Raw genomic sequence first — 57,671 nt, 5'->3', positions numbered from 1 at the left:
CGGTTAGCAAATCGGGATGACAGAGACCAGGTGACGCGTTCCCAGACCAAGATCGTTGCGGATGTCGCGCTCGGCGGAGAGGCCGGAGGCTCTGATGGCACATACGTCTTTTCGGGCGTCTGGCGGCACGAGACGGCGGAAGCCATGGCCGTCAAGCTTGATCAGCTGGCCCGCAAGGGCGGCAGCGTCAGGCAGTTCGATCTCTCGGGTGTCACCGCCATGGATACGGCGGGGGCCTGGATCATCCGCCGTTTCATGACAAAGATCGCCGGGCCCAAGGAGGACGGGATCCAGTTTGTCGACGGCGGCCAACGCTATGTCGAGCTGATCGGCGCATTGCCGGCGGAACTTCCCACACCCGAAGATGACAGCGAGAAAGTTCCGCTGTTCCAGCGGCTCTTCGCCCCGGTTGGCGAGGTGATGATCGCCACCTGGAACGATATCGTCGCGGCGATGTACATTCTCGGTTCGGCGGTTCGCGGTGCCCAGCTCAAGCTCGGGCGACACAGCGGCCTCTCGCCGGCGGCGATTGTCCACCAGATCGACCGCATGGGCGTCAAGGCCGTGCCGATCATAATGCTGATGTCCTTCCTGATCGGCGCTATCATTGCGCAGCAGGGTGCGTTCCAGCTGCGCTATTTCGGTGCCGAAGTATTCGTCGTCGATCTCGTCGGTATCCTGCAATTGCGCGAAATCGGCGTCCTTTTGACGGCGATCATGATCGCTGGCCGTTCGGGCAGCGCGATCACCGCCGAGATCGGCTCGATGAAGATGCGCGAAGAGGTCGATGCGCTGAAGGTCATGGGCCTCAGCCCCGTCGGCGTCCTGGTGTTTCCGCGCCTTGTGGCTCTGACGATCGCCTTGCCGCTCTTGACCATCATCGCCAATTTCGCAGCGCTGACAGGCGCGGCGCTGGTCGCCTGGACATATTCGGGCATTACCATTGCAACCTTTCTGTCGCGTCTGCAGGAGGCCGTCGATTTTTCGTCGGTGGCGGCCGGTATGATCAAGGCACCGTTCATGGCGCTGATCATCGGCGTGGTGGCGGCCGTCGAAGGGTTGAAGGTGGGCGGCAGCGCCGAGTCGCTTGGTCGGCACGTGACGTCGTCGGTGGTCAAATCGATCTTCGTGGTGATCCTGATCGATGGCCTGTTTGCCATGTTCTACGCAGCGATCGAATTCTGAGGCGAATGGGACAATGGACACAACAGCCACAGAAAGACAGCCAGACGCCGCGAACGGCCATGAAGCGGTTCTGTCCGTGCGCGATCTGACCGTCGGCTTCGGTTCCCACATCGTTCTCGACAAGCTCAACCTGGAGATCTACCGCGGCGAAATCCTCGGTTTTGTCGGTGCCTCGGGTACCGGAAAATCGGTGCTGATGCGCACGGTCCTCAGGCTTTTGGCCAAGCGTTCCGGCACGATCGAGATCCTCGGCGCGGAGTACGACAAGATGTCGGAGGCCGACCGGATCGCGCTCGACATGCGTCTGGGCGTGCTTTTCCAGCACGGTGCGCTCTTTTCGGCGCTGACAGTGCGTGAAAACATCCAGGTGCCGATGCGCGAGTACCTCGACCTGTCGCAGAGCCTGATGGACGAACTGGCACGCGTGAAGATCGAATTGGTGGGCCTGGCGCCTGAGGCGGCCGACAAGTACCCATCCGAGCTTTCGGGCGGCATGATCAAGCGCGCCGCACTTGCCAGGGCTCTGGCGCTCGATCCGGACCTCGTCTTCCTCGACGAGCCGACGTCCGGCCTCGATCCGATCGGTGCGGCCGAGTTCGACGAGTTGATCGCCAAGCTGCGCGACACGCTCGGATTGACCGTGTATATGGTGACTCACGACCTCGACAGCCTGTTTTCGGTCTGCGATCGCATCGCAGTGCTCGGAAACAAAAAGGTTCTGGTCGAGGGGACCGTCGAGGACATGCTGGCCTGTGACGATCCCTGGGTGCAGTCCTATTTCCGGGGGAAACGGGCGCGGTCGATCGTGCGTCACGACGAATAGCGCAAGGGAGCCGGCGGGCAGCCTGGGAGACTTCCCGGATGTCTGAAGCAGATGAACGGCCGATAGGATGGCCACTGAGGTAGTCGGAACGAATGGAAACTAAAGCGAATTACGCCATTGTCGGCTTCTTCACCGTGTTCGTGATCGCGGCGGCCTTCGGCTTCGTCTACTGGATGTCGCAATATGGCCGCAGCGGCGAAATGGTCGAGCTGGTCGTCAACATTCCCGGCTCCGCCAACGGTCTTTCCGTCGGCTCGCCCGTTCGCTTCAACGGCATTCCCGTCGGCTCTGTCCGCAATCTGGCGATCGACGCCAACGACCCGCGCTATTCGATCGCAGTCACGGAAGTGTCCATCGACGCACCCGTGCTGAAATCGACCAAGGCGACGCTGGAAGTGCAGGGCTTGACGGGCGCCGCCTACATCGAACTCAGCGGCGGCAACAAGGGCGACGAGAACATTCTGAGGAATGCGCTCGAGAAGGGCACCCAGGCGCGCATCCTCGCCGACCAATCGAGCGTCACCAGCCTTCTGGCGACCGCCGACAAGATCATGGACCGCGCCAACGACGCGATCACCGATATTCAGGGCTTCGTCAAGGATGTGCGCGGTCCACTGACCGGCACAATCAGCAACGCTGAAAAGTTCTCCAAGGCGCTTGCCGACAATTCCGGCGCGATCGACGATTTCCTGAAGAGCGTCACCGAGCTTTCGGCATCGATCAATGCCGCGTCGAAGAAGCTCGATTCGACTCTTGCTTCGGCCGATGTGCTCGTTAAGTCGGTCGATCCGAAGAAGATCGATCACATCGTGAGCAATGTCGAGCAGATGAGCAACGACCTGAAGGCCGCCTCCGGCGGGGTTTCCGAGACCATCGCAGCGTTCAAGCGTACGGTGGAGACCTATGACCAGTTCGGCAAGAACGCACAGAAGACGCTCGAGCGCGTCGATACCCTGGTGGCTGCCGTCGACAAACAGAAGGTCGAGCTCGTTGTCAACGACATCTCGGCGGCAAGTGCCGACGCCCGTAAGGCCGTCGCCGACATCACGCAGTTTGCCGCGAAGATCACGGCACGCCAGCAGGACATCGACCGCACGATCACCGACGTCACCCAGATGGCGAGCAAGCTCAACGCGGCATCGAACCGGGTCGACAGCATTCTGGTCAAGGTGGACGGCTTCCTCGGCGATGCGGATGCGCCGTCGCTCTCGGCCGAGGCGCGCAGCACGCTCGAATCCTTCCGCAAGGTGGCCGAGAACCTCAATGCCCAGATCGGTCCGATCGCCGACAATCTGAAGCGGTTCTCCGGCGGAGGCCTTCGCGATGTCGAGGCGCTGGTGAGCGATACGCGCCGCACGGTGCAGAGCCTCGAGAATACGATTTCGACATTCGACAAGAATCCGCAGCGCCTTCTCTTCGGCGGCGAAACGGTCAAGCAATATGATGGTCGCACCCGACGGTGAATCAGGTAAGACAGATCCGGTGCGGGGCTAGGCGGGTTGCTTTCAATAGCGAGCGCTCTAAGGTGCTGCTTATTGGACAAGGGTTTGGGCAGTATGAATTTTCCGGGGCTGGTGCGTGTGCGTAAGACGGGAGCGAAGCGCTCCGCGATGATCTTCACGCTGGCTGTGTTGCTGGCGGGCTGCGGGGCAGGAGCCGCCGTCAACGATACGTTCAGCCTTTCCTCATCGCCCGTCGTCGAGGGGCGCGGGGCGACCAGCAAGCAGATCCTCGTGCCGGAACCGACGGCGTTGAAGGCACTCGACAGCGACCAGATCGTCATCCGACTGTCCGGCTCGGAACTGCAATATCTCTCCAAGGCGCAATGGAGCGACCGCCTGCCACGCATGGTTCAGGCCAAACTGGTTCAGGCCTTCGAGAATACCGGCAAAATCGGCGGCGTCGGCAAGCCGGGCGAAGGTCTGGCGATCGACTATCAGGTGATCAGCGAAATCCGCTCGTTCGAGATATCTACGGAAGGCGCCGACACGGCAGTCGTCGAGATCTTCGCCAAGCTCGTCAACGACCGGAATGGCACGGTACGCGCACAGAAGGCGTTCCGCGCGACTGCCAGCGTCAAGGGCACCGGTAACCCGGCTTTCGTCAAGGCGCTCGATCAGGCGTTCGCCACCGTCGCGTCCGAGATCGTCGGTTGGACGCTCGGTTCGATCTGAGCTAGCCCTGCCTGACCTCCGCCGCCTCGATGCGGTTGACGACCTCGACGACACCTTCTGTCAGTCTTGCGGCTTCTTCGGCGCGCGCACTCTCTGCTTGGGTGGCGACATGACCGGAGAGCATGATCGTATTTCCTGTGCAAATGACGATGACATCGGCGGCATCGAGCCCCGGTGTCACGGCCAGGCCGTGAGCAACGCGGCGTTCCAGCTCCGCCGGCTGATCACCCGCCGTCCGCTCGGGCTCCATGCCGTGGAATGTGCGTTTCTTGAAGATCATGGTTGCGTCCCTCCGTGCCTTGGCCAAGGACAACGCCAGCGATCGTGATTTGTTCAGCTGTTCCAATCGAAACAGTGCGAAACCGGTTTTCATGCGATGGCTCTGACATGCGGATCGCACGTCATTCCTGGCCGCAGACTTCGAACGGGGAACATCCATGCGCCATTCTTTCATCGCCATCGCTGCTGCGATGACGACGGTCTTTGCCGTCACCATGCCTGTCATGGCTGGCACGTACAGTTACGGCTATCGACAGACCTGCGTCGTCAAGACAGTAAAGAGCTACGGTGCCTATGGCCGGCTGGTGATGAAGAAGGTTCGGATCTGCAAGTGATGACTGCGCTCCTTTGGTCGCATGCGGTTTCACGCTGTCGTCGGTTTGACACGTCGTCACCGAGACAAGCAGGCGGGCTGATTACCCGGGTGTGCGGCCGGTCGCGAGCATCTCCATGACAACGGACATGGACCGATCCTCGCCGGCGACATAGTCCGCAAAGGTCGGCTTGACCGGCACGTTCGGTTCAAGGGAGCCTGCCGGGACGTCATAGATGTAGTTCAACAGAAAGCACGTCCTGAGCTGTGCCAAGCTGAATCCGTTCTGCCAGTCGTGGAAGCCGGTGGTATAGCGGATCGCAAGCTTGGAATTTGGCAGAACGGCGAGGCCTCCTTCGCCCCAGAACTGCATGCGATCGCCCACGGGCTCGCCAATGATGGTGACACGAGCTCCACCGTAATGTTTCAGCCAAGCTGCGGTGCTGATAGCTGCGGAGAACGTGTTCCCGCTGGTCAGTATGAACAGCCGCCCCGCCGGTGGCAGAATCTCCGGCAAACGTCGGGCAAATTCAGCCGAGAGCACGTAGTTGCCGCCATTGTTAAAGCGCAGGTCGACGATCGCGTTGCGAATTGGCTTCTCAGCGGATTCATCGAGGATGTCGGAAAGATACGCAGAGAGATCCAGCGGCGCCTGATCGCGCACACGGTTGATTTGAACGTAAAGCAAGTCGGGCAGGGGATAGGAGTGCCAGTAATTGCGATCGGGTTGGGAGAGATACTGCGGCGGCACTGTACCGTCGAGAACATGTCTCCACCCGGATGTACTGCCGGCTTGCGCGATCGGGCTCAGATCACGTGCGGGCCAAAAGTTGGTGCTCTGGGGCTCCTGGGTACCGGGCATCGCGGCGAGTTCCACCGGAACGATGCTCCGATCTGCGAGGCGCATGTCATAGGTGCTGCTTGCTGGCGTTTCAGCAAGGCCGGCCGCATGGAGCAGCTCCGGCGAGATCAGGAAGTTTGGCGCCAGCTCCTTGGCAAGATTGGCAGGGCCGCCAACATATGGCCGCAGCGCCGCCACCAATGCATCCGCCGTTTTACCATTCACACTGAGGACCTGCCTCCCAAGCAGATGGCTTTGACCGTCAGCGGCGGCGATCACGAACAGCCCATCGGCAAACCAGCCGAAACGAATAGGCACGGCATTGAAACTGCGACCGCCAACGAGCCCGACAACATTGGTATGCCCGTTGTCGGCGAGCGCCACTGCCTTCGCCGTCGCCATTGCCAGTCCGGCCCGGTCGAGATCCCCGGCGCGTTGTTCCATCTCGCTAAGGGCGAGCGCGAATGCAGCTTTGGCTTCGGGCGTGAAGCTCCGTTCGAAATCCAGAAAATGCCGCAAATGGGCGATGTCCTGCGTATTTGCGTCCAGCCGGGAAACGCCTGCCTGGACGGGAGGAGCCTTCGGATAGGCTTTCAGTGTCGGGTAAACGATAAATGCAAGTGGCGTCAGAATGAGAAGGGCCAACAGCGCGATCGTGATCGCGGATAACTTGAGCCACCGCGGGACGCGCTTCTTGCGTCGGTCGGCAGTGTGTGTCGTGTTCTCGTTCGACATGCGCTCGCCCTTCTCGCGTGGTGATGATTTGTCATCCGTCGATGCCATTTTGGGGACCGGCATCGCCACCCGGATCCTGCACAAGATCCAAACAGTGCAGCGGAGCCCATGGGGACGGACAGATTGGGACTGGGATTTCGACAAAACGGAATGCTTGCGTGGCGGCGCGAAAAGCTTTTGCGGCACCACGTCTAGTAGATGTTTATGGGTCTGGAAAAGCGCAAGGACCCGAGCGCATTTCACGGCGCAAGGCGCTGTGAAATGGTCTGAACCAGCACGTTGAAGTGTTCGGAGAGCGTTTCAAATGGCGAAGCCGATGTGTTCGGCAAAGGCGGAAAGGCACTTGGCCCCAACTCGCAATTTGGAATCCGGTCCTGCCGGCCTTCTGCCAGCGCCCATCACAAGACGGACCCCGACCGATCTCTTCTCAGATCGGTCGGGTCACGAAGCATACCAAAGCGCGTCGCGATTTTTCAGATTCGCTGGTTGCGCTTTAAGTTCTTGTTTCTGTGCATGCCGGTGTCGCAAAACCACAACACACTTTGCGCGACCTGCTTTAGGGCCAGCGCACGACCGGGGGCAGGGACGAGAGGATCGACTCGACGTTGCCGCCGGTCTTCAGTCCGAAGATGGTGCCGCGATCATAAAGCAGGTTGAACTCGACGTAACGGCCGCGGCGCACGAGCTGTTCGTCGCGATCTTCCTCGGTCCATGGCGTGTTGAAATTGCTGCGGACGATCTTCGGATAGACGAGAGCGAAAGCCTTGCCGAGGTCGCGCGTAAAGGCGAAGTCGGCCTCCCAGCCGCCTTGCTCATCCGCGGAGCGCAGCCAATCGTAGAAGATGCCGCCCGTGCCTCGCGGCTCATTCCGGTGTTTCAGGAAGAAATAGTCGTCGCACCATTGCTTGTATTTGGCGTGATCGGCAACCGCGTGGCGATTGCAGGTGATCTCCATGGCGCGATGGAACAGCTGGGTGTCCGGATCGGTCATGACGCGGCGGCGGTCGAGCACCGGCGTCAGGTCGGCGCCACCGCCGAACCAGTTGCTGGTGGTAACGACCATGCGGGTGTTCATGTGAACGGCCGGCACGTTCGGGTTAACGGGATGCGCGATCAGTGAAATGCCCGACGCCCAGAAGCGTGGGTCTTCACTGGCGCCGGGGATCTGCTCGCGGAATTCGGGCGAGAATTCGCCGAAGACGGTCGAGGTGTGTACTCCGACCTTCTCGAAGACACGCCCCTCCATCATCGACATGCGACCGCCGCCGCCTTCGCCGCCGTCCCGGCTCCATTCCTTGCCGACGAAGCGGCCGGGCTCCCGGTCGGACAGCGGCCCGGTCAGGTCATCTTCGACCGCTTCGAATGCGGCGCAGATCGTGTCGCGCAGGCTTTCGAACCAGGCCCTGGCTGCGGCCTTCTTGTCTTCGATATCGGCAGGCAGCCCCTGAGGCAGTTGCGGTCGTTCCATGAAAATTTGTCCTGTTCGCGGCTTTGCGCGCCGGAAAGCCGCCGATTCGTTGATGTGCGCCACAGTTCATATTTCCGCCGGATTGGCAACGGCGGTCGGGCTATCGGTGTGCTGCGTAGTTCCCGAAATCAGCTTCGATGTAAGCAGAAGATTTGCCGCGAGTCTAAAGTGCTACTGCGTCTTTTTGCGCGTCAAGTTTCACGCGCTCAATCGCAGTCTGCCGCATCGGATGGACGGTGTAAAACGGACTCGCAATGGATCCATACCCACACTATCTTTACCCTCAGAGGTATGGTCCATGGCGAGAATACCCGCAGCTCCGCCGCTTGATGGTTTACGGCGTCAGATCGCCCGGCATCGCCGGGACAATCCGGCCCGAGGCGATGGCCTTTTCGTGCGTGAAACCTTTCGGCTCGATCGCAGTGCTGCCCGCGCCAAGGCGCGCGAATGGTTCGATACCTGGCCGAAAGCCGCCTACTGGACCGAGGTGGAAAGCTGGCGCCAGCTCGATGGCGACCAGATCGAATTTACGATGCGCCGTCTCCCGACTGCGGATTGATTCCGCTACGAGCATCGCCGGTCCGTGCCCCCCCCTAGGGTTGACCGTCCTCTTCCGTTGCATCCATCAACCGCGGGCCAGCGCCTTCCATCGAAAGCACATCGTGCGGATTGCGTAGCGGACATTCCCTCAGCGACAGACATCCGCAGCCGATGCAGCTTGTCAGATGGTCGCGCAGCGCCATCAGGCTCGCAATGCGCTCGTTCAGTTGCTCATGCCAGCTCTCCGACAGGCGCGCCCAATCCTGAACCGTCAAGGGACGGTCGTCTGGCAGGACCGTCAACGCCGCCTGGATTTCCGCAAGCGGAATCCCCGTGCGCTGCGCGACCTTGATCACTGCCACGCGCCGCAGAACGCTGCGTGGATAACGACGCTGGTTGCCGCGGCTGCGGTTGCTGCGGATCAGCCCCTTGGCTTCATAGAAGTGGAGAGTGGAAACGGCGACGCCGCTGCGCTCGGCGACTTCGCCGACCGTGAGTTCACGTCGCATCTCGCTGTTTCTGACAATCGTCATGACGCCTATTGACCTCAACTAATGTTGAGGTTTTATAGCATGAGCTCCATGGAAGTCACAACAAGGAGCTGATCCCCATGACAGAGAAAATGACGCTTGCGGTGATCTACGGCAGCGCCCGGCAGGGCCGCTTCTGCGATACGGTCGCCAACTGGCTGATCCGCGAGATTTCGGATTCCCCCGTGTTCAATCTCACGGTCATCGACCCGGCGCGGCTGCGGGCGTCGCGCGGCGTCGGTGCTGCGGTCAATCCCGGCGAGTGGGTGGAGCGCAAGGTCGCGGAAGCGGACGCCTTTCTGGTGGTGACGCCGGAATACAACCACGGCTACCCGGCCGCGCTGAAGGAGCTGATCGATTCGGTCTACGAGCCCTGGCATGCCAAGCCCGTTGCCTTCGTCTCCTATGGCGGTGCATCCGGCGGTATCCGTGCCGTCGAACAGCTGCGGCAGGTTTTTGGCGAGTTGCACGCGGTGACGCTGCGCGACGGCGTCCAGTTTGCCAAGGCCTGGTCGAAATTCGATGCGGCCGGCAACCTCTATAAACCAGAGGAGATGCGCGCACCGCTGTTCCTGATGATGGATCGGCTCATCTGGTGGGCGCGGACGTTGAAGCAGGCCCGCAAGGTGACGCCCTACAACGAGATTGCTGCATAGATGGTAAGGGCGCCGCTGTCGTCGGCGCCCATCACCTCCCATCGGGAACGGCGAGGCAGAGCGATGCGAAGCTTTTCAGACCGGCTGAACCTGCCGGATTGCCTCGCCGGCGATCATCGCGGCAGACATGGCGACATTCAACGACCGTTGCCCCTCCGCCATCGGGATGAGGATGCGACCCTCCGCGCGATCATGCACATGGTCCGGCACGCCAGCGCTTTCGCGCCCGAAGAGCAGGATGTCATCCGGAAGGAACTGGAAACGGGTGTAGGGCTCGGCGGCCTTGGTGGAAGCAAGGACAAGCCTTCGCCCGGTCGAAGCCCGCCACGCCTCGAACCGTTCCCAGTTGATGTGGCGGGTGAGGGCGACCGAGGCGATGTAGTCCATGCCGGCCCGCTTGAGGTTTCGGTCGGAAAGATCGAAACCCGCCGGCTCGATGACATCGACGGAAAGCCCAAGGCAGGCGGCAAGGCGCAGGATCGTGCCGGTATTACCGGGAATGTCGGGCTGGTAGAGGGCAATGCGAAGGTCACTCACGTCCGGTCACTTTCCTTGCGGCCTGTCTTCTGGTGCGGAGAACTCATGCGCGAGAATCCCCATCATGATGTCATCGTGCCATTCGCCATCTACCAGCGCCGCCTCCCGTTCGCGCCCCTCGATCGAAAAGCCGCATTTGCGGTAGCAGGCAATCGCACGCTCGTTGAAGGCGAGCACACGCAGCGAAACACGATGCAGGGCGAGCGCGCCAAACGCATGAGCCAATACAAGCTTCGTGGCGGCCGTGCCAAGCCCCTGACCGAGCCGTTTCGGATCGAGGATCCCTATAGCGAAGGAAGCTCGCCTGTCGTGCCGATCGATATTGTCGAGCCTGACTTCGCCAATGAGCCCGTCGCAGTCGATAATCCAGGCAGCCGGGTGCTCGCTGTTGGCCCGCAACCACGCTTCGGCGTCGGCTTTAGTGTAGGGGCGAGTAACGAATGCTTCGCCGCCGAACATGCGATAGATCTCCGGATGACGCCCGAGTGCCAGCCGCGCCTCGACGTCGCTTTCCTGCGCGCGCCTCAGCAGGAAATCCTGCCCCTTCAACTCGATAGGGGGCGTCGATGATGCATTCATGGGCGTTTCCTGCAGATGACTGTCGTGTTCTCGCTGATTTTGTGGTCGCTAATCTGTGCCGAACTAGCAACATCCGGCCGAACGATGAAAAAACAGGCAAGAAAGTGTCTGCGACAATCTGGCATGTCGGCGCGAATAGAGGTAGACAGAACCTCTCTTCAACGCGAACCGACGGAGGCAATGATGACTATATTGATGTTGACACGCCTTCCTGGAGTGATGGGCCGCCGTTTGGCCTGACCGGTTTCGCGACCTATCTTTCAAGAGATTTATGCGCGCTTCCGGAACTCCGGAAGATAGACCCGCTTTGCGGGGCAGCATTTCCGGACTGAAATTTTCACGATAAAGAATGCGGGGAGAAATGTACCCGCCTTCCTTCAAAATACTCTGAAGGAGCAAGACAATGTTTGGCTGGTTTGAATCCCGCCTCAATCCCTATCCGACGGAAGAGCCCGTTCTTCCGCCGAAAGGCCTTTTCGGCTTCTGCTGGCACTATTCCAAGCCCGCGGTTCCTTGGCTGCTCATCATGTCGGTCTGCACCATGCTGATCGCCATAGGCGAAGTGGCGTTGTTCCAGTTTCTCGGGAACATGGTCGACTGGCTGTCGAGCGCCAATCGCGACACCTTCCTGGAAGCGGAAGGTCACAGGCTGATCTGGATGGGCGGCTTGGTCCTCATTGGCCTGCCGCTGCTGGTGGCAATTGATTCGCTGATCATGCACCAGGTTCTGCTCGGCAATTACCCGATGATCGCACGCTGGCAGATGCACCGCTATCTGCTGCGCCAGAGCATGACGTTCTTCGCCAACGAGTTCGCCGGACGCGTCGCGACCAAGGTGATGCAGACTTCCCTTGCTGTTCGCGAAACGGTGATGAAGATCCTCGACGTCTTCGTCTATGTCGTCAGCTATTTCGTCACGATGCTGATCGTCGTTGCCGCCGCCGACTGGCGGCTGGTGACGCCGCTTGCCGTCTGGCTGGTGATCTACATCGGCATCGTCAGCTATTTCGTGCCGCGGCTGCAGAAGATCTCCAAGGAGCAAGCCGACGCGCGCTCGATGATGACGGGCCGTATCGTCGATAGCTACACCAACATCGGTACGGTCAAGCTGTTCTCGCATGCGGGCCGCGAGGAAACCTACGCGCGCGCCGGCATGGACGGATTCCTCAGCACCGTGCATCGCCAGATGCGCAAGGTGACGCTGTTCCACGTGCTGGTCTATGCCAACAACAGCATCGCGCTGTTTGCCATCAGTGCGCTCGGCATTCACCTGTGGCTGACGAGCGCCATCTCGGTCGGCGCGATCGCAATCGCCGTCGGTCTCGCCATGCGCATCAACGGCATGTCGCAATGGATCATGTGGGAAGTCTCGGCGCTGTTCGAGAACATCGGCACGGTTTATGACGGCATCGGCATGATGACCAAGGCGCACGACATCGTCGACGAGCCGGATGCCAAGGCGCTCAAGGCGGAAAAAGGTGCGATCACCTACGACAACGTTCGCTTCCATTACGGCAAAGCGAAGGGCGTTATCGATCACCTGTCGCTCGACATCAAGCCGGGCGAGAAGATCGGCCTGGTCGGCCGCTCCGGCGCCGGCAAGACGACGCTGATGAACCTTCTGTTGCGGTTCTATGACGTGGAATCGGGCGCAATCCGGATCGACGGCAAGGATATCGCCACCGTCACGCAGGATAGCCTGCGTGCCCAGATCGGCGTCGTCACGCAGGACACCTCGCTGCTGCATCGCTCGATTCGCGACAACATCGCCTATGGACATCCGGAAGCGGACGACGAAGCGATCACGGCGGCAGCGAAGCGGGCGAACGCCTGGGAGTTCATCCAGGCGCTTGAGGACAACCAGGGGCGCAAGGGGCTCGATGCCCAGGTCGGCGAACGGGGCGTCAAGCTCTCCGGCGGCCAGCGTCAGCGCATCGCTATTGCCCGTGTCTTCCTCAAGGACGCACCGATCCTCGTCCTCGACGAGGCGACATCAGCGCTCGATTCCGAAGTCGAGCAGGCGATCCAGGAGAACCTGTTCGCTCTGATGGCCGGCAAGACGGTGATCGCGATCGCCCATCGCCTGTCGACGCTGACGGAAATGGACAGACTGGTCATCCTCGAGGCCGGCCGGATCGTCGAAACCGGTTCGCATGCCGAACTCGTGGCCAAGGGCGGCCTTTACGCCGACCTCTGGTCGCGCCAGTCGGGCGGTTTCATCGCCGACGATACCGAGAAGGAAGAAGCGGCGGAGTGATCCGCCAAAGTCCCGCCGCCCATACGGCGGCGGGACTCCCGACTTGACGTTACGCATTTGTAATGCGCCCAATGGTGGAAACCGATTGCTGTTATCGCCGAACCGCCTATATCGGAACCATGCTCAGCGCCATCGTCAGCATCTTTGAGAACTGGATCAAGCCGTTTGCGCCGCGGGAGCGATTGCAGCCGCCGAAGTCACTTTGGGCTTTTGCCTGGTTCTATGCCCGCCAGGCCAAGGGTCCGTTTCTGGCAATGGCCATCCTCGGCGGCCTCGTTGCCATGCTGGAGGCGGGGCTCTTCTATTTCGTCGGGCGGCTTGTCGATCTGCTGGACACCGTGAAGCCCGAAGCGGGCTGGAGCGGGCTGATTTCCGCCAACGGGCCCGAACTGCTGTTCATGTTGCTGACGGTGCTGGTGTTCCGCTTCGTCGCGGTGTCGCTGGCGGCGCTCGTCGAGGAGCAGTCGATCATTACCGGTTTCCTCAATCTGGTGCGCTGGCAGTCTTACACGCACGTCGCGCGGCAATCGCTTTCCTTCTTCCAGAACGACTTTTCCGGCCGGATCGTGACAAAGGTCTGGTCTGGCGCGCAGGCGACCAGCGACCTCATCGTGTCGCTGCTGCAGGTCGTCTGGTTCATCGTCATCTACACCGCCTCGACCATGGCGCTGGTTGCCCAGCTCGACTGGCGGCTGGCGGCAATGGTCGCGTTCTGGATCGTCATCTTCCTGGCGCTGGCGCGCTATTTCGTTCCGCGCATTCGCAAGCATGCGCGCGATACGGCCGAAATGGCCTCCATGCTGAACGGGCGCATGGTGGATGCCTATTCGAACATCCAGACATTGAAGCTGTTCGGCCGCGACGACGAGAACGACCGCTATATCCGCGCCGGCTTCGATCGCTTCCAGCGGGCGGTCATTCCGTTCACGCGGCTCTTGACGGCTGTGCGCGCCTCGCTGGCGCTTCTGTCAGGCATGATGATCGCGGCGATCGCGATCTATGCCATTCACCTTTGGCTTGGCGGTTCGATCAGTTCGGGCGCGGTCGCCTTCACGCTGGCGCTGGTGCTCAGGCTCAACATGCTGCTCGGCCGGATGATGACGCAGTTCAACTCGATCATGCGCAACATCGGCACGATCCAGAATTCGGCCGAACTCGTTTCGCAGCCGATCGGTCTGGTCGACAGTCCGAATGCAAAGGAATTGTCGGTCAGCGAGCCGGAGATTCGCTTCGAGCATGTCAAGTTTCACTATGGCAAGGGGGCAGGCGTCATCGACGACTTCTCCCTGGTCATTCGACCAGGAGAAAAAGTTGGCATCGTCGGCCGTTCGGGCGCCGGCAAGTCGACGCTCGTCAATCTCCTCCTGCGCTTCTACGATCTCGAGGGCGGGCGCATCCTGATCGACGGCCAGGATATTTCGATGGTGAAACAGGAATCGCTGCGCGCGCAGGTCGGCATGGTCAGTCAGGACACATCGCTTCTGCATCGCTCCATCCGCGACAACATCCTCTTCGGACACCCGGACGCGACAGAGGAACAACTGATCATGGCCGCCGAGAAGGCCGAGGCGTACGAGTTTATCCTCGACCTTGAGGACCAGCGCGGCCGCAAGAGTTTCGATGCCCATGTCGGCGAGCGCGGCGTCAAGCTTTCAGGCGGACAGAGGCAGCGCATCGCCATTGCGCGTGTCATGCTCAAGGACGCGCCGATCCTCGTTCTCGACGAGGCGACCTCGGCGCTCGATTCCGAAGTGGAAGCCGCGATACAGTCCAATCTCGACCGGCTGATGCAGGGCAAGACAGTTTTGGCCATCGCGCACCGGCTATCGACGATTGCCGCTCTCGACCGCCTCGTCGTCATGGACAAGGGTCGGATCGTCGAGGACGGGACCCACGCCGAACTGATCTCGCGTGGCGGTCTTTACGCCGATCTCTGGTCGCGGCAATCAGGCGGGTTTCTGGCGCGCGAAGAGGCGGCGGAGTAGGGCGGCCCAACCGCCTTTTCAAGGTGGCTCGACGGCCGTAACGCAAACCGTCAAGTCCTTGTGCCAATTGGCCGCGCTTTTCCCCGCGACAATCTGCCCACCCACCCTTGTCAAGGCTGGACATAATTTGCGATCAAGCATAGAACGCGCCGGATTGACGGGGAATCTGCGAGCCGTGCGCGCGCAGAAATTTACGGATTCTGGCGCCGAAAACGTGTTTGCAGCAGCAAGCCGGCTAAGGTGCCAGCACTTTGATTGGGCGTGTTTCCTTGACCTAGGTCAAACCGCAAGGGCAGGGATCTCGCTGGGCGGATGCGGTTTCCGCAACATTGCGTGAGAGGATGGTTTAGCCGTGAGCGAACACGACATTTCAAGCGAGACCTCGGGCGAGCCCACTCGCCGCGATTTCCTTTACCTGGCCACCGGCATGGCGGGCGTCGTTGGCGCCGGCGCGGTCGCTTGGCCATTCATCGACCAGATGCGTCCGGATGCCTCGACGCTCGCGCTCGCCTCGATTGAGGTCGATGTGTCGAGCCTTCAGGCCGGCATGTCGCTGACGGCCAAATGGCGAGGCAAGCCGATCTTCATCCGCAACCGCACCGAGAAGGAAGTGGAAGAGGCCAAGGCGGTCGCTCTTGCCGACCTCAAGGACCCGGTTGCGCGCAACGCCAACCTGCCGGCCGGCGCAGAAGCGAACGATCTCGATCGCTCCGCCGGCGAAGGCAAGGAAAACTGGATCGTCATGATCGGTTCCTGTACCCATCTCGGCTGCGTGCCGCTTGGTCAGGCCGGTGATTTCGGTGGCTGGTTCTGTCCCTGCCACGGTTCGCACTACGATACGGCTGGCCGAATCCGTAAAGGTCCGGCGCCGGAAAACCTCCCCGTGCCGACCTTCTCGTTCGTTTCCGACACAGTTATCAAGATCGGTTGAGGGGACTACTGATAATGAGTGCTGAACATTCAACCTACACGCCAACGACTGGCATTGAGAAATGGGTTGATTCCCGTCTTCCGCTGCCGCGTATGATTCACGACAGCTTCATCAGCTATCCGGTTCCCCGGAACCTGAACTACGCATACACCTTTGGCGCCATGCTTTCCGTCATGCTGGTCGTCCAGATTCTGACCGGTATCGTGCTTGCCATGCACTATGCTGCCGACACGACCGTTGCGTTCAACTCGGTCGAAAAGATCATGCGCGACGTCAACCACGGTTGGCTCTTGCGCTACATGCACGCCAACGGCGCATCGTTCTTCTTCATCGCCGTCTACCTGCACATCGCCCGCGGCCTCTACTACGGCTCGTACAAGGCACCGCGCGAAATCCTCTGGATCCTCGGCGTGGTCATCTATCTCCTGATGATGGCTGCCGGCTTCATGGGCTACGTTCTGCCCTGGGGTCAGATGTCCTTCTGGGGTGCGACCGTTATCACCGGCTTCTTCTCGGCCTTCCCGTTGGTGGGTGAGTGGATCCAGCAGTTCCTGCTTGGCGGCTTTGCCGTCGACCAGCCGACGCTGAACCGCTTCTTCTCGCTGCACTACCTGCTGCCCTTCATGATCGCCGGCGTCGTCGTGCTTCACGTCTGGGCCCTGCACGTCACCGGCCAGACCAACCCGACCGGCGTCGAAGTGAAGTCGAAGACCGATACCGTTCCCTTCACGCCGTACGCGACGCTGAAGGACGCACTCGGCGTTTCCGTGTTCCTGCTGATCTACGCATGGTTCGTGTTCTACCAGCCGAACTTCCTCGGCCATCCGGACAACTACATTCCGGCTGATGCGCTGAAGACGCCCGCTCACATCGTTCCAGAATGGTACTACCTGCCGTTCTACGCGATGCTGCGCGCCATCACCTTCAATGTCGGCCCGATCGACTCCAAGCTCGGCGGCGTTCTGGTGATGTTCGGCTCGATCATCATCCTGTTCTTCCTGCCCTGGCTCGACACCTCCAAGGTTCGTTCGGCTGTCTACCGTCCCTGGTACAAGCTGTTCTTCTGGATCTTCGTGGTCAACGCCATCATGCTCGGCTGGCTCGGCTCGCGTCCTGCGGAAGGCCTGTATGTCGTCATGTCGCAGATCGGTACGCTGTACTACTTCGGCTTCTTCCTCGTCATCATGCCGGTCCTCGGCCTGATCGAAACGCCGAAGCGCATTCCGAACTCCATCACCGAAGCGGTGCTGGAAAAGAAGAATGCGAAGGCTCAACCGGCCACCGCACGCGCCTGATCAGAACAGCGATTGATAAGGAACCCACAACAATGAAAAAGCTTGTAACAGGCATTCTGTCACTTGCTGTCGTCGCTGGCCTCGGTCTCGGAGCTGCTGTCGCTGAAGAGGCGGCAGGTGGCGCGGAGCATGGCGGCGGCACGCCCCACTATCCGATCCACAAGCCCGAGCAGCAGGAATGGTCGTTTGCCGGCCCGTTCGGCAACTACGACAGGGGCCAGCTGCAGCGCGGCCTGAAGGTCTACACCGAAGTCTGTTCGGCCTGCCACTCGATGAACCTGGTGGCATTCCGCACGCTCTCGGATCTCGGCTATTCCGACGCCCAGGTGAAGGCATTCGCCGCGAACTACGAAGTTCAGGACGGCCCGAACGCAGACGGCGAAATGTTCACCCGCAAGGCCGTGCCTTCGGATCACTTCCCGTCGCCGTACCCGAACAAGGAAGCAGCTGCTGCTTCCAATAATGGGGCTGCACCGCCGGACTTCTCGCTGATCGCCAAGGCGCGCGGCATCGAGCGCGGCTTCCCGCAGTTCGTCTTCGATATGTTCTGGCCCTACCAGGAAGGCGGCCCGGACTATATCCATGCGCTGTTGACCGGCTACCATGAGCCGCCGGAAGGCGTTCAGGTCGCTGAAGGCACCCACTACAACCCTTACTTCGCCAACGCTTCGGCCCTGGCGATGGCTCAGCCGATCTCCAACGATCAGGTCACCTATGACGATGGTACGCCGCAGACGGTGGACCAGTATGCCAAGGACGTTTCGGCCTTCCTGATGTGGGCAGCCGAACCGCACCTGGAAGAGCGCAAGCGCACCGGCTTCATGGTCATGGTGTTCCTGCTGATCTTCACCGGTCTCGTCTACCTGACCAAGAAGTCGGTCTACGCCAACAAGGAACATTGATCGTCTGCCGGCTCGGCCGGCGTGTGATCGACATCCAGGAAAAGGCCTCGGGTTCGCCCGGGGCCTTTTCTTTTTTGGGGTATGGATTTCGCCCGTTGCCGCGAAAGGCATTTGGGTTGTGTCTCTCAGCGCCGGGAACTGTCTTCCGCGGCGCCAACGGCCGCGTGGCCTGCTTGTCAGACCGGAAAGTCGGCTTGTTCTCCCGCCAATCGGCCCGGTTGGGTCGTACCCATGCGGCGCGGTAATGCCGTCGTCTTCAGCAATATGTCACGCCTCAATCGCCGATCTGGGCGCAAGGGCGCGCGGTCAGTGGGGCGATAAGGTCACCGCGATTGTGGCACTGACTTGCCGTTCATGGCTGCGCCAGAGCGAGCGTAAGGTTAGCCGCATTGGACAACAGACAGATGCAGACGACACGAGCAACAGTGCCGCAAGGATCGGAGCCCTTGCAGTCGCGGAGGGGCAAGGTCGTTTCCGCCTTTCAATCAGCGTCCGTGGTGCGTCTGGTCGTTGTGCGGCGACCAGTCTCAAGATCTGGTCCGATGGCAGACGCTGTCCTTCCGGTGAGAATTCGCTGTAGAGGTCGCATTCGTATCCCTGGAAGGATGCTCGGCGTTTGGTGGCGTGCGGAGCATGCCACCAATGGTTTGCCGTGAACGGCCACCATTCCCCGCGGACACTTCGTCTGGCTCGCCCTAAATCGCACCACCGCAAGGCGGATCGCGATTGTACCGCCAATGCCCGAATTCAGTCGACGTGCTGCAACCCAAGGCGGCTTACGGTCGGGCGAAGTTGAATGGCGGTGAGGACGCGGGAGAAGCGACGGCAGCGTATGTGGTATCCAGATATACTGTGGTATCAGGGTAAGATACCCAGCTCGCTGCGGGAGCGGAGTCGCAATTGCCGATGCTGTTCTTGCGATAGCCAAACAAGTGCTAACGAGGCTAGGCTCCCGCTCTGGCTGTTGATACGAAAACGGCCCCACCTTGCGATGGGGCCGTCTGATCTTTCCGATTGACGCTGCCTCAGTTAAAGCGGCCGGCTGCGTGGGCGAGCATCGTGTAGACTTTGCCCGTGTCGGACGTGAGGTAGGTCTGGGTGATGCGCTTGTCCGGATCGTTACGCGCGACGTCAGCGAGCAGCTTTTCGAAATCGGCGATGTAGCGATCGACGGCGGTGCGGAACTCCGGCTCGCGGTCGTACTTGCGCTTGATCTCGTCGAACGTCTGCTGTCCCTTCAGCGTATAAAGTCTGCGGGTGAAGACGTCGCGCTCGCCGCGCTGGTAGCGCCGCCACAGGTCCACCGACGCATCATGGTCGATGGCGCGCGCAATATCTACCGACAGCGAGTTCAGCGATTCGACCACGTGCCGCGGATTGCGGGTGTCGCCGCTGCGTGTCGCAGGCTGGCTTTCAGCCGGGCGCTGCGGTGCTGCCGCCGGGGCCTCTTCACGCGAAGCGGCACGCAGCAGGTCGCGCATCCAGCCGCCGCCTTCTGCGACCTCGCTGGTGACGGCCTGCGTCGCCGGCTGGGCGCGGACAGGCTGGACCGGAGCGGGCTGCTGAATGGGGGCAGGCTGCTGAACGGTGGCCTGCTCGATGCCGAGGCTGCCACGCAGCGTCGGCGCCGGATCCTGGCGGCGCGGTTCCACGGCCGGTTGCTCGACCGGACGGGTGACGGCGGCTGCAGCCACGGGGGCGGCGGCAACCGGCTGCTGGCGCAGCGGCTGGGCCACTTCGAGCTGCGTCGAGGACTTGCCGATGATATCCGACAGTTCCTGCAATGCCTTGATCTGCTCGGCCACGGCGCGGCGCATGACAGCGGCGTTTTCCTTGGCCTCCTCCGGCAGGTCGAAGGCGCTGCGCTTCAGCTCCTCGCGGGTCATGTCGAGTTCCTTGCGGATCTCGCCAGCCGAGCGACGGATATCGTCGGTGGCACCGCTGAAGCGACCGATGGCTTCGTCGATCGCCACACGTACAGCGTCGCGCAGTTGGGTGGCAACGCCATCCGACTTCTTGCCGCTCTCGTTCAGCATGCGCTCGACATCGGAGACCGACGAGGCAACACTGCCACGCAGACGGTTCGCCACCTCCTTGGAGCGTTCCTCGGCGTTTGCGAAGGCGCCTTCGATCGAGGAGCCGGCATCTTCGCCAACCTTGGCTATCGCCTGACGAAGCGCTTCGGAGGCGCCGAGCGCACGGCCTTCGACGGCCGAGAGTGTCTTGTTGACATCGGCAAAAGAGGTCTCGACGCCGGAGCGCAGCGTATCGGCAATCTGGCGCGACCGTTCTTCGGCGCGCGAGAAGACGGCTTCAACAGACGCACCCGCTTCGTCGCCGGCCTGTGCCAGCGCATTGCGCATGGATTCGGCGGCTTCGGCTGCACGCTGTTCGGTGCTCGACAGCAGGCGACCGACATCCGAGAAGGACTGCTGGATGCCGCTGCGCAGGTTGCCGGCAACCAGACCCGAACGCTCTTCGGCGCGCTGGAAGGCGCCGTCGACGAATCCTTCGAGAGCACGCATGGTGCGCTCGATCTCCTCCGAGCGCTGCACGAGGCCGACAGACAGGGTGCGCAAGGCATCCTGACGTTCCTCGAGCGTGCTGACGAGGTTCGACTGGGCGGCGCCAAGGAGGTCGGAAGCCTGGCCGAGTACCTTGGAGTGATCCTCGAAGCGGCCGACGATGCCACCGATCTGCGACAGCGTGGAGGCGGAGATGTCCGAGAGCTTGTCAACCTTGCCTTCGATGAGTCGCGTGGAGGTCGACAGCATGTCGGAGGCCTGGCGCGTGGTTTCCGAGAAGCGGCTGGCCGTCGCCTCGAGCCGCTGATCCATGTCGCCGAGGTTGTTGCTTGCCTGATCAATGACGGTTGCAATCGCCGTGTTGTTGGCCGCGAGTTGGTCGATGAGGCCAAGGGCGGTCGACTGCAGACGGTTCTCGACCATCTTCATCGCCTTTGCCGTTTCCTCGGCGCGCAGCGAGATGGCGTTGAGCGTCTCGCCGGTGCGTTCGGTGATGGCATTGACCAGTGCGGCATTTTCCGCACGCAGGCGGTCCGTGCTGTCCTGTGTCACGCTGGCGATGCGCTCGGCAGCCTCGCGGCCGGTGGCGGCGTACTGATCGATGACAGGACGTGCCTGCTCGTCGATGATACGCGAAAGCTCCATCGAGCGACCTGAGAGCATCGAGTTGAGTTCGCGGGTGCGATCGTCAAGCGTGTTGCGGATCGCTTCGCTGCGCGCTTCCAGAGCCTTCTCGGCATCGGCAAGGCCCTGCTGGATGTTCTGGGCGTGGCTGGCGACCTGTCCATGGGTGGCGGCAAGGCGTGCAGTGGCACTGTCGGAGGCGTCGGCGACGGAGCGGGCGAGTTCGGCATGCCGGGCGGCCGTTGCCGCTGCGGTCTGTTCGATCGCGTTGGCGAAATCGGCGTTGCGGGAGGCGAGTACGTTGGCAAAGTCCTGACCAGCCTTGGATAGAAGGCCGGCGGAACGGGCCGCTTCCGCGTCGAGTTCCTGCGCTGCCTCGCTGACGGCACCGCGAAGGGTTGTGACCAGACCCGCGGCTTTGCCCTCGATGCGGGCGGCCTCTGTGTCGAGTTCCTGGGCAACATTGCCGACTGCCCCGCGAAGGTTGCTGACGAGGTCTGCAGTCTTGCCCTCGATGCGGCCCGCTTCGGCGTCGATCTTCTGCGTCACTTCGCTGACGGCGCCGCGCAGGCTGGTAACGAGGTCCGCAGTCTTACCCTCGATGCGGCCCGTTTCAGCGTCGATCTCCTGCGTCACTTCGCTGACGGCGCCACGCAAGCTGGTGACGAGGTCGGCAGTCTTGCCCTCGATACGGCCGGCTTCGGCATCAATCTCGTGCGTTACGTCGCTGACGGCGCCGCGCAGGCTGGTGACAAGCACAGCGGCCTTGCCTTCGATGGTCCGGTTGACGTTTTCGAGGCCGATGTTGAGGGCGCGGTCCATTGTGCCAAGGCGTTCCTCGATACGGTCCGTGCCGGCATTGATGGCGCTGGAGATACGGCTTGCCGCTTCCTCGCTGGCGCGGTCGATTTCGCCGGCGCGTTCACCAAGGCTATCGGCGATGCGCTGTCCCGCGTTGCCAACGATCGCGTTGACGCCATCGACGCTTTCGCGGACACGATCTTCCAACGAACCGAGGCTCGTCTCGAGACGCAGGCCGGTGTCATCGACAAGTGCGTTGACGCTGCCGACGCTACCGCGAATGCGGCCTTCCAGAGAGCCGAGGCTTGTCTCGATCTTGGCGCCGGTATCGTCGACAATGGCGTTGACGCTGCCGACGCTGTCGCGGATGCGATCCTCAAGTGTGCCGATGCTGGCCTCGATGCGGAATCCGGTGTCGTCGACGATTGCGTTGACGTTGCCCACGCTGTCGCGGATGCGGTCTTCCATCGTACCGAGACGGGATTCGATGCGGCTACCGGTTTCGTCGACGATCGCGCCGACCTTGTCGACGCTGCTGTGCATGCGGCCTTCGAGCGAACCAAGCCGGGATTCGATGCGGGCTGCCGTATCGTCGACGATAGCGCTGACATTGTCGACGCTACCACGCATGCGTTCCTCCAGCGAGCCGAGGCGGGTCTCGACACGAGCACCTGCCGCATCGGCAATCGAACCGACATTTTCGGCGCTGTCGCGCATGCGTTCTTCCAGCGCGCCAAGGCTCGTCTCGATGCGCAGGCCGGTGTCGTCGAGGCGATCGTTAAGGCCATTGATCGACATGTCGACGCGGTTGGTCAACGTGTCGGCGGCAAGGCTGATCTGGCCTGCGGTCTCCGCCAGCCGCTCGGCAATATTGCCGGTGGTCGAGCGCATGCGGGCTTCCAGCGTTTCGCCACTGCGGTCGATGATGCCGGCGAGGGCCGCCTGGCGCTCTTCGAGCGACATTTCGAGCATGCTGGCGCTGGTGGCAAGGCTTGTCGCGATCGACATGGACTGGTCAGACAGCATGCCTTCCAGCTGATCGCGGCCCTGATCGACGGCGAGATTGATCGCGTTGATGCGGTCGTCGAGCGTGGCGCGGATCTGCTCGTGGGTCGACGACAGGGTTTCACGCAGGTGCTCGGCACGGCCTGTCAGCGTCTGTTCGATTTCCGTTGCCTTGCCGGCAAGCGAGGCGGTCGCCTCGGTCGTGCGCGCCGTCAGTGCTTCGGCGATCTGGGCGCTCGTGGCGGTCAGTGCGTCCGAGATCTTGCCCACGCGGCCGCTGAGGTCTTCTGCGATCCGGGCGCTGGTGTTGGTGAGCGTGTCGGAAATCTCGCTGACGCGACCGCCGAGGTTTTCGGCAACCAGCGACACGCTGTCAGAAAGCTTCTGCTCGATCTCACCGACACGATCGGTCATCGTCTCGGCGACGGCCGTCGCGCGGAACGTCAGGTTGTCGGCGACGTCTTCGGCATGGCGGCTCAAGGAGTCCGCCATCTCGTTGGCCCGGGCCGTCATCGTCGAGGTGATGTGGGCAGACCGGTCGGCAAGAACGCCGTCGAGCGCCGATGTCTGGTTCGATAGGGTTTCCGCAATCGCCTGGCTGCGTTCCGACAGAACACGCTCCAGCCGGTCGGCCGTTTCGCCGACAGCGCCCTCGATTGCGTCCGTACCGGTCGACAGCACGGTCGAAAGGGCAAGGGTGCGCTCGGACAGGGTGTTGTCGAGGCGGTGCTGGCTTGCAGCGATGGCGCTGGTGATCTCGTCGGTCGACCCCGTCAGCGTCTGCTCGATGCGAGCATGGGCGGCCTGCAGGCCATCGACGAACTGCGCCGTGCGGGTGTCGAGACCCTCGGTCAGGCGTTGTTCGCTTGAGGTCAGAGCATTGGCAAGCGCATCGGCGCGCTGGCCGAAGCCGTTCTCAATGCGATCCTGCGCCTCGGAGAGGGCGCCCATCAGGCTGCTGGTCTTTTCGGAAAGCACGCTGTCGATACGGCTGTGGGCGCCACCGATCAGGTTGCTGAGGTCGGACGTACGGCTGCCGATCGTTTCCTCGATGAAGTCGTGCGTGGCGCCGAGAGCGGTCGCAAGCGACAACGACTGATCCGAAAGGGCCGAGCCGATCTTCTCGATGCTGCCGTCGAGGGCGCTGCCAATGGCATCCGAACCGCCGGTGACGGTTTCGTTGATGCGGTGCAGGCTTTCCATCAGCTTGGTGTCGAGCATGCTGGCCCGCTTGTCGAAGGCCGAGGCGAACTCGTGGAAACGTTCGTCGAAGGCGGTCGCCAGCTGGCCGACCGTCGTCTGCAGCTTCTCTTCGAAGAAGCCGCCGCGCAGGTCGAGATCCATGATCGCGTCGTCGGCGCTGGAGCGCAGGCTCTGGCGGAAATGTGCACCCTTTTCGTCGAGCGTGGCGTTAAGCGTTGCAAGCACGTCCTCAAGGCCACCGGCGATCGCGCTTTGGCCGACACTCAGGCTTTCGTTGAGGTCGCGGGTGCGGGCAATCAGCGTTTCGTTGAGCTGGCGGGCGCGCTCGTTGAGGGCCGCATTCAGCTTTTCGGTATTGGCGTCGAGCGAGGAGGCGCGGGTTTCGAACTGCCCGAGCAGCTGCTCGCCACGCTTGGTCAGCGTATCGCTCAGCTGATCGAGGCGGGTGTCGAACTCGCTGCTGAGCCCGAGACCGGCAGCCGTCAGGCCGGAAAGGAGCGAGTCCGTGCGGTTCGTCAGCATGGTGCCGATGTTCTGCAGCGCTGCATCGGACTTTTCGCTGAGAGCCGCAGCGCGCGTGTCGATCAGCGAGGCGAAGGCCTCGCCAGAGATCGCAATGCGCGACGCAATATCTTCACCCGCCTGGTCGAGATCGTCCTTCAGCTTGCCATGGGCTCCAGCGATGGTCGAGCGGATACGCTCGGAGTGGCCGATGATGGCTTCGCGTTCAAGGCCCAGCTCCTGAACCAGCGTGCGTACGCGCAGTTCGTTTTCGCTGTAGCTGCGCTCGAGTGCGTTGACCTCCGAGTGAACAAGCGTCTCGAGTTCGGTAGCGCGGGCGATCGTGCGCTCGATGCCTTCGTTCATCGCGGAGACTTCGCGGCGAACGGCCTGACCAACTGTCATGACGCGGTCGGCGGCGGCGGTTTCCGGCTCGGCGAGGCGCAGGGCCACTTCCGCCATGGAGCGCGCGGCGTTGCGCAGTTCCTGCGCGCGGGCGATCATGATGGCGAATGAGAAGAAGAGCATGATCGGCAGTAGGATGCCGATGGCAACGCCGACGGCACCGGGGGTGGCGGCGAGATCGCTCAGCGTGCGGATCTGCCAGATCTGCGGACCATAAAGCAGGTTTGCGACACCAAGGCCGGCCACGGCCCAGACGATGGAGACGAGGGCAGCGACACGTATGGCGGCCCGGTTCGAGCGCACGTCGAGGGCGCGCAACATGGCCGCCGGCGAGCGGCGACCGTCGTCGTTTGCCGGAGAAAGGGGAGGCGACTTCGGCGCAGGTTCGGGAGCGAGCCCGCGTGCGGCGTCATTGGCTCGCGCGGCGCGGGGTGGTTCCTGCTGAGGCTTGGCATTTCGACTGTGATCGGGCTGGGCAGCCTGATGGGTGGAGTCAGACACATTTTCCTCCGGATCATCCAAGGAAGTCTTGTCGTTAGGGCTCGACTTAAGCTCGTCAAAATCGATCTTAAGGGCAGCTTCCAGAGCCTGGAAGGCCTTTTCGTCAATCGACTCGTTGCTCTTCTTCGTCGCCATAGGGATACGCCTCATTACCTTTTGCCTCCGCCGAAGCGTGCCCATCCAAACCGCGACTGCGGCCGGGCACTCTCTTCACCAGGGCGGTGACGGCAAGATACGCGCATCACATCTACGCAATACCCTACTGATCACCCACATCATTTCCTCGATGGATAGTCGGAATTGTCCCCCGAGGGCACCACTCGCAACGCTTATCCACCGGAACGGTTGCCATTTTCGTACGCAGGCCCGTTCCTAACCGTATCGTAGTGACACATTAGCCGGGTTCTTACAATTAAGAGCACTCCGGCTTCATTAAAATCCTAATGAATTCTTAATGCGATAGAGGGGGTTAGGGCGGAAAAGACAAGGAAAACAGCAGGTTTAACGGTCGTTAACCATTTTCCCAGTTTCCTGCCTATATTGCGCCCCGTTTTAAGCCGATAGCAGCGCCCGCCCATGGAGGATGATACCTGCAGAAACCGCAGCGACCGTCCTGTGACGGCGCCCGGTGAACAGGCGCGGTCCGGCATGGCGCCCGTGCCGCCCATTGCAGTCACAGCGCAAACGATGCGCGACGGCAGGGTGGCAGCGGACAAGGACAACACTATACAAACAATAGGGAAATCGGCTGATGGCGGCCCTCAGAATTGCCTTTGAAGCACCCGATACTCCGGGTAGCTCTTCTTCCTCCGGCAGGAAGCCCATCGACTTTGTCCATCTGACTGCGCAGACGATGGGCGACAAGGCGCTTGAAATAGAAGTGCTGCAATTGTTCGCGCGTCAGGCGCGCAAGGTGATGAAGGAAATCACCGAAGGCGAGCGAAATGGACGCGCGCAGGCAGCGCACCAACTGAAGGGGGCAGCCCTTGCCGTCGGCGCCGTCGACGTCGCGGCCGCAGCGGGCGCAATCGAGCAGCGTCCGACCGATCCGACTTTGCCCGACGTGCTGGCAACGAGCGTGCTCGAGGCCGAGCTGTTCATCCTCAAACTCTGCCGCTGATCGCAGCCGGCGACTGCGTGTCCCCTTAGACCGAAATCGATTTAGGGATGAAATCATGCAGCAACTCAAGGTGTTACCGCGACCGTCGCGCGTCCAGATGGACGCGCGACGCTTTAGCAAGGCGCATCGCCGCCCGCGCTGAAACGCCGCGTCCGCGATGCGCTCACCGGCTGTTGTTGACTGAATGGCCGAATTGTTGGAAGAACTTTCCCTAAATTTGCGACTGCCGCTCTGCGCGGCTTTGCGCTATCGGCCAGTCCCATCAGCTTATTCCGGAAAGTGACATGACAAAACTTACGATCGTTGCCTTTGATGGCACGCGCCACGAACTCGATGTCGAGAACGGCTCGACCGTCATGGAGAACGCCGTTCGCAATTCGGTTCCGGGTGTTGAAGCCGAGTGCGGCGGGGCCTGCGCCTGCGCCACCTGTCATGTCTATGTCGACGATGCCTGGACGGCGGTCGTCGGCGCGCCGGAAGCGATGGAAGAGGACATGCTGGATTTCGCCTACGACGTGCGCCCAACCTCGCGGCTTTCCTGTCAGATCAAGGTCAGCGATGCGCTGGATGGGCTCGTCGTGCACGTGCCCGAACGCCAGGCCTGACCGCCTGCCGTCGGCGACGCCGCCGCTTTTCGATCCATCGATGCCATGATTGCCAAAAAAGCGCCTCGCTGGTCGTGTGACGAGCGAGGCTAGGAGGGCGCATCGCACACAGATGAGGGAGGGAACATCTGCTGCATCAAGACACGCCAGGAGAACCTGTATTGCTGCGGCGTCGGGTTTTGCATTTCGACAAATAGACCGATGCTGCCGACTTCAAGTAACGACCGTATTTATACATCCTGCGAGGCCGTCATGGCCCGCGAAATCGCTTCCGACAACGGAGGGTTGGATTTCATCTCGCCCTCACGTTTCATGTTTTGAATATAAGCGAGTCGTTCCGCTGCAGCTATCGCTAGATTTCACCAATAAAATACTGTGGGTGTGCACGCGCTAGGCAGGTAGCAGTCAAGTATATTCCCGCTATGCTTAGGCGGCCATGTGGACTGAACGCCGCCCTGTCTATCTTTGTGTTTTTTGCAGTGTTTGCAGCCGGTACTGCAGCAGCCGGATCATGCGCTTGTCGAAATTGGCCGCCTCCGTCCGGTCGAACCGGGCCTGGTCCTTGTCGTGCGCGGCGATGGCGTCGGCGCTGGCGCGCGTGACGCTTTCCTGCATTTTTTCGCAGTCCGCCTGCGGCCTGAGCGCCAGGAACATCTTCTCCATCTTGCGGGCATGGTTGCGCGCGATCTCGGCGTGACGTTCCTCGTGCCGCTTGATGTCGCTCGACAACGTATCCCAAACCAGAGCGAGGTCGCGGCTCGCCTGCTTGCGATACGTCCAGCGTGGCAGAATGATGCGCGTGCTGAGTGTCACGAGGGCAACGCCGACCGCGCAGCGTCCGCCGCGATTGACGTAGGTGATGGTTCCGCCAAACTTGATGCGCGTTGCGCCCGGATGGCGTGCGCCGGTCGACTTCATCATCGGCCCAGCCTTGGACAGAGCCTTGTCGAGATCCGCCGCCGTACGACCGCCGATCGAGAAATAGGAAAAGCTCTTGCTCATCACCGTCTCGCCGGACGCAGAGCCCAAGGGCATGGCAACCAGAAGGGCAAGAAGGGCAGCTTTGAGCGGGACGCGTACTCGAGACATCAATGCGTAGTTCTCTTTAGTTGAACTTCAATCAAGCTTGGGGCATAGCCAACGCGGGTGCAACAGCAAATCGAAATGGTTGGTTGCTGCGCATCGTGAGGTGAAATGACTTACAATCCATTTCGAAATTTTCACTGGACGCTGGCGCATGGACGTAGCGTCGAACTGGGGCCGCGTGGCGTTTTGATGGCGATCATCAATGTTACCCCGGATTCTTTCTCCGATGGCGGTCGTTTCTGCGATACGGCTGCTGCGGTCGCGCAGGGCAGGCGCTGTCTCAGCGACGGCGCCTTGATCCTCGATGTCGGCGGTGAATCGACCAGACCGGATGCGGCGCCGGTGAGTGCCGAGGAGGAACAGAGCCGCATCCTGCCGGTCATCGCGGCGCTTGCGCGCGAGACCGATGCGCTCATTTCGGTGGATACCTACAGAGCGGAGACCGCACGCCTTGCCGTTGAGGCTGGTGCCCATATCGTCAACGATGTGCACGGCCTTCAGCGCGAACCCGATATCGCACAAGTCGCGGCGCAGACCGGAGCCGGGCTCTGCATCATGCACACAGGCCGTGACCGCGAAAAGCTTGCCGATGTGATCGAGGACCAGTTCCACTTTCTCGCACGCTCGCTGCAGATCGCGACGCAAGCCGGTATCGATCGCGAACGGATCGTGCTCGATCCAGGCTTCGGCTTTGCCAAGGATACGGAAGAGAATCTGGAGCTGATGGCGCGTTTTGCCGAACTGCACCGGTTTGAACTGCCGTTTCTGGCCGGCACGTCGCGCAAGCGTTTCCTCGGCGCCGTCACCGGACGGGAGCCGGCTGATCGCGACGCCGCCACCGCCGCGACGACGGCGCTCTTGCGGATGGCGGGCGTCGCCATTTTCCGCGTACACGATGTCGCAAACAGCAGGGATGCGCTGATGATGGCGGATGCTATGCTGGGTGCAAAGAAGAGCTGACGGGACGAAGAACCATGAGCGCGACCTATACGATCACCCTGAAAAACTGTGCCTTCTTTGCGCGCCATGGCGTTCTCGACGAGGAGGAGTTCCTCGGACAGCGGTTCTTCGTCGATGCGGAGCTTGAAGTGGAGCAGGGCACGGCGCTGGTCGACGATTCGATCGACGACACCGTGCATTACGGCATCGCCTTTACCGAGATCGAGCGCATCGTTACCGGCCGTCGGCGCTACCTGATCGAGGCACTGGCGCTTGAGGTCGCCAAGACACTCTGTGTGCGCTTCCCGCAGATCCGGCGGGCCAAGGTCTCCGTTCGCAAGCCGAACGCGCCGGTACCCGGCGTGCTCGACTATGTCGAGGTGACTGTCGAGCATGTCGCCTGACATGAGCGGATCGATTGCGACACTGGGGCTCGGCGGCAATCTCGGCGAGCCGCGAAGGGCGATGGCCGATGCCCTGCAGATGCTTGACGCAAGGCCGGATTGCACGATTCGGGCCGTTTCGCGGCTGTTTCGCACACCCCCCTGGGGCAAGACCGATCAGGCATGGTTCTTCAACGCCTGCGCTGAAGTCGGAACGACGCTTGGTCCGGAAGCGTTGCTCGAAGCCTGCCTCGACATCGAGCGTCAGATGAAGCGGGTACGCGACGAACGCTGGGGTCCGCGGACAATCGACATCGATGTCCTGACCTTTGACAACCTGTCCCTGTCCGAGAGCAGGCTGGAACTGCCGCATCCGCGCATGACGGTGCGCGGCTTCGTGCTGATGCCCCTTGCGGACTTCGCTTCCAGCATGAGCGTGAACGGACGGCGAGTGAAAGAGTGGCTGGCGGATGCCGACGTCACTGGCATAGAGGTGGCGAACGACGATAGGCATTGGTGGCGGGCAAAGACTTGAGACCGCGCAGGATAAACAAGAAAAGCCCCGACGTTCGGCCAGGGCTTTTGTCGTTGATCTGAAGTACCGTCTACTTGATCGAACCGACGGCGATGTCGTCGACTTGGCGGTTGAGGCTGACGCCGATCACCGGCACCATCGTGTTCTCAACCTTGACCGAGATCGTGATGTTCATCGTCTTGTCGTTCTGAAGCCGGGCGATCATCGCGCCGTTCAGCTTCTTGCGGTTGATGCCGACAACGACTTTGTCCTTGGCGACATTGCCGGACACAATGTCGAGGCCCTTACCATCGGCACCATCGAGGAATTTGCCGGTGTAGCTGTTGCCTTTTTGGGTGATCAAGGCGGACATGGGCTGCTTGAACACGCCGACCCGGCAGAAGCCATCGAGCTTGATGCCCGCGTCATTGCCAGTGGCCGGCTCACCGGCGAGGTCGCAGGTGAACTTGGTGCCCTTGTATTTGCCGGCGACGATCTCGCCGGGGCCGGTCCATTGACCGGAGACTTTCTCGAAGAAAGCCTTGTCCTTGCCGCCCGATAGGGCTGGCGTCGCAACGCCGACGGTTGCTGCAAGCGCGAAGGCGGCAGCGCCGCGAGCGATCAAAGAAGGGCGCGAGAACATAAACGATCCTTGATGGGTCAACGTCCGAAACTAGAAGCCACATTTGCGCGCAAATGGTTAATGGACGGTTTCTTTCCGGCTGATATCAAGGCTTCTTTGTGTCGATGATACCGCTTCGGTCGTTGCAGAGCACATGGCCACAAGGCAGTCACGGCGTGCTCACGGTCATGTGAATCTGTGGCGGCCAGGTGTGCCGGCGTTCCGCGTTCCAAGGTGCCCGATGAGCCCAGGATCAAGCCTGATGGACGCTATGCGTCTTCCTTTGTTTCGCTCGCATGAATCGCGCGCCTTCGGTTGTCGAGCGGCGTTCGGCTAGAAGATGGAAAAGTATCTCAGCGCTATCGAGGTTGTTTCGGATCCGTCGGCATCCGGGCCAGTCAGGTCACGTCATTCGTGCCAGATGCGCGGCCTCCACCGGGCGTAAGGTCAGAGAGAAAATCACCAATGCCGGGACGCTTCAGCGCGCGAAACGGCATTGGCCGGCAGAGATCCATCGCAGCGATGCCGATGCGGGCGGTCATCAGCCCGTTGATCACGCCTTCGCCAAGGCGAGCCGAGAGTTTTGAGGCAAGGCCGTGGCCGAGCACCTGCTGGATCAGGCTGTCGCCTGCGGCAATCGAACCGGTCACGGCGAGGTGGGCAACGACGTCGCGCATCAGCCTGATCATGCCGAGAGTGCCGGGGCGACCACCATATAGCTCCGCCATGGCACGGATCATCCGGGCGGATTCATAGAGCACATAGCCGAGATCGACCAGCGCACGCGGGCTGACGGCGGTGACGATCGATACGCGCTTGGAGGCGGCAAGGATGATGCGGCGCGCCTCGCGATCGAGCGGCGTCAGCAATTCGCGCTCCGTCAGGTCGATCAGATGCGGGCCGTCGATAATCTCGCCTTCGGTTTCCTTGAGGCGTGTCCGTCCCCGCGCGGTGCGCGGATTGGCGGCGAGAAGATGAACGAGTTTTTCAGAGGCCGAACGCGCCAGTTTGGCGTTGCCGGAGGCGGCGGCACTTTCGGTCTGCGTTTTCAGGGCTTGGACGGCAGTCAGTTGCATCATGCCGGAAAGTTCGCGGGCAACGACCACCAGCAGTGCCAGGAGCCCGATGGCGACGACGCCGATGGCTGCATAGCCGAGCCAGTCGGCGCGGGAGAACAGGTCGCGGATAAGGCGATCGACCCACAAGCCCGCTGCAAGCGACAGAAGAACACCGAAGGCGCCCATGGCGACCCTGCCGACGGACAGGCGGCGCTTCCGAGGGCTTGCCTCGGGCAGAGCGAGGGTCTCTACGGCAAGTGTTGTTTCGCGGAAAGGGTCTTCCGCATCGGGCGTCAGGACCACCTTATCGTCGAAACTTGCGGGTGCACGGCGGGGTCGGGCGCTTTCGGCCAGCTTCGGCTCCGGGTCGGGGTTCACGGAAAACGCACCGGGCTTTCGGCCTCGGCTATTGAAATCGTCGCTCATGCCAGCCGGTCTCCGAACAGGAACTGCATCGCCCGATCGAGCCGTATATGGGGTACCGACAGTTTCAATCCACCACCGGTCTCTTCCAGATGCGGCGGCCGGAAGCGTACGAAACTGAGCTCCGGCAGCGGATGTGCATCACCGAAGGTCGTTGCCGATGCGTCGGCATCCAGCGCCCTAAAAAGAACTTCAGGATCATCCGGTAAGTCTCCGGGAAATATCGCTGTTTTCCGTTCTCCGTCAAAGGTGTCGCCGTTGATCTTCTCGCCGGCGATCGGTGTGCCGACGATAACGGGAAGTGTATGCCCGCCATGGTCGACCGTTGCCTCGCGCGTTGCCCGAACCGAGGCGATCGCCATGACTTCGAGCCCCGCACCGCTCATGCCGATGCTGGCGGCCGCCCGGCTGACCAGACGCGCCGTGATGCGTTCCAGACGGTCGTGGCTCTCGTGGTGCAGATGATCCGCCTTCGTCGCGGCGATCAGCACCTTGTCGATCTTTCTCGTCAGGAACGACGAGAGCCAGCTGTTGGTGCCCGGGCGGAAGCAGGCCAGCACGTCGGCCAGCGCCTGCTCCAGATCCAGCAGCGCTTCCGGTCCGCCGTTGATCGCCTGCAGCGCGTCCACGAGCACGATCTGTCGGTCGAGCCGGGCAAAATGCTCGCGAAAGAACGGGCTGACGACGTGTTTCTTGTAGGCCTCGTAGCGGCGCTCCATCATCGCCCAGAGTGAGCCTTTGGGCGCGCGGCCTTCGGGCAGGTCCGGAAGCGGCGAGAAGGTGAGGGCAGGTGAGCCCTCGAGATCACCCGGCATCAGGAAACGACCAGGTGGCAGCGTCGAGGGCGAACTCGCATCCGCCTTGCAGGCCTTGAGGTAGGCTGTGAAACTTTCGGCAAGCCGGCGCGCGCTGCTTTCATCCGCAATCGCCGTCGGCCCCGCCGACTGGGCAAGCGTCAGCCAATCCGCCGACAGCTTGGCGCGGCCGTGCGCCCGGGCGCGCGCCACCGAATTGTCGCTGAACGCTTTGAAGTCCTGCGCGAGCAGCGGCAGGTCCAGCAGCCATTCGCCGGGGTAGTCGACGATATCGAGCGACAGGCGTCCGGCTGAAAACAGCCTGTTCCAGCCGCTGGCGCTCTCGAAGTCGAGAGTGATGCGAAGCTGGGAGATCGCCCGTGTCGAATCCGGCCAGATGCGGTCGCGCACCAGAGCGGCAATATGATCCTCGTATTGAAAGCGTGGCACGGCGTCATCGGGCTGTGGCTCAAGCCTGATCTTAGAAACGCGGCCGGAGCGCACGGCTTCGAACACCGGCAGGCGCCCACCATTGAGGAGGTTGTGCACCAGAGACGAGATGAAAACGGTCTTGCCGGCCCGCGAAAGCCCGGTGACCCCCAACCGGATCGAGGGATTGACGAGACCCGATGCACGATCGGTGAGATTGTCAAATGCAATCAGGGCGTCGTCTTTGAAGCTGGTCAGATTTGGCGCCAAGTCGTGCTATCCCTCGCGGACCTTGCCGCTTTCGTTCATGCGAATGCCTGGAGCCGAGACGTGTGACGGGCCCTTGTTGCCTTGGCGATATAGGAAATATTTCCCGCACCGCAACAACGGCATGTCATTTCGGTTCCCTGGTCGGCAGCATCAGCGATACCAGTGTCGCCGTAACCGTACCGCCAGACCCTGCCTGCACGTCCAGGATCGCGAGAGCTGCGGGCGGGTAACCATGCGGAAGCGCCGCGGTCGCCGCCTCGCTGCCGGCAAGACGGTGGAACAGTTCGTCGATCATCGGATTGTGCCCAACGATCATCAGCGAACTCAGGTGTCTGTTTGCGTCGATGATGTCGGTGTAGATGCTTGCCGGACCGCTATAGAGCTCATCCACATAGCGGATGGCGCTGTCTTCACCGACAGCGCGGAAGAAAGGTTCGGCGGTCTGGCGACAGCGCACCGCCGTCGAGCACAGGATCAGGTCCGGCCGGATGCCGCGATCGGCAGCCATCTCCGCGATCAGTTCCGCCTCGGCAAATCCGACGTCGTCCAGCGCACGATCGAAATCGCGTTGCCCCGGCAGAGCCCAACCCGAGCGGGCATGACGCAGAAGGAGGAGACGGAAGGGCCTGGCGGCACTGTCTTGCATGCGTGAATTCCGGTGGCTGCCGGTCGCGGGGCGCGAACGGATCGTGTATCGCCGGAACAGGTCTTGCGCGTGTGCCGGCGGATCACCACCTTTTCCCGTCGATGATGCAAAGATCAAGCTGCGAGGCGCTTTTTTCAGGGGATTGCCCTTTTGCCGCAAACACCGGCAAAACCGGATCGAGGACGGCGTCGCCCAAGCCGAAGGACATCCAAGTTACAACCGGTCTTCTTGAGGGTGGGTAGGTGATTATCTCTACGATTAAGATCTCATCTGTAATTTTGATGAAATATTCGCCAGTTAGCCTGAATTGCAAGCATCGTTAAAATACGGTTGAGTGTTTAATCCGAGGCTTGAATCGCGGCTTCCATGGGGCTATACACCGCCGCAATGAGATGTTCTTCAGGAGAATCGCGTTGAGTGAGAAGATCGATCTTAGTACCTTTGTTCTCTCCGAGGACGAGGAATTCATGAATGCCACCCACCGGGCCTATTTCCGGGCCAAGCTAAATGCTTGGAGAAACGACATCCTTCGCGAGGCACGCGAGACACTGGATCACTTGGCCGAGGAGAGCGCCAATCATCCCGATCTCGCCGACAGAGCCTCTTCCGAAACAGACCGGGCAATTGAACTGAGAGCCCGTGACCGTCAGCGGAAGTTGATCTCGAAAATCGATGCGGCATTGCAGCGGCTCGATGAAGGGACCTACGGTTATTGCGAAGAAACGGGAGAACCGATCGGCTTGAAGCGTCTGGACGCCCGCCCGATTGCAACGCTCTCGATCGAGGCGCAGGAGCGCCACGAGCGTCGGGAAAAGGTCTATAGGGACGAATAAGGTCCGGTTTTCGGGTCAGTCATCAGAAAAAGAAGAAGGCGCGGTTTGACCGCGCCTTCTTCTTTTGTGCTCCTATTCGAACCGAGCGACGCAACAACCTGCGTTAGGGCTTACGCCCGGCGGAGATGTCGGCCAGCATGCGATTCATCTCTTCCTCGATCGTCGGCTCCTTGCGGGCGTCGTCGAGCGGTGCGCCGAGCAGCGGTTCCTGGCGTGCGGTGGTGGCGGCCACGGCGGCGCGGCTTTCCGGACGCGCAGCCGCAGAAGACGGCGTCAGCCGTTGCAGGTCTCCGCTGATTTCCGCATCGAGAATGCGTTCAAAATCCGAAAGCGCACCTTCAGTAACGGGGGTGGGCTGCGCGACCGGTGTAGGACGCCGTTCCTGAATCGGCGGTTGAGGCTGCAGCACCCGGCTGCGGGCGGCGTCGAAGATGCCTTCGACCTTATCGGCCGTGTTCAGCTGCGCCCCGTTCGTGTTCACCTGGGGAACGATTTCTGGGGGAATGATTTCTGGCGCCGGCGGTGCGACCCGTGCGACCGGGCGCGGCTCGACGGCCATCGCCGGGACCGGGCGCTGCTCGGCGACAGCGCGAACTGCCGGGGCCGGCTCACTGCGCGCTACGGGCTGCTCCTGAGGCATCGCCACCGGGCGGACCGGCATTGCGACGGCCGCCTCTGTCTGTGCGGCGGCAGGGCGCAACTGCGCCTGCGCCGCGGTCTTCGTCTCTGTTCCGATGGCAACCGTCGGTTCGATCGGCTTGCGCTCGATGACAGCGGGACCGTCATTTGCGGAAGCACTCTCGTCGATCGGCGCAATCCGGCTTTCGATGACGATATCCGTCGGTCCGCCGATCATGATCAGATGCTCGACGTCGTCCCGACGCACGAGCACCAGGCGACGGCGTGTGTCGACCGCCGCCGCATCGAGCACCGCAAGGCGGGGTTGCCTGTTCTTGCCGCCGCGGATGAAGGGCGAAGACGGCCTGTTGCGCATGATATAGAGCACGGCCACGAGGCACAGAAGCCCGATCGCAACGGCGCCGGCGGCGATAATGAATCGGCTACCGTTGTCTCCGACGATCGTTTCCATCATAGGCTGAACTCCTTTAGCCTTTCGAGTGGCAGTATTTGACGGCTTTTTTCGGGCTTGGACAAGGACTTCGCCGACATTCCCTGTGAATTGAGGGCCGCGCTTCCGCACAGGTGCTTTTTGCTGTTATCTCTGACCGTTAAAGATGATTCCTATCCGAATGATCGAGGGCGTGTCGGTATTGGCCGAATTCACCTGGCGGATTGCGCGGATGCCGGCCGGAGCGCCGGACCGTACCAGCTTTGCGCCGGGCGGTATTGGCGGCAGATGAGGACCCGATGACGAAATTGCGGCAGTCAGGTGACTACCAGATGCCGGTTGTTGACCGTGGTGTCAGGCCAGGAACCGTGATGCGGATCGTCCTGCTTGCGATCGTTCTGACCGTGTCTGCGATCGCCTTCGTGATCTTCAAGAACGAACTCGACAACGAGATCGTGCTGGGAATCCTCGGCGTTCTCGCCATGGTCGGGATCTTCTTCCTAGTCTCCTCGGTCATCGGCTTCATCGAGGTGATGCCGCAATCGCGGCCGGATGAATTGGCGCGCGCCTTTCTCGACGGCCATGAGGACGGCACGATCGTCACGGACCGCAAGGGTCGCATCATCTATGCCAACGCTGCCTACGGCGCACTGACTGGCGCGAAGAACGCTGCTGGCATCCAGTCGCTTGAAACGATCCTGTCGCGAAACCGCGAGGCGACCGAAGCGATCTACCGCCTCACCAACGGCCTGCACGAAGGCAAACAGGGACACGAAGAGTTTCGCCTGCTGAAGCCGCTGGCGACCGGCGCCGCCACCAGCGGCTCCGGTGCCCACTGGTTCCGTCTGAAAGCGCGCGTGCTGCCGCTCGAAGACAGCGACCGCAATCCGCTCTATCTCTGGCAGATCGCCGATATCACCACCGAACGCGACGACCAGGAGCGGTTCTTCAAGGAATTGCAGAACGCCATCGACTATCTCGACCATGCGCCGGCCGGCTTCTTCTCCGCCGGTCGCAAGGGCGAGATCTTCTATATCAACGCCACGCTGGCGGATTGGCTGGGCATCGATCTGACGAAATTCCAGCCGGGCTCGATGAGCATCGGCGATCTCGTTGCCGGCGAAGGGCTGACGCTGGTGCAGTCGGTGCAGGCGGAGCCGGGCCTGAAGAAGACCAAGGTGCTGGACCTCGATCTGCGCAAGTCCAACGGCCAGAGCCTGCCGGTGCGCATGGTGCACCGGGTATCGTCGGCACGCGACGGTGCGCCGGGCGAAAGCCGTACGATCGTCATGTCGCGCGACGGCGGCGAAGACGAGGACCAGTCGGCTTCGAGCGCTGCGATGCGCTTTACCCGCTTCTTCAATAACACGCCGATGGCCATCGCGTCCGTGGACGGTAACGGTCGCATCCTTCGCACCAACGCACCGTTCCTCAAGCTGTTCTCGGGCCTTGTCTCCCAGGACGATGTCGAGCGCGGCGCGCTGATAGAAACCGTCGTGCACCCGACGGAAAAGGGGCGCCTGCACGAGGCGCTTGCGGCCGCCAAGGACCGCCAGGGCGACATCGCACCGATCGACGCCTTGCACCCGGCCGATGGCGAACGCCATTTCCGCTTCTATATCAACGCCGTCATCGACCAGACCGATCAGGCTCCGGAAGAAGCGGCGATCATCTATGCGCTTGAGATCACCGAGCAGAAGGCGCTCGAAAACCAGATGGCGCAGACGCAGAAGATGAACGCGGTCGGCACACTTGCCGGCGGTATCGCGCACGACTTCAACAACGTACTGACGGCGATCCTGCTTTCGTCCGACCACCTGCTTCTGTCGGCCCGTCCGGCGGATGCAAGCTTCGCCGACCTGATGGAGATCAAGCGCAACGCCAACCGGGCGGCCGTCCTCGTCCGGCAGTTGCTCGCCTTCTCGCGCAAGCAGACCATGCGGCCGACAGTCTTGAGCATGACCGATGTCATCGGCGATCTGCGCATGCTCGTCGATCGCATGACAGGAACCAACGTCAAGGTCGAAGTCGACTATGGGCGCGATCTCTGGCCGGTCCGCACGGATCTCGGCCAGTTCGAGCAGGTGCTGCTCAACCTTGCCGTCAACGCGCGCGATGCGATGCCGACGGGCGGCATCATCACGCTTCGCACCCGTAATCTGCCGTCGACGGAGATCGCGGCTCTCGGCCGGCGGGAATTGCCGGAAGAGGATTTCGTCATGGTGGAGGTTTCCGACCAGGGAACCGGTATTCCGCCAGAAATTCTCGACAAGATCTTCGAGCCTTTCTTCACCACCAAGGAAGTTGGCAAGGGCACGGGCCTGGGGCTTTCGATGGTCTATGGCATCGTCAAGCAATCCGGAGGCTACATCTATCCGGAATCCGAAGTCGGCAAGGGAACCACATTCCGTATCTTGTTGCCGCGCCATATCGACATTCCTGAAGTCGGGGGCGAACAGGCGGCTGGATCTTCGGCCGGAACTGTGGCGCTGCCCCCGGTCGAAGCCGTCGCAAAGCCGGTCGCCAAGACCGAGGAACCGACGGATCTCACCGGCGATTCGGCCGTCGTCTTGCTTGTCGAGGACGAAGAAGCGGTCCGCCGCGGCGGCAAGCGCATGCTCGAGACCCGCGGTTATACCGTCCATGAGGCCGGCTCCGGCGTCGAAGCGCTCGACATCATGGACGAGCTCGATGGCGCCGTCGACATCGTCGTTTCGGATGTGGTCATGCCGGAAATGGATGGGCCGACGCTCTTGACGGAACTGCGCAAGAAGTACCCGGACCTGAAGTTCATCTTCGTTTCGGGCTACGCGGAAGACGCTTTCGCCCGCAACCTTCCCGCTGATGCCAAGTTCGGCTTCCTGCCGAAGCCGTTCTCGCTCAAGCAACTGGCGGTGGCCGTGCGTGAGATGCTTGATTCCTGAGGGACGCGTTAAAGCTTAGCGCAGCAAAAAGCCCGACGCTTGCGCGCCGGGCTTTCTTTTTGCCTGTAATTGTCTGCCGCTCTTACTTCGCGGTGAGCGCCACAGCGATTTCACCGGCGAGGCGGGCATTGTTCTCCACCAGCGCGATGTTGGTTTCGAGGCTACGGCCTTCGGTCAGGTGGAAAAGATTGTCGAGCAGGTAGGGTGTGACCGCCTTGCCGGTGACGTCGTCGCGTTCGGCGTTGTCGATCGCACGGGCGATGTAGATTTCCATCTCTTCGCGCGGGATTTCGCTTTCGGCGGGAACCGGGTTGGCAATCAGCATGCCGCCATCGACACCGAGTTGCTCGCGCATGCTCTGGAAGTTGGCGATTGCCGCCGGGCTGTTGAGCATCAGCGGGCTCTTGAGGCCGGAATCGCGCGACCAGAAGGCCGGGAAGACGTCGCTGTCATAGGTAACGACAGGCACGCCGCGGGTTTCGAGCACTTCGAGCGTCTTTGGAATGTCGAGAATGGCCTTGGCGCCGGCGCAAACGACGATGACGGCCGTGCGGGCCAGTTCTTCGAGGTCGGCGGAGATGTCGAAGGTCAGCTCGGCACCCCGGTGCACGCCGCCAATGCCGCCGGTCGCAAAGACGCGGATGCCGGCGCGGGCAGCGGCGATCATGGTGGCGGCAACGGTGGTCGCGCCGGTGCGGCGCTCGGCAATCGCAAAGGCCAGATCGGCCCGCGAGACCTTCATCGCGCCTTCCGTCTTCGCCAGCTCTTCAAGCTTGGCATCATCAAGGCCGATATGGAGCACGCCGTGAATGACGGCGATCGTCGCCGGAACCGCACCCTGGTCGCGAATGATTGCTTCGACGCTGCGGGCCATGTTCAGGTTGCCCGGGTACGGCATGCCATGGGTGATGATGGTCGATTCCAGCGCCACGATCGGCGCGCCACGCGCCTTGGCGGCTGCAACCTCGTCGGAATATTCCATCGGCAGGAAGGGGGAAGCAGGTTTGGTCATGGTTTTTCCTTGGGAGTTCGGCTGGCGGTGTTCATGCCAGCATTTGAGGTGCCGGCACAAGGGCGAGCGCCTGTTCGAGATTGGCCTGCGACATTTGTTCCGAGGCGGCCAAGGGGGAGCGCAGTGTAATGCCGGCGGCTGCCATGCCGTACCTGAGGCATTCGGCGAGATCACGATCCGCAAGCTGGGCAGCCAGAAAACCGGATGCCATGGCATCGCCGGCGCCGGTAACATCGGCAAGTTTCGGCAGAGCCGGCGGCGTCGCGACGCAGACAGTTTCGCTATCGAAGGCGACGACAGCTCTTCCGCCACGCGTGACAATGCCGCCATTGAGACCGGCGGCGCGCAACAGCGGCGGCCAACCCTCGGCATCGTCGGAATCCTTGCCGGTAAGCGCACGGGCCTCGGCTTCATTCATGAAAAGAAAGCTGAGCCCGGCGAGGCTCGGCTGAAACCGGATCACCTTTGCCGGCGAAACGGCGATGCCGGCTACGATACGTCCGTTGGTGGACGCTGCCTCGACGAGAGCGGCAATGGTCTCTTCCGGCAGATTGGCATCGGTCAGCACGATCCGGCTTTCGGCAATAGCATCGCGCAAGGCGCGTCGCTGCAACTGGCGCGGCGAGAACATCCGGTAGAGATCCATGTCGGCAAGCGCGATTACCAGATTGCCGTCGTTCTCGATGATTGCCGTGTAGCTCGGCGTCTGGCGGTCGAGGAAGGTGAGGGGATTATCGATGACGCCGGCCACCGCTGCGGCTGCCGTGACCATCTCTCCGGCAGCGTCACCGCCGCGCGTGCTGATCATCCGGACGCTATGCCCCAGACGCGCCAGATTGCGTGCGGCGTTGAAGCCACCACCGCCGGCCTCCTCGAACCAGGTGCCCGGATTGCTCGAACCTGGCGCGGTCGTGCCGGTGATACGGCCGCGCCGGTCGATATGGGCGCCGCCGAAAACGGCAATTTCGCCTTCCGTCATGATTGTTCCTCTGCTGTCTCAAAGCCGAATCGGGTCGGGAACGTCCATTGTCTCAACGCGCACCAGGCGCTGCGGAAAAACTTACGCCGCTAAGCGTGAACATGAATCGAACGCAATCCGAATAATTCGTATTTTACAATGGTTTGTTCCTCTCTTGCAAAACTGGAACAAAACATGTACAAAAAGTCGTGCGGCGGCTTCATTGCCTCGGTAGCTTCAATAACCTAAAGGTGGACCAAATGGCACAAAACTCTTTGCGGCTCGTAGAGGACAAATCGGTGGATAAAAGCAAGGCACTTGAAGCGGCACTTTCCCAGATCGAACGGTCGTTCGGCAAGGGATCGATCATGAAGCTCGGTGGGAAGGACAGCATCATCGAGATCGAGACGGTTTCGACCGGCTCTCTCAGCCTGGACATCGCGCTCGGCATCGGCGGCCTGCCGAAGGGCCGCATCATCGAAATCTATGGCCCGGAAAGCTCGGGCAAGACGACGCTCGCACTGCAGACGATCGCCGAAGCACAGAAGAAGGGCGGCATCTGCGCCTTCGTCGACGCCGAACATGCACTCGACCCGGTTTATGCGCGCAAGCTGGGTGTCGACCTTGAAAACCTCCTGATCTCGCAGCCGGATACCGGCGAGCAAGCACTCGAAATCACCGACACGCTGGTGCGTTCCGGGGCGATCGACGTTCTCGTCATCGACTCCGTCGCAGCGCTCGTGCCACGCGCCGAAATCGAAGGCGAAATGGGTGACAGCCTGCCGGGCATGCAGGCGCGCCTGATGAGCCAGGCGCTGCGCAAGCTGACCGCTTCGATCTCGAAGTCGAACTGCATGGTGGTCTTCATCAACCAGATCCGCATGAAGATCGGCGTCATGTTCGGTTCGCCGGAAACGACGACCGGCGGTAACGCACTGAAGTTCTACGCCTCGGTCCGCCTCGACATCCGCCGCATCGGCTCCGTCAAGGAACGCGAAGAGGTGGTCGGCAACCAGACGCGCGTCAAGGTCGTCAAGAACAAGATGGCGCCTCCCTTCAAGCAGGTCGAATTCGACATCATGTATGGCGAAGGCGTCTCCAAGACCGGCGAACTCGTCGACCTCGGGGTCAAGGCCGGCATCGTCGAGAAGTCCGGCGCCTGGTTCTCCTATAACAGCCAGCGTCTCGGGCAGGGCCGCGAGAACGCAAAGTCGTTCCTCAGGGACAATCCGGATCTGTCGCGCGAGATCGAGACGGCTCTGCGCCAGAACGCCGGCCTGATCGCCGATCGGTTCCTGGAGAATGGCGGTCCGGAACCGGATGACGGCGACGACGCTGCCGAAGCGTAAATATCAAGCCAGCTTCAAGCTTTCAAAAACCGGTCGTCTTCATTGGCGACCGGTTTTTTGCTGCCGTCTGGACAGCATGAGACACGAACGATAAAAGCCTGTGGTTCCGGCGACCGAGGGCGTTGGAGGGCGTAGCCGTCGACGACGGCTGCGGGGTTGAAGGACAACGGCGAGTGGCGCGGCAAATGCCGGGGCTTGGGCCTGAATTGGTGCACAGATAGGACGCAAGATGAGCGGCGTGAATGAAATCCGGTCGACGTTTCTCGACTATTTCCGCAGGAATGGTCACGAGGTGGTGTCGTCGAGCCCATTGGTTCCGCGCAACGACCCGACACTGATGTTCACCAATGCCGGCATGGTGCAGTTCAAGAATGTCTTCACCGGCCTCGAGCAGCGTCCCTATTCGACGGCCGTGACAGCGCAGAAATGCGTACGCGCCGGCGGCAAGCACAACGACCTCGACAATGTCGGCTACACCGCGCGCCACCACACCTTCTTCGAGATGCTCGGCAACTTCTCCTTTGGCGATTACTTCAAGGAGAACGCCATCGAGCTTGCCTGGAACCTGATCACCAAGGAGTATGGCCTCGACGCCAAGCGCCTGCTGGTCACGGTCTATCACACCGACGACGAAGCGTTCGGTCTTTGGAAAAAGATCGCCGGCCTCACCGACGACCGCATCATCCGTATTCCGACCAGCGACAATTTCTGGGCCATGGGCGATACCGGCCCGTGCGGTCCGTGCTCGGAAATCTTCTACGATCATGGCGACCATATCTGGGGCGGACCTCCGGGCTCTGCCGATGAGGACGGCGACCGCTTCATCGAGATCTGGAACCTCGTCTTCATGCAATACGAGCAGATCACCAAGGAAGAGCGGGTCAACCTGCCGCGTCCGTCGATCGATACCGGCATGGGCCTCGAGCGCCTGGCGGCCGTGCTTCAGGGCCAGCACGACAACTATGACATCGACCTTTTCCGCGCGCTGATCGCAGCGTCCGAAGAAGCAACCGGCGTCAAGGCCGAAGGCGACCAGCGCGCCAGCCACCGCGTCATTGCCGACCATCTGCGCTCGTCCGCCTTCCTGATTGCAGACGGCGTGCTGCCGTCAAACGAAGGCCGCGGCTATGTCCTTCGCCGTATCATGCGCCGCGCCATGCGCCACGCTCAGCTGCTCGGCGCCCGCGATCCCCTGATGTGGAAGCTGCTGCCGGCGCTCGTCGGCCAGATGGGCCGTGCCTATCCGGAACTGATGCGCGCCGAAGCGTTGATCTCCGAGACGCTGAAGCTCGAGGAAACCCGCTTCCGCAAGACGCTGGAGCGCGGCCTGAACCTGCTCTCCGAAGCCTCTGCCGACCTTTCCGAAGGCGACCAGTTCAACGGCGAAACCGCCTTCAAGCTCTACGACACCTACGGCTTCCCGCTCGACCTGACCCAGGACGCCCTTCGCGCCAAGGGCATTTCCGTCGATACCGACGCTTTCACGACGGCCATGCAGCGCCAGAAGGCCGAGGCACGGGCGAGCTGGTCAGGATCTGGCGAGGCGGCAACGGAAACCATCTGGTTCGAGCTGCGCGAGAAGCATGGTTCGACCGAGTTCCTTGGCTATGACACGGAAGTCGCCGAAGGCGTGATCCAGGCGATCGTGCGCGATGGCGCTGTCGCTCCGTTGGCTGCCAAGGGGGAAACCGTCCAGATCGTCCTCAACCAGACGCCGTTCTACGGCGAATCGGGTGGCCAGATGGGCGACACCGGTACGATCACCACCGACGGCGGCAAGGTGGCGGTGACCGACACGCAGAAGCGCGGCGAGGGATTGTTCGTCCACTTCGGCACCGTTGCCGAAGGCACGATCAAGACAGGTGATGCGGCTCAGCTCGAAGTCGACCACGCCCGCCGCTCGCGCCTGCGCGCCAACCATTCGGCGACCCATCTCTTGCACGAAGCGCTGCGCGAAGTGCTCGGCACCCATGTGGCACAGAAGGGCTCGCTGGTCGCGCCTGAACGCCTGCGCTTCGACGTATCGCACCCGAAGCCGATGTCGGCCGAGGAACTGAAGATCGTCGAGGAGATGGCAAACGAGATCATCGTCCAGAACACGCCGGTCACCACCCGCCTAATGAGCGTCGACGATGCGATTGCCGAAGGCGCAATGGCGCTGTTCGGCGAAAAGTACGGCGACGAAGTGCGTGTCGTGTCCATGGGGCAGGGCATCCACGGCTCCAAGGCCAACCGTCCCTATTCCGTTGAACTCTGCGGCGGTACCCATGTTTCAGCGACCGGCGACATCGGTCTGGTGCGCGTCGTGTCCGAAAGTGCCGTCGGCGCCGGCGTGCGCCGCGTCGAGGCGCTGACGGGCGAAGCGGCCCGCGCCTATCTCAGCGAGCAGGACGAGCGGGTAAAGACGCTTGCCAACACGCTGAAGGTCCAGCCGGGCGACGTGCTCGGCCGCGTCGAGGCACTTCTCGACGAGCGCCGCAAGCTGGAGCGCGAACTGACCGAAGCCAAGAAGAAGCTGGCGCTCGGTGGCGGTGGCCAGGCGGGATCGAGCGATGCCGCGCGCGACATTGCCGGCATGCGCTTCCTCGGCAAGGTCGTTTCCGGTGTCGAGCCGAAGGATCTGAAGAGCCTGGCGGACGATGGCAAGAAGAGCCTCGGCTCCGGCGTCGTCGCCTTTGTCGGCGTTTCCGGTGACGGAAAGGCAAGTGCCGTCGTGGCTGTGACCGACGACCTGATCTCCAAGGTCAGCGCCGTCGATCTGGTGCGTGTCGCCTCCGCCGCTCTCGGCGGCAAGGGCGGCGGCGGTCGCGCCGATATGGCGCAGGCTGGCGGCCCTGACGGCGAGAAGGCAGCCGAAGCGATCGAGGCTGTTGCTGTGGCGCTGGCCGGCTAAGACCAGGCGCACACACAGGAATTTGAAAAAGGCGTCCGGTTCGGGCGCCTTTTTTGTGGCGGCGACTGGCCGTCGGTCCAACGGCATTCGCTCGCCGCAAAACTCCGCAGGATTTGTCAAACTCGGCTATGGTCTACCGATCCGTGAGCAAAACGCGAAAGGTTCGGCATGGACGAGCAGGCAAGCTGGGCGACCTATGAAAGACGTCTGCACAGGGTGAGCGACTATATTTACGGCCATCTCAATGAGGAGCTCGATCTAGATCGGCTCGCTGAGATCGCCTGCCTGTCGCCGCACCACTGGCACCGGATCTACCGGGCCGTTCACGGCGAGACACTGGCGGCAACGGTCAAGCGGCTACGGCTGCAGAAGGCCGCCGCCGATCTCGTACAAACCGATCTTCCTGTCGAAGCGATCGCGCAGCGCTCTGGCTACCCCAATATTCAATCCTTCAATCGCACCTTCAAGGCAGTCTACGGACTGCCGCCGGCGCGATACCGGAGGGAGGGCAGCCACAAAACCTTCGAAACCGCTTCATCGGAAGGAATTGCGGACATGTATGAAGTCACTCTCAAGGAAATCGACAGTTTTGGCGTCGTCGGCGTCGCCCACACCGGGTCCTACATGGGCATCGGCAAGGCGTTCGAGACCCTCTACGGCACGCTGTTTTCGCGCAACCTCTTCAGGCCCGACATGGAGATGATCGGCATCTACCTGGACGATCCGGAACTGGTGCCGACAGACAAGCTGCGGTCCTTTGCCTGCGTGTCTGCAAAGGGGGATTTGCCTGCCGAGGCACCGCTGACACCGCAGACGCTCGACGGCGGGCGTTACGCCGTCCTGCGTCACAAGGGGCCTTATGCGGACATGCCTCTGGCCTACCAATGGCTCTACGGCACGTGGCTGCCGCAGTCCGGCCGAGAGGTGCGCGACAGTCTCATGTTCGAGAAATATCTCAACAACCCGCGCGAAGTACCGCCGACCGAGCTTTTGAGCGAGATCTACCTGCCGCTGAAATGACCGCTGCCATGCTCCCGGTCTTCGTCAGGCGGCGGCATGGATGCTCGGGTCAAACCCGAGCATGACTGAGGCTACCCATTCCGGCCCCACAAATGCGGTCGCAAAAAGAAACCCGGCGCCAGGCCGGGTTTCGTATTTCATTCTCTGGCAGGTGCCGATCAAGCAGCCATTGCCTTACGCAGGTTCTCGTCGATCTTGTCGAGGAAACCGGTGGTCGAGAGCCACGGCTGATCCGGGCCGATGAGCAGCGCCAGGTCCTTGGTCATGAAGCCCGATTCGACCGTGTCGACGCAGACCTTTTCGAGCGTTTCGGAGAAGCGCGCGAGTTCGGCATTGCCGTCGAGCTTGGCACGGTGGGCAAGGCCACGGGTCCAGGCGAAGATCGAGGCGATCGAGTTGGTCGAGGTTTCCTCGCCCTTCTGGTGCTGGCGGTAGTGGCGGGTCACGGTGCCGTGTGCGGCTTCCGCTTCGACCGTCTGGCCATCCGGCGTCATCAGGACCGAGGTCATCAGGCCGAGCGAGCCGAAGCCCTGCGCCACGATGTCGGACTGGACGTCGCCGTCGTAGTTCTTGCACGCCCAGACGTAGCCGCCGGACCACTTCAGCGCGGAGGCGACCATGTCGTCGATCAGGCGGTGTTCGTACCAGATCTTCAGTTCCTTGAACTTGTCGGCGAATTCTTCGTCGAACACCTTCTGGAAGATATCCTTGAAGCGACCGTCATAGACCTTGAGAATGGTGTTCTTGGTCGACAGGTAGACCGGAACCTTGCGCTGTATGCCGTAGTTGAGCGAAGCGCGGGCGAATTCGGTGATCGAATCGTCGAGGTTGTACATGCCCATGGCAACACCGGCCGACGGCGCGTCGAAGACGTCGTATTCGATTTCCTTGCCGTCTTCGCCGACGAACTTCATCGTCAGCTTGCCCTTGCCCGGGAACTTGAAGTCGGTGGCGCGGTACTGGTCGCCGAAGGCGTGACGGCCGACGATGATCGGCTTGGTCCAGCCCGGAACCAGGCGCGGAACGTTCTTGCAGATGATCGGCTCGCGGAAGATGACGCCGCCGAGGATGTTGCGGATGGTGCCGTTCGGCGACTTCCACATCTTCTTGAGCTTGAATTCTTCGACGCGAGCCTCGTCCGGGGTGATCGTGGCGCACTTGACGCCGACGCCGTGCTTCTTGATGGCGTTGGCGGCATCGATCGTCACCTGGTCGTCGGTGGCATCGCGGTTTTCCATGCCGAGGTCATAATACTCGAGGTCGATGTCGAGGTAGGGATGGATCAGCTTGTCCTTGATGAACTGCCAGATGATGCGGGTCATCTCGTCGCCGTCGAGTTCGACGACCGGATTGGCGACCTTGATCTTTGCCATGAAAATGCCTCGTAGCTTAGCGGGACAACGGGAGCGATGTCCCTTCCTCTTTAGAAAAATCCAGTGCCCTATAGCATTGTGAAACGGCAAGGCAAAGCATGCTTGGCTGAAACTTTGGGTGGAGATCAGATCGGCCTGAGGACAGGCCGACGGAGGGCATTTTCGAGGGGTTTTAATCCGCCGCAAGCCTTGAAAAGATTGGAGGCGGCGTTAATCAGAAAAGATCAGTAAGGCGGCGGCGCTCGAAGGCCGCAGCGGCAGGCAAAGGCATCCGATGGAAATTCGCTCCCGCGTGCGCGACTGGCTTCTCGCCAACGATCCCGCCTTTTCCCGGCTACGGCAGGCAACGCGCATCACCGCAACGATCGTTTCTTCGGTCTTGCTACTGATGGCATTTCATTATCTTGTAGCGCCGCTGCCGGCGGCCGCCTACGGCCTGGCTGTTTCGCTGTCGATCGAAGGTGGGCTTGCGGTGCGCGATCGCACCCACGGCGAACAGCTGGTGACCCGCGTGATCGCCGTCCTCGTGGGTGTCTCGATGGTGGCACTCGCATCGGTTCTTGAGAGCCACCGCTATGTCTCGGATGTCGTCTTCCTTCTGATCATCTTCCTGGCGGTCTATGGCAGGTCGTTCGGACCTCGATGGTTTGCCGTCGGCATGTTCGCCTTCATGTCCTATTTCATTGGCGCCTATCTCCGCCCGACGATCGACCAGTTGCCTGCGCTGTTCTTCGGTGCGACAGTTTCGGCGACGGTCGCTCACTTTGTCCGCACCGTTCTTCTGCCCGACAACCGCTACCGCGATCTCATGCGCGCCACTGCCAGTGTCCAGCAGCGCGTCGACCAGATGCTGGAGGAACTGGTCGACGTCGCGTGCAAGCCGATGCTGCTGGAAACAGATCGCACCCGGCTGCACCGGAGGGAAGAGCGCCTCAAGGAGGCGGTGCTGATGGCGGAAAGTTTCATTCCGACAGAAAACCGGCGCCCGGAACCCGAGCCGGGTCTCGCCACTTCGGATGTGGTGATCAACCTTTTCGACCTGCATCTGGCAGCAGAAAGCGTCATTGTCCTGAGCCTGCAGATGAAGCCTCCGGTCGCCCTGGTCGAAGCAATGCTGACGCGTAACGCCGCGGAGATCGAAGCGGAGACGGCACTCATCGATCGCACGAACGACCGCCTTGTCGAAACCGTCAAGGCACTCTCATGGCTGCGCAATGTTCGGCAACGGCTCGCCCAGAGCCTGGAAAAGCTCGACGCGCGCGATCTCGATGATCCGATCGAAGCGGTGACGGCTCCCGTGTCAGCCCGTCCAAAGCTTGCCATATCCAATCCGGCGCTCAAGGCAGCCATCCAGATCACGCTCGCAGCCGGCATTGCCATGGTCTTCGGGCTGATGCTGTCACGCGATCGTTGGTTCTGGGCGGTGCTGGCAGCCTTTCTCGTCTTCACCAACACGCGCTCGCGTGGGGACACGGCGGTGAAGGCGTTGCAGCGTTCGGCCGGTACGCTATTCGGTATTGTCGTCGGCATCATTGCCGGCACGCTGGTTGCCGGTAACATCTATCTGGTGCTGCCGCTGAGTGCCCTCTGCATCTTCCTTGCTTTCTATTTCCTTGCCGTTTCCTATGCGTCGATGACGTTCTTCGTCTCTATCGTATTGTCGCTGCTGTATAGCCTCATGGGCGTGCTGACCCCGGAACTGTTGCAATTGCGGCTGGAGGAGACGCTGATCGGCTCCATCGCCGGTGCTGCCGTCGCCTTCGTGGTCTTCCCGACACGCACACGAACCTCACTCGATCTTGCCATCAAGACCTGGTGCGACGAACTGACGGGGCTCCTGCAAGCAGCAAAGAACGGTGGCTCGGGCATGGCGCTGATTGCCCGGTCACAAGCACTCGACCGGGCCTACCGTGACCTTGCCGCAGCAGCGAAGCCCCTTGGCGTTTCCTGGCAGCTCGTCACACGCCCCGGTCATATCAGGCAGACACTGGCGATCTTCATGGGGTGCACCTATTGGGCGCGGGTGTTTGCCCGTCGCGTCGGGGACGAAGCTGAGCCTGAGGGTTCGACCTTCCTGCGCGACATCGATGAGAATCTCGCGCTTGTGCGTTCGATCGAGGAAAGAGGAGCGGGCTATTTCTACGATTCCGGACGCGTCGCCGGTCCCGTCAGCCGACATCTGCCGATATCGAAAGACGATGCGGAACTGGGGCTGGAGATGATCGGCATCTCGCTCAACCGCCTGCATCCAGCGGCGGCCTGACCTACACAGCTGCCTGGACTTTAATTTTCCGGGCTTTTGTGCGAGGGAAGCGCCGAACAGAAGGCGAAGGCGAAAGACATGGCAGGCACCAACAGCGAACGTGAACTCCTGACCGAAGGACCGGCGATCATTCTCGCCTATCCGCAGCTTGGCGAGAACATCGGTATGGTCGCCCGCGCCATGGCCAATTTCGGCCTGTCGGAACTGCGCCTCGTCAACCCGCGCGACGGCTGGCCGAACGAGAAGGCGCAATCTGCCGCCAGCCGCGCCGACCACGTCATCGAGGGCGCCAAGCTCTACGACACGCTGGAAGAGGCGATCGCCGACCTCAACTTCGTCTATGCGACGACGGCGCGTGACCGTTACGGCTACAAGCCGGTGCGCTCGCCGATCGTTGCGGCGCGCACTCTGAGGCAGCGCTTCACAGCCGGCGAGGCGACCGGCATCATCTTCGGCCGCGAGCGCACAGGGCTCACCAACGAGGAAGTGGCGCTTGCCGACGAGATCGTGACCTTCCCGGTCAACCCGGCTTTCGCCTCGCTCAACCTCGCGCAGGCCGTGCTGCTGATGTCCTACGAGTGGCTGAAGACCGGCATGGAGAGTGAAGACCAGACCTCTTTTCAGGCGCTGGAGCAGCGTCCTGCGAAGAAGGACGATCTGCAGGGCCTGTTCGATCATCTGGAAGATGCGCTGGAAGCGCGCAACTATTTTCGCTCCGCCGACAAAAAGCCGAAATTGGTCGAAAATCTGCGGACCGTTCTGACCAGGCCATCCTTTACCGAAACTGAAATCCGGGTTCTGCGCGGCGTGATCTCGTCGCTCGATCGGTTTTCGCGCGAACATCCCCGGGGTTCCGGCGCTCCTGCCGATAGCAGCAGGGCCGAGACCAACAAGAAAGTATCAGACAGCGGTGACAGCGACTGACCTGAAACCAATCCTCGTCTTCGACAGCGGCATCGGCGGGCTCACGGTCCTGCGCGAGGCGAGGGTGCTGATGCCGGAGCGGCATTTCATCTACATCGCCGACGATGCCGGTTTCCCCTATGGGGGGTGGGAAGAGGAGGCTCTGCGCGCGCATGTCATCGCGCTGTTTTGCCGACTTTTGGCCGAACATGATCCAGAAATCTGCGTGATTGCCTGCAATACCGCCTTCACCCTTGTCGGCGCCGATTTGCGCGCCGCCTTTCCAGGCATGACCTTCGTTGGCACCGTGCCCGCGATCAAGCCGGCGGCCGAGCGCACGCGCTCCGGGCTCGTTTCCGTCCTGGCGACGCCGGGCACAGTCAAGCGCGCCTACACGCGTGACCTGATCCAGTCCTTCGCCAGCCAGTGTCATGTCCGCCTGGTCGGCTCGGAAAACCTCGCCAGGATGGCCGAGGCCTATATTCGCGGCGAGAAGCTCGACGACGCCGAGGTGCTCGCCGAAATCGCGCCGTGCTTCATCGAGATGGACGGCCGCAAGACCGATATCGTCGTTCTCGCCTGCACGCATTATCCGTTCATGGCCAACCTGTTCCGCAAGCTCGCACCATGGCCGGTCGACTGGCTGGATCCGGCGGAGGCGATTGCGAGGCGCGCGCGCTCACTGGTGCCGCTACCCAGCGGCTTCCAGCCGCTTAACGGCGAGGACCCGGCAATCTTCACCTCGGGAAACCCTGATTTTTCGACACGCCGGCTGATGCAGGGCTTCGGCCTGACTGTGAGGTGACAGGGTCTTCTTATCTGTGGGTTTCGCGCTTTGAACCGGGAAAACTGCGGGGAAGAGTGCTAGACCTCAGGGCTTGCGGGCGCGCGCCCGACATCAGCCAGAGCATGTCCGGGAAAATGCGAAACGGTTTTCCGTCAGGAAATGCGTAAAACAGAGGTAGGGCCGTTCTGCTGCTCTGCCCAAACGACGAACGCCCTAAAGGCAGGATGAGGTACAGATGAAAGTCGGCATCGACATGGGAGCGACGTCCGAAGGGACTTCGGCTTCTCTCGATATCGAGGAGCTTCTGGCGACCCGTCTTTTGGTGCAGGGCAATTCCGGCTCCGGAAAGTCGCACCTTTTGCGCCGTCTCCTAGAGCAATCCGCCCCGTGGGTGCAGCAATGCATCATCGATCCCGAAGGCGATTTCGTCACGCTTGCCGACAAGTTTGGCCATGTGGTGGTCGAGGGCGAACGCACCGACGCCGAACTGATCGGCATCGCCACGCGCATCCGCCAGCATCGCGTTTCCTGCGTGCTGTCGCTCGAAGGGCTCGATATCGACCAGCAGATGCGCAGCGCCGGCGTGTTCCTCAACGCCATGTTCGATGCGGACCGGGAATACTGGTATCCGGTGCTTGTGGTCGTCGACGAGGCGCAGATGTTTGCGCCCGCGGTCGCCGGCGACGTCACCGAAGAAGTCCGCAAGATTTCGCTCGGCGCCATGACCAATCTCATGTGCCGTGGACGTAAGCGTGGGCTTGCCGGCGTGATCGCCACCCAGCGCCTGGCAAAGCTTGCCAAGAACGTTGCCGCCGAAGCCTCCAACTTCCTGATGGGTCGTACCTTTCTCGATATCGACATGCTGCGCGCCGCCGACCTGCTCGGCATGGACCGCCGCACCGCGGAAATGTTTCGCGACCTGAAGCGCGGCTCCTTCGTCGCCCTTGGCCCGGCGCTGTCGCGCCGTCCGCTGAAGGTGACGATCGGCGCCGTTGAAACCTCGGCGCGCTCGACGAGCCCCAAACTGATGCCGCTGCCGGAAGCACCGCAGGATGTGGAAGACCTGATCTTCACGCCCGATGCCGACGAGTTGACCCGGCCGCTCGTGCGCCGCGCCGCGCCACCGCCGCGCCCGGCCACCGACATTCTCGCCGAGCTGTCGCGCCCGCGCCCTGAGCCGATGGTGCCGATCGAGGTAAAACCCACCCAGCCGGAAATGTCATCGGAGGAGCGCGGCGCGCTCCTGGACAGCCTGCTTGCCGAGATTCTCGCCAATCCCGAAGCCGCGTTCCGGCCAGATGCCGAACTGTTCCAGGACTTTCTTGTGCGCTGCCGAATCCGGCGCGTGCCGGGTGCAGCGCTGTCACTCAGCGCCTTCCGGCGGAAGATGGCAATCGCCCGCTCGGGCGTCGATGCCGCTACGGCAGCGACAGACGCCTGGGCGTCGGCCCTCAGGCTCGCCGATCGCGTCACAGAAGATCTGCAGGGCGTGTTCCTGATGATGGCGCAGGCCGCCGTGCGCGGCCTGGCGTGCCCGTCGGACGCGATGATCGCACGCGCCTACGGCACCCATTCCGCCCGTCGCGCCCGGCGGCTTCTAGGCTATTTCGAGGAGAATGGGCTTATCGTCGTTCATGCCGACTTCACGGGCAAACGAATCGTGGCTTTTCCCGACCTCGGCCGCGAAACCGCTCCGGGCGACGCCAACGGGCCGGATGCCATGGATCCGTCTGCCGCTGCGGCTGAATAGCCGCGGCTTCCGTTCGAGGCTTCAGTGCCGGTTGCTCATTGAGGAGACAGCAAGGATTCACGACATCGCCTGTCGTGTGCGAAGCGTCAAAGCCACTCCTGAATCACATGGTCGGACGCATGGATGCAGGTCATCTCCAACCGGGTGTTGCCACTGTTGACGAAACGATGCGGCGTGCCGGGATCGACGACAATGATGTCGCCAGCCTTGCCGATGAGCGTCTGCTCGCCGACCGTGAACTCCGCCTCGCCGGAGTGAATGAGCCAGGTCTCCGGATAGGGGTGAACGTGTAGCGCCGGTCCTTGGCCAGGCTCCGCATCCATCAGGAAGAGTGAAACCGGCGTGCCGTACTTCCCGCCTTCAAAGAGGATCGTCCGGTTAGGGCTCTGTTTCTGCTCTGCGCGCGGAATGACATGAAACATACTCACCTCCATCGGGTTGGTTTGCTGGCTTGAATGAGTTATCTTGACGAGAAGATATTATCTCAAAATATCTTCTCGTCAAGATATATTGCTGGAGGCCGCGAGTTGATAATGCAGAATGAGCAGGAGGCGAGGGACCACGTCGACCGGTTGCGGGCGCAATGGGATCGCGAATTGCCGGATCTCGATACAGAACCAATGACCATCCTCGGGCGCGCCTACCGACTTTCGAACCTGGTGCGTCCGTCGATCGAGGAGACGTTTGCCTCCTTCGGTCTCGACCGCGGCGAATTCGACGTGATCTCGACGCTCAGGCGCTCCGGCCCTCCGTATCGCCTCACACCGACCGACCTCTATACATTGCTGATGATTTCGTCGGGCGGACTGACACATCGGCTCGATCGCCTTCAGAAGGCGGGGTTGATCCTGCGCGAGCGTTCGGCATCGGATGGCCGCAGCAGCGTGGTTGGGTTGACGGAAAAGGGCGTAGCGCTTGCCGAAGCCGCGTTTCGGGCAGACATGGCGAGCGAGGCGCGCTATCTCGAAGGCCTGAAGCCTGAGGAACGCGCAGCGCTGGCGGCACTGCTGAAGACGCTGCTTGTTTCCCTGGAAAACCGCGAGGCCGGCAACCCCGGCTGAATTGGTGCCGAATACGGTGATTTCGTTTGACAATGCCGACTGGAGGCACTAAAGCCGCCCCAACGCCGGGCAGAAATGTCCGGTGTTTCATTTGACATGTCCCGTGGTTTCTCCGGCATCGTGATCGTGAGAATCCTGTCAGAACTCTCAAAATGGGTTCAGAGGAGGGCGTGTTTCCTTGATCCGGCCTGGCAACAGACCGGTGTAACAGACTGAAAGGAAATGCGATGAGCAAGCGCGAATCGTCCAAGTACAAAATTGACCGCCGTATGGGCGAAAACATCTGGGGCCGTCCGAAGTCGCCGGTTAACCGCCGCGAATACGGCCCGGGCCAGCACGGCCAGCGCCGCAAGTCCAAGCTTTCGGACTTCGGTGTGCAGCTGCGCGCCAAGCAGAAGCTGAAGGGCTACTACGGCGACATCCGCGAAAAGCAGTTCCGTGCGATCTTCGCCGAAGCTGACCGCCGCAAGGGTGACACCCCGGAGAACCTGATCGGTCTGCTCGAGTCGCGTCTCGACGCGATCGTCTACCGCGCAAAGTTCGTTCCGACTGTTTTCGCAGCGCGCCAGTTCGTCAACCATGGCCACGTCAAGGTTAACGGCGTTCGCGTCAACATCGGTTCCTACCGTTGCAAGCCGGGCGACGTCATCGAAGTCAAGGAAAAGTCCAAGCAGCTCGTGACCGTTCTCGAATCGGTTCAGCTCGCTGAGCGCGACGTTCCGGACTACATCGAAGTCGACCACAACAAGATGGTTGCGACCTTCGTCCGCGTTCCGGTTCTCTCCGACGTGCCTTACGCCGTCGTCATGGAACCGCACCTCGTCGTCGAATTCTACTCGCGTTAATCCGAGGCCCAGGCCTTGTGAACGATCGAAACCGCCCGGAAACGGGCGGTTTTTTTGTCTCTTCAGATACGTGGCCGTTTGATCTGTCGCACATCGCCTTTGTCACGGACAAGGCGCTGACTTGCGCGGCGGAAGGGGAAATCGCATGCCGGAGCAGAAGACGCCGCAGGATCTGCAGGCGATCATCGAGGATATCCACCGCGAGCTGACGCCACGACTCGGCGAGGGCAAGGTCGCGGATTACATCCCGCAGCTCGCGCGCGTTGACCCCAAGCACTTCGGCATGGCGATCGTCACCACCGACGGTCAGGTCCACCGGGTCGGCGACGCCGAGGTGCCGTTCTCGATACAGAGCGTCTCCAAGGTGTTCACGCTGACACTGGCGCTCGGCAAACACGGCGAGAACATCTGGCATCGCGTCGGTCGCGAACCCTCGGGCTCTGCCTTCAACTCGATCGTCCAGCTCGAGCAGGAAGGCGGAAAGCCACGCAACCCCTTCATCAATGCCGGCGCCATTACCATCAGCGACCTGATCCTTGCCGGCCATACGCCACGCGAACTGATCGGCGAGATCGTCCAGTTCGTTCGCTATCTCGCTGATGACGATGCGATCGTCATCGACCACGAGGTCGCCCGTTCCGAGACAGCAACCGGCTTCCGTAACTTCGCGCTTGCCAACTTCATGCGTTCCTTCGGGCGGCTCGATCATCCGGTCGAGCATGTGCTCGGCGTCTATTTCCACCACTGCGCGCTGTCGATGACGTGCAGCCAGCTTGCCAAGGCCGGCCTGTTCCTGGCGGCCGGCGGCACCGACCCCTTGACCGGTCATTCGGTCGTGTCGCGCCAGCGTGCGCGGCGCATCAATGCGCTGATGCTGACCTGCGGCCACTATGACGGGTCGGGCGATTTCGCCTATCGCGTCGGCCTGCCCGGCAAGAGTGGCGTCGGCGGTGGCATCCTTGCAGTCGCGCCTGGCAAGGCCTCGGTCGCCGTCTGGTCGCCGGGACTGAACGTGAACGGTAATTCGCTGCTCGGATCGCTGGCACTGGAGATGTTGGCCGCACGCACCGGCTGGTCGGTGTTTGGCTCCTGATTTCCGCCGAAGGGCCGTTTTCCCTTGATCTTGCTGTGGGAACGGGGCAAGTGCTGGCCGTGACGCGCCGCGCGCTCTTTTCCCTGCGCCCGCCATTCCAGGATCGTTGCCATGGATCATTCGCCAGCCCTTTCGCCTGACGCAATCGACAATGCCGTTGAAGACGGTGACATCGAGACCGGCCTGCACCCGATCTTCGAACGCATGCCGTCGTCAGTCTCCTTCAACAAGCTGCGCAAGCGGCTGTTGCGCCAGACGCGGCAGGCGCTCGACGATTTCGGCATGCTGAAGGGCGCCAAGCGCTGGCTGGTCGGGATCTCCGGCGGCAAGGACAGCTACAGTCTTCTGGCATTGTTGATGGACCTGCAATGGCGCGGATTGCTGCCGGTCGAGCTCGTCGCCTGCAACCTCGACCAGGGGCAGCCCAACTTTCCGAAGCACATCCTGCCGGAATACCTGGCCTCGATCGGCGTCAAGCATCGCATCGAATATCGCGACACCTATTCGATCGTGAAGGAAAAGGTGCCGACGGGCGCCACCTATTGCTCGCTCTGTTCGCGGCTGCGCCGCGGCAATCTCTATAGGATCGCGCGCGAGGAGGGCTGCGATGCTCTGGTTCTCGGCCACCACCGCGAAGACATTCTTGAAACCTTCTTCATGAACTTCTTCCACGGCGGCAGGCTCGCCTCGATGCCGGCGAAGCTTCTGAATGATGAAGGCGACCTGATGCTGCTGCGGCCGCTGGCCTATGCCGCCGAAGACGACTTGGCGAAGTTCGCGGCAGCCATGGAGTTCCCGATCATTCCCTGTGACCTCTGCGGCTCGCAGGACGGTCTCGAGCGCAACGCGATGAAGGTAATGCTCGCAGATCTCGAGCGACGCATGCCCGGCCGCAAGGACACGATGCTGCGGGCGCTTGGCCATGTGAACCCGTCGCATCTGCTCGACCCCAAGCTATTCGACTTCCAGTCCCTCACACCGGAGCCCAAAGAATGAGCCATTCCGTCGACATCGCCGCCCTTGCCAATCTCTTGCAGGAGGCCGCGGTCAAAGA

The 57,671-nt window shown here is 61.7% G+C and carries 48 protein-coding genes (1 of these 48 running past the window's edge); 31 read left to right on the top strand and 17 right to left on the bottom strand.

Annotated features, from left to right (window positions below):
• Window positions 1-30 precede the first annotated feature (30 nt).
• The 4 genes from HT585_RS07525 (at window position 31) to HT585_RS07510 (ending at window position 4,182) form a co-directional block, all read left to right on the top strand.
• The gene (locus tag HT585_RS07525) at window positions 31-1,185 is read left to right on the top strand and encodes an MlaE family lipid ABC transporter permease subunit (RefSeq protein WP_176352331.1); all 1,155 of its coding nucleotides are present in this window, start codon (window positions 31-33) and stop codon (window positions 1,183-1,185) included.
• A gap of 13 nt (window positions 1,186-1,198) precedes the next feature.
• Window positions 1,199-2,008 carry an ABC transporter ATP-binding protein gene (locus tag HT585_RS07520; protein ID WP_176352330.1) on the top strand — a complete coding sequence of 270 codons (810 nt, stop codon included), beginning with the start codon at window positions 1,199-1,201 and terminating at the stop codon, window positions 2,006-2,008.
• Window positions 2,009-2,100: 92 nt separating this feature from the next.
• Window positions 2,101-3,471, top strand: a complete 1,371-nt coding sequence (locus tag HT585_RS07515) for an MlaD family protein (protein WP_176352329.1) — start codon at window positions 2,101-2,103, stop codon at window positions 3,469-3,471.
• A gap of 93 nt (window positions 3,472-3,564) precedes the next feature.
• On the top strand, window positions 3,565-4,182 hold the full coding sequence (locus tag HT585_RS07510; protein WP_176353227.1) for an ABC-type transport auxiliary lipoprotein family protein: 618 nt from the start codon (window positions 3,565-3,567) through the stop codon (window positions 4,180-4,182).
• 1 nt (window position 4,183) lies between these two features.
• On the opposite strand, the gene HT585_RS07505 is transcribed toward HT585_RS07510, so the two are convergent.
• Complete coding sequence (locus HT585_RS07505) at window positions 4,184-4,462, bottom strand: BON domain-containing protein (RefSeq protein ID WP_176352328.1); 279 nt, start codon at window positions 4,460-4,462, stop codon at window positions 4,184-4,186.
• Between the two features lie 157 nt (window positions 4,463-4,619).
• On the opposite strand from HT585_RS07505, the gene HT585_RS07500 reads away from it, so the two are divergent.
• The gene (locus tag HT585_RS07500; RefSeq protein ID WP_176352327.1) at window positions 4,620-4,796 is read left to right on the top strand and encodes a hypothetical protein; all 177 of its coding nucleotides are present in this window, start codon (window positions 4,620-4,622) and stop codon (window positions 4,794-4,796) included.
• A gap of 81 nt (window positions 4,797-4,877) precedes the next feature.
• Here the strand turns inward: HT585_RS07500 and HT585_RS07495 are convergent, their stop codons facing one another.
• Window positions 4,878-6,398 carry a S41 family peptidase gene (locus tag HT585_RS07495; protein WP_176352326.1) on the bottom strand — a complete coding sequence of 507 codons (1,521 nt, stop codon included), beginning with the start codon at window positions 6,396-6,398 and terminating at the stop codon, window positions 4,878-4,880.
• A gap of 508 nt (window positions 6,399-6,906) precedes the next feature.
• Window positions 6,907-7,818, bottom strand: coding sequence for an oxygen-dependent coproporphyrinogen oxidase (gene hemF, locus HT585_RS07490; RefSeq protein WP_176352325.1), 912 nt, complete (start codon window positions 7,816-7,818; stop codon window positions 6,907-6,909).
• A gap of 298 nt (window positions 7,819-8,116) precedes the next feature.
• On the opposite strand from hemF, the gene HT585_RS07485 reads away from it, so the two are divergent.
• Window positions 8,117-8,377, top strand: a complete 261-nt coding sequence (locus tag HT585_RS07485; protein ID WP_173420101.1) for a hypothetical protein — start codon at window positions 8,117-8,119, stop codon at window positions 8,375-8,377.
• A gap of 34 nt (window positions 8,378-8,411) precedes the next feature.
• Here HT585_RS07485 and soxR read toward each other — a convergent pair whose 3' ends face one another.
• On the bottom strand, window positions 8,412-8,891 hold the full coding sequence (soxR, locus tag HT585_RS07480; protein WP_176352324.1) for a redox-sensitive transcriptional activator SoxR: 480 nt from the start codon (window positions 8,889-8,891) through the stop codon (window positions 8,412-8,414).
• Between the two features lie 77 nt (window positions 8,892-8,968).
• Between soxR and HT585_RS07475 the strand changes: the two genes are divergently transcribed.
• Window positions 8,969-9,544: an NADPH-dependent FMN reductase gene (locus tag HT585_RS07475; RefSeq protein WP_176352323.1), complete on the top strand. Its 576-nt coding sequence runs from the start codon at window positions 8,969-8,971 to the stop codon at window positions 9,542-9,544.
• A 75-nt stretch (window positions 9,545-9,619) separates the two neighbouring features.
• Here the strand turns inward: HT585_RS07475 and HT585_RS07470 are convergent, their stop codons facing one another.
• Both HT585_RS07470 and HT585_RS07465 read right to left on the bottom strand, forming a co-directional pair.
• Window positions 9,620-10,081 (bottom strand): TrmH family RNA methyltransferase, encoded by a 462-nt coding sequence (locus HT585_RS07470; RefSeq protein ID WP_176352322.1) that lies wholly within the window; start codon window positions 10,079-10,081, stop codon window positions 9,620-9,622.
• 6 nt (window positions 10,082-10,087) lie between these two features.
• The gene (locus tag HT585_RS07465; RefSeq protein ID WP_176352321.1) at window positions 10,088-10,660 is read right to left on the bottom strand and encodes a GNAT family N-acetyltransferase; all 573 of its coding nucleotides are present in this window, start codon (window positions 10,658-10,660) and stop codon (window positions 10,088-10,090) included.
• A gap of 403 nt (window positions 10,661-11,063) precedes the next feature.
• Between HT585_RS07465 and HT585_RS07460 the strand changes: the two genes are divergently transcribed.
• From HT585_RS07460 to HT585_RS07440, 5 genes are all read left to right on the top strand, one after another.
• Window positions 11,064-12,917: an ABC transporter ATP-binding protein gene (locus tag HT585_RS07460; protein ID WP_176352320.1), complete on the top strand. Its 1,854-nt coding sequence runs from the start codon at window positions 11,064-11,066 to the stop codon at window positions 12,915-12,917.
• 119 nt (window positions 12,918-13,036) lie between these two features.
• Entirely contained in the window at window positions 13,037-14,902 is a 1,866-nt protein-coding gene (locus tag HT585_RS07455) for an ABC transporter ATP-binding protein (RefSeq protein WP_176353226.1), read from the top strand.
• A 352-nt stretch (window positions 14,903-15,254) separates the two neighbouring features.
• Complete coding sequence (gene petA, locus HT585_RS07450; protein ID WP_176352319.1) at window positions 15,255-15,833, top strand: ubiquinol-cytochrome c reductase iron-sulfur subunit; 579 nt, start codon at window positions 15,255-15,257, stop codon at window positions 15,831-15,833.
• Between the two features lie 14 nt (window positions 15,834-15,847).
• Window positions 15,848-17,128, top strand: coding sequence for a cytochrome b (locus HT585_RS07445; RefSeq protein ID WP_176352318.1), 1,281 nt, complete (start codon window positions 15,848-15,850; stop codon window positions 17,126-17,128).
• Window positions 17,129-17,160: 32 nt separating this feature from the next.
• Window positions 17,161-18,030, top strand: a complete 870-nt coding sequence (locus HT585_RS07440; protein WP_176352317.1) for a cytochrome c1 — start codon at window positions 17,161-17,163, stop codon at window positions 18,028-18,030.
• Window positions 18,031-19,055: 1,025 nt separating this feature from the next.
• Here HT585_RS07440 and HT585_RS07435 read toward each other — a convergent pair.
• Window positions 19,056-25,730: an apolipoprotein A-IV repeat region-like domain-containing protein gene (locus HT585_RS07435; RefSeq protein WP_176353225.1), complete on the bottom strand. Its 6,675-nt coding sequence runs from the start codon at window positions 25,728-25,730 to the stop codon at window positions 19,056-19,058.
• A 616-nt stretch (window positions 25,731-26,346) separates the two neighbouring features.
• Between HT585_RS07435 and HT585_RS07430 the strand changes: the two genes are divergently transcribed.
• Together HT585_RS07430 and HT585_RS07425 are read left to right on the top strand one after the other, a co-directional pair.
• Window positions 26,347-26,715, top strand: a complete 369-nt coding sequence (locus HT585_RS07430) for an Hpt domain-containing protein (RefSeq protein ID WP_176352316.1) — start codon at window positions 26,347-26,349, stop codon at window positions 26,713-26,715.
• A gap of 284 nt (window positions 26,716-26,999) precedes the next feature.
• Window positions 27,000-27,320, top strand: a complete 321-nt coding sequence (locus HT585_RS07425) for a 2Fe-2S iron-sulfur cluster-binding protein (protein WP_025427192.1) — start codon at window positions 27,000-27,002, stop codon at window positions 27,318-27,320.
• A gap of 459 nt (window positions 27,321-27,779) precedes the next feature.
• Here HT585_RS07425 and HT585_RS07420 read toward each other — a convergent pair whose 3' ends face one another.
• The gene (locus tag HT585_RS07420; protein WP_176352315.1) at window positions 27,780-28,409 is read right to left on the bottom strand and encodes a DUF922 domain-containing Zn-dependent protease; all 630 of its coding nucleotides are present in this window, start codon (window positions 28,407-28,409) and stop codon (window positions 27,780-27,782) included.
• Between the two features lie 105 nt (window positions 28,410-28,514).
• Here HT585_RS07420 and folP point away from each other — a divergent pair, with 105 nt between their 5' ends.
• From folP to folK, 3 genes are read left to right on the top strand one after another with little or no spacing between them, the layout of a single operon-like run.
• Window positions 28,515-29,366, top strand: coding sequence for a dihydropteroate synthase (gene folP, locus HT585_RS07415; protein ID WP_176352314.1), 852 nt, complete (start codon window positions 28,515-28,517; stop codon window positions 29,364-29,366).
• A 14-nt stretch (window positions 29,367-29,380) separates the two neighbouring features.
• Window positions 29,381-29,749 carry a dihydroneopterin aldolase gene (folB, locus tag HT585_RS07410; protein WP_053247535.1) on the top strand — a complete coding sequence of 123 codons (369 nt, stop codon included), beginning with the start codon at window positions 29,381-29,383 and terminating at the stop codon, window positions 29,747-29,749.
• Window positions 29,739-30,263: a 2-amino-4-hydroxy-6-hydroxymethyldihydropteridine diphosphokinase gene (gene folK, locus HT585_RS07405; RefSeq protein ID WP_176352313.1), complete on the top strand. Its 525-nt coding sequence runs from the start codon at window positions 29,739-29,741 to the stop codon at window positions 30,261-30,263. Before folB ends, folK begins: the two co-directional genes overlap by 11 nt.
• Window positions 30,264-30,333: 70 nt before the next feature.
• Here the strand turns inward: folK and HT585_RS07400 are convergent, their stop codons facing one another.
• The 4 genes from HT585_RS07400 to HT585_RS07385 form a co-directional block, all read right to left on the bottom strand.
• On the bottom strand, window positions 30,334-30,885 hold the full coding sequence (locus HT585_RS07400; RefSeq protein ID WP_176352312.1) for a hypothetical protein: 552 nt from the start codon (window positions 30,883-30,885) through the stop codon (window positions 30,334-30,336).
• A gap of 377 nt (window positions 30,886-31,262) precedes the next feature.
• Entirely contained in the window at window positions 31,263-32,348 is a 1,086-nt protein-coding gene (locus tag HT585_RS07395) for a YcjF family protein (RefSeq protein ID WP_176352311.1), read from the bottom strand.
• Entirely contained in the window at window positions 32,345-33,838 is a 1,494-nt protein-coding gene (locus tag HT585_RS07390; RefSeq protein ID WP_176352310.1) for a YcjX family GTP-binding protein, read from the bottom strand. Before HT585_RS07390 ends, HT585_RS07395 begins: the two co-directional genes overlap by 4 nt.
• Before the next feature lie 124 nt (window positions 33,839-33,962).
• Window positions 33,963-34,484, bottom strand: coding sequence for a SixA phosphatase family protein (locus HT585_RS07385; RefSeq protein WP_176352309.1), 522 nt, complete (start codon window positions 34,482-34,484; stop codon window positions 33,963-33,965).
• A gap of 413 nt (window positions 34,485-34,897) precedes the next feature.
• Here HT585_RS07385 and dksA point away from each other — a divergent pair, with 413 nt between their 5' ends.
• Window positions 34,898-35,317 (top strand): RNA polymerase-binding protein DksA, encoded by a 420-nt coding sequence (dksA, locus tag HT585_RS07380; protein WP_025427181.1) that lies wholly within the window; start codon window positions 34,898-34,900, stop codon window positions 35,315-35,317.
• Window positions 35,318-35,420: 103 nt separating this feature from the next.
• On the opposite strand, the gene HT585_RS07375 is transcribed toward dksA, so the two are convergent.
• Complete coding sequence (locus HT585_RS07375) at window positions 35,421-36,410, bottom strand: flagellar biosynthetic protein FliO (protein ID WP_176352308.1); 990 nt, start codon at window positions 36,408-36,410, stop codon at window positions 35,421-35,423.
• Between the two features lie 275 nt (window positions 36,411-36,685).
• On the opposite strand from HT585_RS07375, the gene cckA reads away from it, so the two are divergent.
• Window positions 36,686-39,310, top strand: a complete 2,625-nt coding sequence (gene cckA, locus HT585_RS07370) for a cell cycle histidine kinase CckA (RefSeq protein ID WP_176352307.1) — start codon at window positions 36,686-36,688, stop codon at window positions 39,308-39,310.
• 82 nt (window positions 39,311-39,392) lie between these two features.
• Here cckA and HT585_RS07365 read toward each other — a convergent pair whose 3' ends face one another.
• Both HT585_RS07365 and HT585_RS07360 read right to left on the bottom strand, forming a co-directional pair.
• The gene (locus HT585_RS07365) at window positions 39,393-40,322 is read right to left on the bottom strand and encodes a pseudouridine-5'-phosphate glycosidase (protein WP_176352306.1); all 930 of its coding nucleotides are present in this window, start codon (window positions 40,320-40,322) and stop codon (window positions 39,393-39,395) included.
• 31 nt (window positions 40,323-40,353) lie between these two features.
• Complete coding sequence (locus HT585_RS07360) at window positions 40,354-41,301, bottom strand: carbohydrate kinase family protein (RefSeq protein ID WP_176352305.1); 948 nt, start codon at window positions 41,299-41,301, stop codon at window positions 40,354-40,356.
• 239 nt (window positions 41,302-41,540) lie between these two features.
• Between HT585_RS07360 and recA the strand changes: the two genes are divergently transcribed.
• From recA to HT585_RS07345, 3 genes are all read left to right on the top strand, one after another.
• The gene (gene recA, locus HT585_RS07355) at window positions 41,541-42,629 is read left to right on the top strand and encodes a recombinase RecA (RefSeq protein WP_077503639.1); all 1,089 of its coding nucleotides are present in this window, start codon (window positions 41,541-41,543) and stop codon (window positions 42,627-42,629) included.
• 229 nt (window positions 42,630-42,858) lie between these two features.
• On the top strand, window positions 42,859-45,522 hold the full coding sequence (gene alaS, locus HT585_RS07350; RefSeq protein ID WP_176352304.1) for an alanine--tRNA ligase: 2,664 nt from the start codon (window positions 42,859-42,861) through the stop codon (window positions 45,520-45,522).
• 168 nt (window positions 45,523-45,690) lie between these two features.
• Window positions 45,691-46,542 (top strand): AraC family transcriptional regulator, encoded by an 852-nt coding sequence (locus tag HT585_RS07345; protein WP_176352303.1) that lies wholly within the window; start codon window positions 45,691-45,693, stop codon window positions 46,540-46,542.
• A 158-nt stretch (window positions 46,543-46,700) separates the two neighbouring features.
• Here the strand turns inward: HT585_RS07345 and HT585_RS07340 are convergent, their stop codons facing one another.
• Window positions 46,701-47,915, bottom strand: a complete 1,215-nt coding sequence (locus HT585_RS07340) for an NADP-dependent isocitrate dehydrogenase (protein ID WP_173420075.1) — start codon at window positions 47,913-47,915, stop codon at window positions 46,701-46,703.
• Window positions 47,916-48,189: 274 nt separating this feature from the next.
• Here HT585_RS07340 and HT585_RS07335 point away from each other — a divergent pair, with 274 nt between their 5' ends.
• The 4 genes from HT585_RS07335 (at window position 48,190) to HT585_RS07320 (ending at window position 53,618) form a co-directional block, all read left to right on the top strand.
• A complete protein-coding gene (locus tag HT585_RS07335) occupies window positions 48,190-50,178 on the top strand; it encodes an FUSC family protein (RefSeq protein ID WP_176352302.1) in 1,989 nt (662 codons plus the stop codon).
• A gap of 78 nt (window positions 50,179-50,256) precedes the next feature.
• On the top strand, window positions 50,257-51,102 hold the full coding sequence (locus tag HT585_RS07330) for an RNA methyltransferase (RefSeq protein ID WP_176352301.1): 846 nt from the start codon (window positions 50,257-50,259) through the stop codon (window positions 51,100-51,102).
• Window positions 51,089-51,886: a glutamate racemase gene (murI, locus tag HT585_RS07325; RefSeq protein ID WP_176352300.1), complete on the top strand. Its 798-nt coding sequence runs from the start codon at window positions 51,089-51,091 to the stop codon at window positions 51,884-51,886. Before HT585_RS07330 ends, murI begins: the two co-directional genes overlap by 14 nt.
• Window positions 51,887-52,103: 217 nt before the next feature.
• Window positions 52,104-53,618 (top strand): helicase HerA domain-containing protein, encoded by a 1,515-nt coding sequence (locus HT585_RS07320; RefSeq protein WP_176352299.1) that lies wholly within the window; start codon window positions 52,104-52,106, stop codon window positions 53,616-53,618.
• A gap of 86 nt (window positions 53,619-53,704) precedes the next feature.
• On the opposite strand, the gene HT585_RS07315 is transcribed toward HT585_RS07320, so the two are convergent.
• Window positions 53,705-54,040 carry a cupin domain-containing protein gene (locus HT585_RS07315; RefSeq protein WP_176352298.1) on the bottom strand — a complete coding sequence of 112 codons (336 nt, stop codon included), beginning with the start codon at window positions 54,038-54,040 and terminating at the stop codon, window positions 53,705-53,707.
• A 111-nt stretch (window positions 54,041-54,151) separates the two neighbouring features.
• Between HT585_RS07315 and HT585_RS07310 the strand changes: the two genes are divergently transcribed.
• From HT585_RS07310 to HT585_RS07290, 5 genes are all read left to right on the top strand, one after another.
• The gene (locus HT585_RS07310) at window positions 54,152-54,679 is read left to right on the top strand and encodes a MarR family winged helix-turn-helix transcriptional regulator (protein ID WP_176352297.1); all 528 of its coding nucleotides are present in this window, start codon (window positions 54,152-54,154) and stop codon (window positions 54,677-54,679) included.
• Between the two features lie 227 nt (window positions 54,680-54,906).
• Window positions 54,907-55,524 (top strand): 30S ribosomal protein S4, encoded by a 618-nt coding sequence (gene rpsD / locus HT585_RS07305; protein WP_173420068.1) that lies wholly within the window; start codon window positions 54,907-54,909, stop codon window positions 55,522-55,524.
• A gap of 145 nt (window positions 55,525-55,669) precedes the next feature.
• The gene (locus HT585_RS07300) at window positions 55,670-56,617 is read left to right on the top strand and encodes a glutaminase (protein ID WP_176352296.1); all 948 of its coding nucleotides are present in this window, start codon (window positions 55,670-55,672) and stop codon (window positions 56,615-56,617) included.
• A 111-nt stretch (window positions 56,618-56,728) separates the two neighbouring features.
• Window positions 56,729-57,613: a tRNA 2-thiocytidine(32) synthetase TtcA gene (gene ttcA, locus HT585_RS07295; RefSeq protein WP_176352295.1), complete on the top strand. Its 885-nt coding sequence runs from the start codon at window positions 56,729-56,731 to the stop codon at window positions 57,611-57,613.
• Window positions 57,610-57,671, top strand: the beginning of a protein-coding gene (locus tag HT585_RS07290) for an inositol monophosphatase family protein (RefSeq protein ID WP_176352294.1). 763 nt of this gene lie beyond the right edge of the window; 62 of the gene's 825 nt are visible here — the first part of the coding sequence; it begins with the start codon at window positions 57,610-57,612; the stop codon falls past the right edge of the window. Before ttcA ends, HT585_RS07290 begins: the two co-directional genes overlap by 4 nt.

The sequence above is a fragment of the Ensifer oleiphilus genome (assembly GCF_013371465.1).
Classification (GTDB): domain Bacteria; phylum Pseudomonadota; class Alphaproteobacteria; order Rhizobiales; family Rhizobiaceae; genus Ensifer; species Ensifer oleiphilus.
This window is presented reverse-complemented; position numbering and strand designations above follow the sequence as displayed.

Coding starts and splice junctions, on each gene's coding strand:
- cckA (WP_176352307.1), top strand. CDS start 36,686: ATGACGAAATTGCGGCAGTCAGGTGACTACCAGATGCCGGTTGTTGAC.
- HT585_RS07495 (WP_176352326.1), bottom strand. CDS start 6,398: ATGGCATCGACGGATGACAAATCATCACCACGCGAGAAGGGCGAGCGC.
- HT585_RS07435 (WP_176353225.1), bottom strand. CDS start 25,730: ATGGCGACGAAGAAGAGCAACGAGTCGATTGACGAAAAGGCCTTCCAG.
- folK (WP_176352313.1), top strand. CDS start 29,739: ATGTCGCCTGACATGAGCGGATCGATTGCGACACTGGGGCTCGGCGGC.
- soxR (WP_176352324.1), bottom strand. CDS start 8,891: ATGACGATTGTCAGAAACAGCGAGATGCGACGTGAACTCACGGTCGGC.
- HT585_RS07340 (WP_173420075.1), bottom strand. CDS start 47,915: ATGGCAAAGATCAAGGTCGCCAATCCGGTCGTCGAACTCGACGGCGAC.
- HT585_RS07510 (WP_176353227.1), top strand. CDS start 3,565: ATGAATTTTCCGGGGCTGGTGCGTGTGCGTAAGACGGGAGCGAAGCGC.
- HT585_RS07430 (WP_176352316.1), top strand. CDS start 26,347: ATGGCGGCCCTCAGAATTGCCTTTGAAGCACCCGATACTCCGGGTAGC.
- HT585_RS07505 (WP_176352328.1), bottom strand. CDS start 4,462: ATGATCTTCAAGAAACGCACATTCCACGGCATGGAGCCCGAGCGGACG.
- HT585_RS07320 (WP_176352299.1), top strand. CDS start 52,104: ATGAAAGTCGGCATCGACATGGGAGCGACGTCCGAAGGGACTTCGGCT.
- HT585_RS07515 (WP_176352329.1), top strand. CDS start 2,101: ATGGAAACTAAAGCGAATTACGCCATTGTCGGCTTCTTCACCGTGTTC.
- HT585_RS07475 (WP_176352323.1), top strand. CDS start 8,969: ATGACAGAGAAAATGACGCTTGCGGTGATCTACGGCAGCGCCCGGCAG.
- HT585_RS07330 (WP_176352301.1), top strand. CDS start 50,257: ATGGCAGGCACCAACAGCGAACGTGAACTCCTGACCGAAGGACCGGCG.
- HT585_RS07360 (WP_176352305.1), bottom strand. CDS start 41,301: ATGACGGAAGGCGAAATTGCCGTTTTCGGCGGCGCCCATATCGACCGG.
- folP (WP_176352314.1), top strand. CDS start 28,515: ATGACTTACAATCCATTTCGAAATTTTCACTGGACGCTGGCGCATGGA.
- HT585_RS07400 (WP_176352312.1), bottom strand. CDS start 30,885: ATGTTCTCGCGCCCTTCTTTGATCGCTCGCGGCGCTGCCGCCTTCGCG.
- HT585_RS07395 (WP_176352311.1), bottom strand. CDS start 32,348: ATGAGCGACGATTTCAATAGCCGAGGCCGAAAGCCCGGTGCGTTTTCC.
- HT585_RS07385 (WP_176352309.1), bottom strand. CDS start 34,484: ATGCAAGACAGTGCCGCCAGGCCCTTCCGTCTCCTCCTTCTGCGTCAT.
- HT585_RS07375 (WP_176352308.1), bottom strand. CDS start 36,410: ATGATGGAAACGATCGTCGGAGACAACGGTAGCCGATTCATTATCGCC.
- HT585_RS07310 (WP_176352297.1), top strand. CDS start 54,152: ATGCAGAATGAGCAGGAGGCGAGGGACCACGTCGACCGGTTGCGGGCG.
- HT585_RS07465 (WP_176352321.1), bottom strand. CDS start 10,660: ATGAATGCATCATCGACGCCCCCTATCGAGTTGAAGGGGCAGGATTTC.
- HT585_RS07345 (WP_176352303.1), top strand. CDS start 45,691: ATGGACGAGCAGGCAAGCTGGGCGACCTATGAAAGACGTCTGCACAGG.
- HT585_RS07485 (WP_173420101.1), top strand. CDS start 8,117: ATGGCGAGAATACCCGCAGCTCCGCCGCTTGATGGTTTACGGCGTCAG.
- HT585_RS07315 (WP_176352298.1), bottom strand. CDS start 54,040: ATGTTTCATGTCATTCCGCGCGCAGAGCAGAAACAGAGCCCTAACCGG.
- HT585_RS07335 (WP_176352302.1), top strand. CDS start 48,190: ATGGAAATTCGCTCCCGCGTGCGCGACTGGCTTCTCGCCAACGATCCC.
- ttcA (WP_176352295.1), top strand. CDS start 56,729: ATGGATCATTCGCCAGCCCTTTCGCCTGACGCAATCGACAATGCCGTT.
- hemF (WP_176352325.1), bottom strand. CDS start 7,818: ATGGAACGACCGCAACTGCCTCAGGGGCTGCCTGCCGATATCGAAGAC.
- folB (WP_053247535.1), top strand. CDS start 29,381: ATGAGCGCGACCTATACGATCACCCTGAAAAACTGTGCCTTCTTTGCG.
- alaS (WP_176352304.1), top strand. CDS start 42,859: ATGAGCGGCGTGAATGAAATCCGGTCGACGTTTCTCGACTATTTCCGC.
- HT585_RS07500 (WP_176352327.1), top strand. CDS start 4,620: ATGCGCCATTCTTTCATCGCCATCGCTGCTGCGATGACGACGGTCTTT.
- HT585_RS07520 (WP_176352330.1), top strand. CDS start 1,199: ATGGACACAACAGCCACAGAAAGACAGCCAGACGCCGCGAACGGCCAT.
- recA (WP_077503639.1), top strand. CDS start 41,541: ATGGCACAAAACTCTTTGCGGCTCGTAGAGGACAAATCGGTGGATAAA.
- HT585_RS07445 (WP_176352318.1), top strand. CDS start 15,848: ATGAGTGCTGAACATTCAACCTACACGCCAACGACTGGCATTGAGAAA.
- HT585_RS07460 (WP_176352320.1), top strand. CDS start 11,064: ATGTTTGGCTGGTTTGAATCCCGCCTCAATCCCTATCCGACGGAAGAG.
- rpsD (WP_173420068.1), top strand. CDS start 54,907: ATGAGCAAGCGCGAATCGTCCAAGTACAAAATTGACCGCCGTATGGGC.
- HT585_RS07420 (WP_176352315.1), bottom strand. CDS start 28,409: ATGTCTCGAGTACGCGTCCCGCTCAAAGCTGCCCTTCTTGCCCTTCTG.
- HT585_RS07455 (WP_176353226.1), top strand. CDS start 13,037: ATGCTCAGCGCCATCGTCAGCATCTTTGAGAACTGGATCAAGCCGTTT.
- HT585_RS07440 (WP_176352317.1), top strand. CDS start 17,161: ATGAAAAAGCTTGTAACAGGCATTCTGTCACTTGCTGTCGTCGCTGGC.
- HT585_RS07300 (WP_176352296.1), top strand. CDS start 55,670: ATGCCGGAGCAGAAGACGCCGCAGGATCTGCAGGCGATCATCGAGGAT.
- HT585_RS07365 (WP_176352306.1), bottom strand. CDS start 40,322: ATGACCAAACCTGCTTCCCCCTTCCTGCCGATGGAATATTCCGACGAG.
- HT585_RS07425 (WP_025427192.1), top strand. CDS start 27,000: ATGACAAAACTTACGATCGTTGCCTTTGATGGCACGCGCCACGAACTC.